The following is a 57671-nucleotide window of genomic DNA, read 5'->3' as shown; positions in this document are numbered from 1 at the left end:
TATCTCCGAAGACGATTTCACCAAAGCTGTAACGGGTGCGTATCGTCCTTTGCAAAATCTATATTACGATGCATATGTGATGGGCGAAATGCGCTCCGACAACACGTATTACCTCTACAATACCAGCAATCGGGGTGGGCAAATTGTTGAAAAAGAGAATATTAATACGTTTACAGATGTGGCTACCAACAGCTACGTGTACAACAAATACATAAACTGTTATGATGGCATTGCCAAAACGAATGCCGTGCTGCAGCGCATTGATGGGGCTTCGATCTCGGCAACCACCAAAAGCAATCTGAAAGGGCAGGCTGAGTTTCTGCGGGCGTTTTACTACTTTGAACTGGTGCAGTATTTCGGGGGAGTCCCGCTGCATCTGAAAGAAGTATCGACCGTAGCTGAAACAGCCTTGCCGCGTTCGTCAGCCGCTGATGTATACAAGCAGATTCTGGCCGATGCGACCGATGCCGCTGCCATGTTACCGAAAACTCAGACGGTGAAGGGCCAGGTGACGCAGGGGTCGGCCAAGATGCTGCTGGGCTATATCTACATGACGCTGAAGCAGTATCCCGATGCCGAAAGAGTGCTGAAAGATGTGACGACGCTCGGGTATAGTCTGCTACCCGATTACGCATCCGTGTTCGACCCTACCAATAAAAACAATGCGGAATCCATTTTTGAGGTGCAGTATCTTCAGGGGACACAGGGGCTGCAAAGCAACTTTGCCTACCAGTTTGCACCGGGCGTTACCGATACCAAAAACATTACGGGCCAAACCGGCAACAGCCAGAACTTAGGCGACTGGAACATCCCGACCGCCGATCTGATCGCTGCCTACGAACCCGGCGACAAACGCAAAGCCGCGTCCATTGCCGATAGCTACGTCAATCCGGCGGGCGCGACAGTGGCACAGCCCTTCGTTATAAAATACCTGCACCCCCACGCTCAGTTTAATAACACCAACGACAACTGGCCGGTGTACCGCTACGCCGATGCGCTGCTGCTGCTGGCGGAGTGCCTGAACGAGCAGGGCAAAGCCGCCGAGGCTGTTCCTTATCTGAATCAGGTGCGGGCGCGGGCGGGCCTAGCGGCAACAACCGCCACTGCCCAGACCGATTTACGCACGGCCATTGCCAAAGAACGCCGGGTTGAACTGGCGTTTGAGAATCACCGCTGGCTCGACCTCGTTCGGACTGGGCAGGCTATTCCGGTGATGACGGCTTATGGAGCAAAGCAGAAGGCGATCCGGCCATATCTGACGGGCAACGTTTACAACGTAACGGAGAACCGGCTGCTATTTCCAATCCCCCAAAATGAGTTGCTGATTAATAAACTGTTGACGCAGAACCCAGGGTATTTATAGCGGTTTACGCGCAGAGCAGACGGAACATCAGACAGCAAAAGGATTAGTTTTCTCCGTCTGTCTCTGCGTGTAAGTCGACCTATACGATTAATATTTTACTTGAATTGAGGGGTGATTCGGTTAGAGAAACGCAGGTATGCGTTTCTCTAACCGAATCACCCTACGCCCTTGAAACTCGTCATGAAATACAAAATCACCTATCCCGTTTTGCTCAGTCTGCTTGGCATCATTACGCACTCATTGGTAGCTCAATCCGTGACTACCGCTGACCGCCTGGTACCGCCAGCCACTGTGTTTAGAAATCCGCCGGAGAGTGCTAAACCGGGTGTGTTGTGGATGTGGATGGGGGCTAACCTGAGCAAGGAAGGAATCACCAAAGATTTGGAAGCCTTGAAGAAAGAAGGCTTTAACCGCACAACCATGTTCAGCTTAGCCGATGTGACGACGCCCTGGGCCTGTGACATTGGCAAAAGCCCGACGCCCGAACTCATTTCGTGGACCGAGCCCTGGTGGAAGCTGGTGCGCCATGCCGCCGAAGAGTCGAAGCGGCTCGGTATGGATTTCGGTATGTTCAACGGACCGAGTTATGAGTCCAGTGGTGGTGTCTGGATTACGCCCGAACTGTCGATGCAGGAAATTTGCTCGTCGCAGACGAAGGTGACGGGCAATCAGAAAACAACAATTACGCTGGCCCAGCCAACGGTTAAACTTCGTGGCCATACGCCGTTCCCGGTGTATAATCCAAAAACCGGCCTCGTTGAGAAACCCGAAATTGAAGCTCGGCGAACGTATTACAAAGATATTGCCGTACTGGCGCTGCCCGCCACAGGTCCGGTCACCAAAGCAAATGCGATTGAGCTAACCGGAAAGATGAAGCCCAGCGGAGAATTAGTTTGGGACGCACCCGCTGGCGACTGGGTCATTTACCGCTTTGGTCATACTACCACGGGAACGCTGATTCAGCCCGCGCAGTGGCAGGCTACTGGCTTAGAGTGCGATAAAATGAGCCAGCAGGCCGTTGATTTTCACATGGACCACGTGATCGGCGAAATCCAGAAGCACCTGGGCGACTTGATTGGTACGGGCTTCACGCACGTTCATTTCGACAGCTACGAAGCGGGTAATCCTACCTGGACGCCCAGGATGCGCGAAGAATTCACGAACCGCCGGGGGTATGATCCACTGCCGTATCTGGTGGCATTTGCCGGCCGGCGGATGGGTAGTCAGGCGGATTCTGTCAAGTTCCGGAAAGATTTTGAGGCAACCATCAAAGACCTGCATCGGGACATTTACTTCACCACGATTTCAAAAAAGCTGAAAGCCGCTAACCTGACATTTCTTTGTGAACCTTACGGCGGGCCCTGGCGGCAGGATGAAGTCATGCCGCTGGTGCATAACGTGATGACTGAATTCTGGACGCACGGTGGCAAATACGCTCCTTATGAACTGGAACCGACGGTGGCCGCCCTGCGGAAGTCGGGCCAAAATATTGTTGAAGCGGAAGCATTCACGGGTGACCCGAAAGAAAGCCCCTGGAACGAAACCCCGGCCTGGCTGAAACCCATTGGCGATGCCGCTTTTTGTGCTGGGGTCAACCGCATGGTCCTCCACCGGTTTGTGCAGCAACCCTGGGACGACCGTTATAAGCCGGGTGCGACGATGGGCCGCTGGGGTACCCACTTCGACCGTACCCAAACCTGGTGGGAGCCCGGTAAAGCATTGGTCGCCTACTGGCAACGTTGTCAGGCGCTCCTGCAATGGGGACGTATCGCCGAGCCGGTAGCCAACGATTTCAGCGTGATAAGCAGCAGTAAAAAGGACACCATAAAGGCCATTCATCGGTACGAGGGCACCACCGACATCTATTTCGTGGCGAACACGGCCCGCGAGCCTCGATCAACGACCTGCACTTTTAAGGTAGCAAACAGGCAACCCGAACTTTGGGACCCCGTCACGGGAGCGATGCGTCCGCTGACTCAGTTTGAGAGTAAGAATGGTATGACAACGATACCGCTCAAGTTTGCAGAAGCGCAAAGTTTCTTTATCGTTTTCCAAAACAAAGCAACTGCACCCGTCACCCCTACACCCAATTTTGCGGATCAGAAAGAAGTTGCTCAGTTGGCCGGTGCGTGGCAGGTCAGGTTCGATCCGGCCTGGGGAGGTCCCACCAAGCCAGTTACGTTCGCCAAACTTGACGATTGGACGACCCGGCCCGAAGCCGGTATCAAATACTTTAGTGGCACGGCTGTTTATCGGCAGTCATTTGACGTAGCTCCCGCTCAACTTGCCGACAAAGCCGGGGCGACGTACCTTGATTTGGGCGTCGTCAACCATGTGGCCAGGGTATTTATCAACAACCAGGATTTGGGCGTTGTCTGGACGGCACCGTGGCGGATTCAGATTCCGGCTGGCTTGCTCAAAGCAAAAGAAAATCAGGTTGTTGTGGAGGTTACGAACGTCTGGGCGAACCGACTGATTGGCGACGAACAGGAACCGGCCGATCAGGAATGGTTACCCGGTCATCTGGATAAAAACAGTTACTACCTGAAAGAATTTCCGGATTGGTTCCTCAACAAACAGCCGCGCCCCTCCAAAGGCCGTTACTGTTTCACAACCTGGAATTACTTTACGAAAGATTCTCCGTTAATACCGTCCGGGTTGCTAGGGCCGGTGCGAATTATGAGGGAATTGTGACACAAAGAAGCGGAACGGTTCAAATTTTAGGTGTAAGAAGAGTTTGTTATTCCGAGGAACGACAAACGATAAGCTACTGACTTTCAATTAAGATTATGCGATTACTATCCATTTTGGTAACCCTGACAGCATTTGCTGCTGCCAGTACCGCCCAATCGGTAACACCCACCACGCTGCGCTGCGAATACGTCAGGAATCCGCTGGGTATTGAAACACAGAAGCCCCGCCTAAGCTGGCAACTGACATCGCCCCAGCGCAATCAGGTCCAGACGGCCTACCGGGTGCTGGTCGCCGATTCGCCGGAAAGCCTCCAGAAAGAGCAGGGGAATCTATGGGATTCGGGGAAGCAAATGTCCGATCAGTCGCTGCTAGTGCCGTATGCCGGAAAGCCCCTGACGGCAACCAGACAGTATTTCTGGAAAGTACAGGTGTGGGATAAAGCGGGTAAACCATCAGCCTGGAGTTCGGTAGCGCACTGGCGGATGGGCCTGCCCACGAAAGCAGATTGGGGGAAGGCGCAGTGGATTGCGCTGGAGAAGATGGATTCGGCAAAGCGGATTGTGCCTGCCGTCGAGTTTGGCAATACCCTGGAATCGCAGCACAGTCGGCCGGATTTGGTGACGGCTAAAAACGCACTGCCACAGTTCCGAAAAGAAGTCAACATTCAGAAACCCATCAAAAACGCTACAGCCTTTGTGTCGGGCCTGGGCCATTTCGACTTATTTCTGAACGGCAGCAAGGTGGGCGACCATGTGCTGGACCCCGGCTGGACCGATTACAACCAGGTGGCGCAGTACGTGACGTTCGACATCACGAAGCAGCTAAAAACCGGCCCCAATGCGTTCGGCGTCATGCTGGGTAACGGCTTTTTTAACATCCCCAACGAGCGGTACAAAAAGTTAATCGTGAGCTACGGCTACCCCATGTTCATTGCCCACATCCTGCTGGAATACACGGATGGTACGACCCAGACCGTGGTGAGTGACCCGACCTGGAAAGCCACGAAAAGTCCCATTACGTTCAGTAGCGTATTCGGGGGCGAAGACTATAATGCCACGCTGGAGCAAAACGGCTGGATGAACCCCGGTTTTAATGACCGTCAGTGGCAAACGCCGGTTGTGGTGCAGGGACCACCCCGCTTATCGGCGCAGGAACAGGAGCCAATCAAAATTTTCGAAACCTTCACGGCTGGTCGCCCAAAGAGTCCAAAGAAAGGTGTCTGGATCTACGATATAGGGCAGAATATGTCAGGGCTTCCGCAACTGACGGTTACCGGCAAGCGCGGAGCCAGTGTTAAACTAACCCCCGCCGAACTGCTTACGGACAGCAGCCTGGCCGATCAACGGGCGGTGGGCCCCGTCGTTTTCTTTACGTATACATTACGCGGCTCAACATCTGAAACCTGGCATCCGCAGTTTACGTATTATGGCTTTCGCTACGTACAGGTCGAAGGAGCTGTCCCGGCCGGTGAGCCCAATCCTGACAATCTGCCGGTTATTCAGGAGATTAAAGGACTGCATACGCGCAATGCCGCCCCTCGGGTGGGGTCGTTTGTCAGCTCCAGCCAGCTCTTCAACCGGATTGATACGCTCATCGACTGGGGCATTCGAAGTAACTTAGCCAGCGTCCTGACGGACTGCCCGCACCGCGAGAAACTCGGCTGGCTCGAACAGACGCACCTCATGGGTGGCTCGGTGCGCTATACGTACGACATCGCGCGTTTTTACCGAAAAACCATCCACGATATGCAGCAGGGCCAAACGCCTGACGGTTTGATTCCCAGCGTGGTACCCGAATATCCCCGATTTGGAGGAGGCTTCCGCGACTCGCCCGAGTGGGGCAGTGCGGCCGTGATTCTACCCTGGTACTTGTATCAATGGTACGGCGACTGGCAACTGCTGACCGAGAGCTACCCGATGATGCAGAAATACGTAGGTTATCTGGGCAAAAAAGCCAAAGGTAACATTCTGACGCACGGCCTCGGCGACTGGTACGACCTCGGCCCCAAAGACCCCGGTCCCTCGCAGCTCACGCCCAGAGGCTTAACCGCCACCGCTACGTATTACTACGACCTGACGATCATGGCCCAAACTGCTAAGCTGCTTGGCAAAACGGACGAAGCCGCTCAGTATGAACAACTGGCATCATCAGTCAAGCAATCGTTTAACCAGAAATATTACGATCCGAAAACGGCGCAGTACGGCACCGGCAGCCAAACAGCCAACGCAATGGCCCTATACATGAACCTGGTCGAACCCGAAAACCGGGCGGCCGTTTCAGCTAACCTCATTAAAGAAATCAAAGACCGAAACAACAGCCTGACGGCGGGGGATGTTGGTTACCGCTATTTATTGCTCTCGCTGGGACAAGCGGGTGCATCCGACGTGATTTTCGACATGAACAGCCGGACGGACGTACCGGGTTACGGGTATCAGCTAGCGAAAGGGGCCACGGCCCTGACCGAATCCTGGCAGGCTAACACCAATGCATCAAACAACCACCTGATGCTGGGTCACCTCATGGAGTGGTTTTATTCCGAGCTGGGTGGCATTCAGGAAGCGCCCCAGGCCATAGCCGGTAAAGAATGGGTTATCTATCCCAAACTCGTGGGCGATATAAAAGACGTCAACACCAGCTACGATTCACCCTACGGCCGCGTGGGTAGCCAGTGGAAGAAAGCGGCTTCCCACATTGACCTGACGGTTGATGTACCCGTCAATACAACGGCTACCGTCTATGTTCCGGCCGACAACGCGTCGTCGGTGACCGAAAGCGGTAAACCCGTAGCGCAGGCCAAGGATGTACAGTTCGTGAGACAGGAGAAAGGGTACGCAGTCTACAAAGTTGGTTCCGGGAAGTATACGTTTCAGTCAACTGGGTCAGTCCATCCAAAGCAGTAGAGGACATAGCTTCCCTGACCTTGGGACTATGTCTTACCGGAACGACTGAACCTAATTAATCATTGGGTTCAGCTAAGTAACCTCAATAATGCGGGGCGTCATAAAGACAATCCGGATTCCGCCGTAGAAATACTGGTTAGGCCGCTGCTTGGGTAGTTTGTAAGGGTAAATGTCGCCCTGCTGGTAATTTTCAAATTCAGTAATGTTTAGGACGACTTTTACCCATGTTTTCATCTTCGCGGCTGTAATGTTGCTTTTATTAAAATAGGTAGTATCTAGTCGCCAGCACTAAGAACGTGCTTCAACTCGCTTCAAATTAAGCAGGATACGTTTCGCCGGAATAAAATACGTTTCCACGACTGCGCCAATTCCAACGCCCACGCTGTAACACAGCAGGTCAGTCCACAAAAAGCTAAACCCCAGTATCAATCCACCCAAAGGTGTAGCCCGCAGACCGTCAATCCAGGAGGCATGATACAACTGACTGAGCTCGATGCTAACTGAGAAGCCTAAAGCGGCTGCCGCAACTGCCTGAGTTGACCATTGGCGGAAGGTAAAGGCGAAACCAAGAAAGATCATCAACGCCCACAACCCATCGCCTACATACAGCTTGATGAATGGATATTGACCGAAGAAGCGCCTGGATGCAAAACCTATCAATAAGACACTGACCGTAAGACATCCGTAAACGATTCGGTTTCTAGATACTGATGATTTTGGCATTTTGGGACTGATTGTTGTAGGGAAGTTGGTTTACGAACAGCTTGTAATATATGCCAAGTCGTTGATTAGATGTGTATCCTGCGGAATTAGCTTGCCATACTGTCTGATTTTGAAACTACGTTATCAATTTTCAGATGAGCCAGTATTGGTCAAAGTTGTTTTAGCATTATACGCCTGGATTACAACTAAACGTAGCCGAAAATAATCTATGCCAAAACAGGAATTTAAACTCAACGACTGGGTAACGCTAATCGACGAGAATGCTGCTCGCGAGCAACAAGCCGCTAATCCTGATATTGACTGGCCGGTACCGGTGATCAGCCAGTATGGTGAACGGGTGCATTGCTGGAACAGTAAACGGCGGGAGTTTACCATTACGCTTAGTGCTACTGAAATCAGGAAAGTCGATCCGTTAAAGCATGAGTAACGAACTGCACTGAGCAATTATGAAAAGCCTGTTCAGTAAAAGCTTGTTGGTAAAAACTGGACAGCTCAGATCAAGCCAGAACCATACAGCCGAGGTGAATAAGGGCCTGGCTGAAGCGTTATAGCGTATTTTGTAAGTCAAACGCTTGTTAACAATTTCTTTTTAGGAAGTCTACAACAATCTTTTTTAACACGCTGTTGTGGCTTTTTAACGCTCTCAGGAGCCTAGTTTAAGTCTTTCTGACGATTCCTTCAACCCTTCTTTGGCTAAACTACTAACCCATCTTTGCCCAGAATCCTAATCATTCCTACCATATATTCATGTTAGTTCCTAGTTTAGAACTTCACCACCTTAAAACAATTCGGCAATACGACTCACTTACCAGCCACAACAAAAGCAAGACCTTAATTCATCGGTACTGGTTTGAGTGGTGTCATAGACGCGATCTATCGAGCGTCGTTATCGAACTGGAGTTGCTCGATAAAGATTATAATTTAATCACAAGTACCCTCATCAACCTTCCTCAAACGAAAGTAACCGGTTATGCGATGACAACGCAAAGCCCAGTTCTACAGCCCCTCTACGATACGCCAGTTTGTGTAAAGATTGACGACCTGGTTCGTGAGCCGCCAGCGGTTTGGTTTCGCTATCTTACCATCACCGGCTTCACGACCCGATCAGCGGTAGTGACCGACAAGTTAACGGGCCTGTACGTTGATTCGAGTGAACTCTGAGAAGTATTACGCTGAAATAGCTTGCCACAAACCGTGTGCAGTTACGAACGTAATTGGACTTATTGGTCTTAAGAAAAAGTGCGAGGCCAGTTCCAATTGGTCAAGAAATGGTGGGCAATTGCGCTGAACGTAAGTGAGTGTAAATCGCATCCTGCGACCGCAGGGGAGGCTCGTGATTCCCTATCGGCTCCATGTTCAGTTGACTGTCGATATAGCGTGCCTGTGTATTATCGGCGAGCTGAATCGCCATCAATTGGCCGAGCTGTTCCTGTAAGCTGGCATCATATATTGGGAAGCATACCTCAATGCGCCGGTGGAGGTTGCGGTTCATCCAGTCAGCCGAGCCAAGGTAAGTTTCGGGCTGGCCGTTGTTTTGGAAGATAAATACCCGGCCGTGTTCGAGGTACCGATCAACAATGCGCCGAACGGTGATGTGCTCACTCAGTGCCGGAACGCCCGGCACCAGCGTGCTAATCGCCCGAACGATCAATTCAACGCGTACTCCTGCCTGGCTGGCTTCGTAGAGTTTATCAATCATCGTTTTCTCCTGTAAGTTGTTGAGCTTAATGGTAATTCGGGCGTCGCGGCCGGCCCGCCGATGGGCAATTTCGCGGTCGATCAGGGCCAGAAATCGGTTCGTCAGGTTGAAAGGAGCAACCAGTAAATGGTTAAATATCAGGGCGGGGTAACCAGCGGGTTGCTTCCGGCTTTGCAGGTAGCTGAACAGCTGATCTAACTCCTGCGTAATACCAGCGTGACAAGTCATTAACACATGATCGGTGTAGAACCGGGCCGTGCTTTCGTTAAAATTGCCCGTAGCCAACAACCCATACTGGCGTGTCTGTCCGTTTCGCTGGCGTTTGACCAGGGCCGTTTTGGCATGGACTTTCAGCGAGGGAATACTATACACCAATCGGACACCAGCAGCTTTGAGTTTCTTACCCCACTTCAGGTTATTTGCCTCGTCGAAGCGGGCCTTTAATTCCACAAACACGGTGACCTGCTTGCCGTTTTTAGCGGCACTGATCAGGGCATTGACGATGTACGATTCGGAGGCAACTCGGTATAGTGTTACGTAAATCTCCCGCACATAAGGGTCGATAGCGGCCTCGTTGAAGAAACGGAGTATGGGGTCGTACGACTGATAGGGGAGATGTACCAGACGATCGCGTTGCTCAATTTGGGCAAACAGGGAGACTTCTTGCTGCAAGGCCTGGTACGACAAGGGCGGCTGAGGTGGATACGTCAGGGCAGCCCCGACCGGATTGGGCAGTGAAGCCAGATCGCTTAAGGTATGATAACGGCCACCCGGAATTAATTCTGGTTTGGTCATGGCCAAGTAATCTGCCAGGAAATTCAGCAGGTTTGGCGGCATTGAGGCATCGTACAGAAAACGCGTCGGCTGCCCGGCATTGCGTTGCTCCAGCATCTGGGCAACGTTGGTGTCCATCTCGCCCGAAAATTCATCGGCAATGCTCACGTCGGCGTTGCGGTTGATCTTGATACTGTAGCATCCTTCCACGGTATAGTCTGGAAAGATGGTCGACAGATGTTGCCGCACAACATCATCCAGAAACAGAATATGCTGCTGACTATCTGTTGAGGGTAGCTCAAAAAAACGCGGCATGTTCTGACGAGGAATCGGCACCAGAACATATTGAGGCTGATTGGGAGTCGCTGATGGGGCCAGCACAACGGCCAGATACAGGGCGTTATCGGGCAGATGCAGCGGCTCTTTGTAGACCCGGTCGAGCCAGAGTGGTTGCAAAAAGGCCAGCACCCGGCTGAAGAAGTAGTTCGCCACGGCCGGTTTGTGTTCGGGCAGCAGCGGCTCGCCATAATACAGGTGAATACCCTGCTTGGCTAACTCTGGTAAAATTTGCTTTCTGAACAAGGCGCCGAATTCTTCCTGACAGCGCTGCACGGTGGCCTGGACCTCGGGCAGTAAGCTGGGGTCGGCACCGTCGTTTTCTGCAGTGCCCAGTTCGCCTAACGTCAGCAGCGCCGACATTCTAACCCGAAAGAACTCATCGAGATTTGACGAAAAAATCGACAAAAAACGAATTCGTTCGTACAATGGAACTGCCGGATTACCAGCTTCCTGCAAGACCCGATGGTTGAAGCTTAACCAGCTTAGGTCGCGGTTGAAATAAACGGACGGACGGTGCGACAGCATAGCACGGCCTCTATTTTGTGAAAAACAGAAAAACGATCAGGAAGGCCAGGATAGACACCACAAAGCCAAACATGAAGGTGTTGTAGGCAATCCGGAGCAGCTTGTATTTTTTGGCTAACACCTTACCCAGGTAATAAATGTCGCGGGTCATGGTGCTATAAAGATAGTTGCTGTCGTTCATGAGCTCGTTGATGCCCCATTCGTAGTCGGCCAGGCTCATGTCGTGGAAGTTGCCAAAAAAGAGCAGGTTGCCTTGCTTTTTCTGGATTGTCTCTTTCGAAAAGGTGCCTTCAGTTACGTTCGGCCGCGTGGCCAGTATGGCAAAGATGATGGTTAGCAGCGATGTGGTCAAGAACAAGGCGGTGGGCGTAATCAGATACGGATTTTCTTCGATCCGCCGGGGGAGGATCGAGACAATGACCGAAACCATAATGGAGTTGACCGAAATCATGATGTTTGCCTTACTGTCGGCGATCTCGCTCAATTGCAGATGATTCGTCGAGGTGGTGCGAAACATGGTCTCGATGCCCCGGTCCGATCGGCCGTCTTTCGGCTTCTTCTCTTTGGTTGGATGGACTGGCTCCGCGGGTTGAGCCGTTAATTGTTCGGTGGACAAAGGGCTAACACCGTGTTTGTTATCTTCCTTTAATTTCTCGGCTTGCTTTTCCTGCAAACGACGAAGATTATTGGCCTGACCTTTGGCCAGCAGCTCCTGCGCATGGGCCGTAAAATATCGGTGTGTTGTCAGTAGGTTAATATTTGCCTGCCGCCAGTCTCGTCCCGAAATCTCTTGTCCGCTTAAGTATTCTTTCTCCTTTCGCAGCAACTTCTGCCTGTCCTGATAACCGTCGCTGCCCAGGTTCGACATATCGGCGTCGCACAGAATTTCTTCGAGTAAATTTTGGGGAGACTGCGGCATTTTTGTGGCCAGAATGCACCGTTGCACCTGTTTAATGAGGTCGGGCGAGGCCGCGTGCTCTCGTAAGAAAGCGGCTGCCAGTGTGGCCCCGTTTTGCTCGTGCTGCTCAGGCGGTCCCATGAGGTAGCCGACGTCGTGAAACCAGGCGGCAATGAGTACGGTCAGGTACGGTGTTTCGACTAAGTCATAGTGGTGCGCCAACTGCTTGGCCATGTGCACTACGTCCTGCGTGTGGGTGAGCGTATGGTAGGTCAGCGCAGGGTTGGCATGTTCATCGAAATACTTGATCACATAAGCCTCGGTAGCGGCTAAAAGCGCATTCTTCATTTTTTTGTCATTAACGGTCAAGAGTTATCAGGCATGGTTAAGCGTGGTCAGGCATAGTCTTTTGTGGTCAGGTGTTGTACGCTCTTGACTATGCTTGATCACAAATGACCACCTGCTTAAAAACGGAAACCTAACGACACGTAAGGTAAAGCACCTTCGTCGGAAAACCCAACGGATGCCGCTACCAGTAGCAATTCTGCCGGAACAACGTATAGGCCGCCCCCGTAGCCGTCGTGCCACCGTTGCGACGTCTCGCCGTTTACCCAAACCCGGCCGACATCATTGAACGCTAATAACCCCACGCTGCCTGGGAACAGATACGATTGAAAATCAAAGAGTTTTAACCGGGCTTCGATGTTGTGGTACACCATATGATTGCCCGTAAATCGGTACGTTCGGAACCCCCGCAGGTTATTCTGCCCACCTAAATACAGCAACTGATAAAAGGCAGGGTTGCCGTAGGTTAGTCCGCCCCCGATGCGGTTGGTAATGACCACGCGACCCGTCCGGCTCAGCCGCGTGTACAAACTCAGATCGGAGTGGATCTGGGTGAAATGATTGGCTTGCGTGCCAAATCCCTGAAGCCCCAACAGGATCGTGTTCCAGTAAATGCCCCGCGCCGGTAAAATAGGATTGTCGCGCGCGTTCAGCAAAATTCCGGCTTGAATACCTGCGTAGCTTTCGCTCTGTAAAAATGGTGCTGATTCGGGCTGCTCGGCCAGGTAACGTTCGATGAATCGCCCCTTGTTCTCGTCCGAGGCAAGTTTGAAATGTTGAAAAACGGGGCCGATGGAGAAGGTTACCTGTTTGCCGATGTCACGTTTCAGTAGAGCCGCAATGTTGATCAAGTTATACCGCGTTCGGTAATAGCGAATGCCCCGGTATTTTTCAAAAATGGTTTCGTTGCCAATCCCGAAGAAATTCGTGACATTATCGGGCGCTTTGATGGCGGCATTAAGCCATAGATCGTTTTGGCCGATAAGGTCCGTAAAAATGCCATCGTACTTAATGGATGTGGCTTCGGTAGCCAGAGCCCGGCTCACCATCAGCCGATTCATTGATGCGTAGGGCGCTTTTCGAAAGCCCTGCTGGGTCCATTGGCCACCCACACCCAACAGGATACCATCGTCCAGGTTATAACCGGCCGTGGCCAAAGGAGCCAGCCGGTCGTATTTAAAAGCGTGCGGATCGTATTTGTTCACCGCTTTGTCCGTCGATGTGCGCAGAATGGCCTCACCAGGAGCGGGTAACTCGTTAGCTTCTGTACTGAGATCGTAAATAATGGGTTTGGCGGGGGTTCCGGCCACGGTGAAGGTATCAACACCTTTTCCGCCAATCAGCCGGACCTTAATGCGGGTAGCTTCGGGGCCACTCACCTCAAAGCGGTCGTTGCCTTTCTGACCATACAAACGAATCTCTTTCGTGACCGACGCGTCGAACACGCGGTTGTAGATCTGTTGGGCCACTGAACCATCCTTGGCAATCTTAAACACCGACACGGCTAGTTTGTCGTCGTTCTGATCCTGAACACGGAAGAGTTCTGTCTTATCCGAGCCGGGAATGTCTACTGCTTTGGCCAGAAAGCGGTAATACGTCAGCCCTTCTTTGAGTAGCCAGCCGCGTCGGATTTTGAGTGTTTCCAGAATGCGCTGGCCGGATGCCTGCCGAATAGCGGGAGGTAACTGGTTGATGGCCCGTTGCAGAACGTCATCCGTTAACGATGCCTGTACCTCAGCGATCTCCTTTATCCAGTCCTGCATGTCCAGGTCCTGCAAAAACAGCCGGTCAACATACCGGGCGTTGAACATAGAGCCATTCACATTCGCGAGCTTCGGCCCGAACCCCTGAAACTTTGGTTGCAGCCAGGGTAAAGCGGCAAGCGTCGGCAGCAGACCGCCCGCTTTAAAAAATACCTGGTCGCGGTCGCGGGGAATGGGATAAAACTCTTTGCCCGTTTTGGTTTTCCGGCTTCCCCAGCGCCACTGATCTTCGTGGCGGTCCCAATCGCCGATAAACAGATCCAGCATGCGGGCGCGCAGGACCGCCCGCTGATCAACGCTATTGTCGTTGTCATCTTCCAGGGCTTCAATAACTTTGGGTGTGCTGGTCGATCTACCATCGCCTGGACTACGTTCTTCGAGCAGGCAAACGGAGTTGCCAAAGTCAGACTGGTAGATACCCAGCGCCGGGTCGTCGGGAACGTAGACGAGTGTTGGGTTCGCATGAGGAACGCCCACGGCTTCTGCTAATGGCGGGACAGCCAGCGGACCAAAGGGGAAACTGGCTGAAATCTCATCCTGCAATACGTGCTTGGCGATTGTTTCGCGCAACGGACCAGGTAAGGCCTGTGCCGGGTCTTTCTGAATCGTTCGTAATACCCACTCCTTACCCGTTGCGTCTTCCAGTCGCAGCGATTTTGTCTGCTGCCCCCCACCGCGCTGGAGTATTTTGAACCCGCCGTGGCTACGGGTGATGTCAAAAACAGGAAAGGCGACCAAAGTCGCCCATTCTCGTCGGTAATTATTGCCCAGCAACTGCCGGTGAAAACGACCGACACTGTCATAGGCTGGGGCAATAGCAACCCGCACGCTGTCGGGAAAACTGGGCCGCTGGCGTGTATTTTGACCGGTGTTTTGATCAGGCGGTATGGTAAAGAGTGTGGCCGAGTGGGCTTCGGTTACCTGACCATGCTCATCGACGGTATAAAACGTTGCGGTTACAGTGCCATTCACGAGCTGGTCCAAAACGACATACCCCCATTCAGGGCTGACGAATTTGGCCAGCTTACCCGATTTCACCCGCTCGCGATTAATGCCCGAGCCACTGACTATGTAATTGCGCGACCCGTCGACAATATGCTGTAAGGCGTGATCGTGACCCGAGACAAATACTACGTTCTTAGCCGGAGCTACCGCTTTCTCCATCACCCGCACCATGTTCTTGTACGTTGGGTGGGGCAGGTCCTGAACATTGCCGAATACGCCCCGAACCAGCGGATAGATCGAGCCGATAACAGGCAGTGGGATATACAGATTCGGCGAGAATTCGGTCAGCGGAAAAATGTGCTGTTTAATCGAATAATAGCCACCGTGGATGCCGTAGCTGCGGAACGGATGGTGGGTAGCCAGAATGATGCCTTTGCCTTTGTTACGATTGGCGATGTCGGCCAGCCGGGCCAGCACTTCGTCTTCCGTCTTACAGGCGCAATCCGATTCAGGGCCGGGTTTGTCGTAAGGATGTAGCCACCACTGCGTATCCACAACGACCAACACCAGTTTGTTGCTCAGCGGTACTTCTTCGGGGCCAGGGCAACCATCGGCGGGCAATAACCGAATGTTGGGTGCCTTGAGGTCGCTTAGCCATTTTCCCTGCCGCTTAATGCTTTCCCAACCGTCGGGCTGGCTTCTGGCCCAATCGTGATTGCCAGGAATAAACAGCACCTGACTTGAATCAGATGCTTCAGGCTGGGCCAATCCAGGCTGGGCCAATCCAGGCCGGGCCAGTCCAGTCCGGGCCAGTCCAGGCCGGGCCTGATACCGTAGGATGGCGGCTAATGAATCGTGGTCGGGGCTTGACTCGTCCGACAAACCGCGTGGGTAGATGTTGTCGCCGAGGTACAGCAGCGTAGTACGCGGATCGCTAAATGAATACCGGCTTGTGACGGCATCGACAACGGGGTTTTTACCGTGTAACAGTCGCCCGGCATCGCCGATCAGAATAACTCGATGCTGGATCGAATCCGCCGGTGCCGATTGAGCCTGAACCACCTGAGCCGACCAAAGAAGGCCCGCCAGACTGGTGATCCAGACGCTCATGACATAAAATCGTTTCATGGTTCGTACAAGCTTGACTTAGGCAGCGTAGTTGATATAAACGCGGAGGGCTTTCAGGCTGGCAACGCCCTGTAGCGGCTCCAGGTCCAGATATTCGATGTCAGCCCGCAACTTACCTTGTTCCTGTAGGCTGTTGATGACGGGCAGATAATCGGTAAGTTCAGCCGTATGAGTGTATACAATTGCCACCGAATCGGGTTGGGTAAGCCGCTCCTGCGTCCCTTCGATAAAGGCTTTATCGATCCGCTTCTTCAAAACTTCGTAGCGGATGCTGTAGGAGCCTTCCACATCGAACCGATGCTCATCCTGCCGGAAACCGATGTCGACCGAGTGCGAATGGGCCAGAATCAACTGAGTCGTTTGCAGGGGCAACGGAAGCAGCGGCAGCAACCGGTGGGTCAGTTGTGCCATCTCGACCATTGACGTCAGTTGCCAGTCGGACATTCGGCGACGGAAGTCCAGCTCAAAATGAGCATCGGGCGCAATCGATTGACCAACGTAGATGGTGTACTCCATGCCATCGGTTCGGTACCGTTCAAAGTAGTGCGGATAGAGGGCCTGTAACCGCTTCTCCTCTTGGTTAAAGTAATCGCTTACGGTCGCATTGATCCAGTCCAAACTACGTTCGTAGGCTTTAGAGGCCTGACCGAACTGTCCGGTCTGCGGGTCGGTCTGATTAAAATAGTGTTCTAGCGCATCCTGTAGTTCTACCTGATTGGGATACAGATGACGGAAGTAAGGATTTACTTCCTGCACCAGAAAACGGGCAATACTTTGCTCATCTTCCGGCTTCATGCGAATGGTCAGTTGTTGCTGCCATTGGTGACTCAGCGCCATGATCCGTTCCGCCCAGGCGGGTTCGGGCGGTGACACGGTTGCCTGAATCAGCTCATTAACGGCAGTCAGCTGGTTCGTTAGATCCAGCCGGAGCGCTTTGTTTCGCTCCACAGACGAGTTCCGGATGTCGATGGCACCATAAAAAGGATATACCTGCGGAAACCGTACCTGAGCGGCCTCATTGCCCCCCAACTCTTTATTGCCCGACAAAATATGCTGCCAGGCTACTTCGTAAAACTTCCATTTAACCGACGGTTGCAGCGAGGTAAACTTCTTCTTGACGAACTGCTCTAGGGTATCATTAAACTGGTTAAGTTGGTAGCGTAATAACTCTTGAATCAACGGCAGAATCCGCTCGATCCTGGTCAGGATCACTTCATTGAGTGCATCCGGTTGCGGACTGCCCATTTCCAGAATCCCCAACATTTCATTAACCGTCGTGATCGGATAAATCAGAAAGCTGCGAATACCTTTCTGCTGAAAGGCTTCGCGCTCGGGTTGGGGCATGCCCTCCAGATTTGGAAATAAAAACGGCGTTGGATGCTGAATTATCTTTTTAGCAATCTTGCCCAGCGAGTCTTTACTGCCGTCGAAATCGGCGTCAGAATGGCGCAAAAAAACACTTCGTTTTCTCAGGTCTGGGTGATGCACAAAGTGGTCATTAACTTTGGGCAGGGGCGTAATGCTGATTTGCAGGTCAGGTTGTCCACATAAGTTTCGTAAAGCGGTCTCAAACCGATGGTAGATTTCGCCCTCTGTATCGGACTGAAGATGCGCAAACACGTCCTGTAACTGCTCGATGGTCTTCGACTCGGTCACGTCCTCAATCATGAAGAACGAGAAGCCCTCGAACGTGAATTCCTGCATGGGTAATTCGTGCTGACCAGCTGGCCGCTGCCCCGTACCGTTAACGAAGTCGACCCATTCGGGCTGTAAGGCCGGAAAGAGACCGTTGTAATGGGGTTTGACAAATAGGTTGTTAATGTTGATACGGAGATGTTTTGTCAAGCCGTTGATCTCTTTTTGAAAATGAAAGGAAAACGTTGGGTTTTTGATCGATTCTATACCGTAACATTTTTTGAGGACAAGACTATACATGAATCGTATCTTATCTTCTTCACAGACCTGCGTATGCACCTCCGACAGCAGATCCGGTATTTGTTCAAGCAACTGCGCAAAAGCCGTTGATTGGTGAAGTATCGTCAGGGGCATGGGTAACCCAAAGGCATACGGAACGCCCTGGTTGAGCGACGATAAGGGCAATACTGTAATAGACGCTAATTGGAAAAGCTCGGCCAATCGAGATGGTTGAATCAGATTAGGCAGCGATTCATTGTGAAGCGGTATTTGTTCAAACTGGTCAATAATGTAGCCGTAAAGGCCGTGCATGTCTCCGGTGGGCGTGGCTTCCTGCTGGGCGCGTAAATAATCAATAAAAGGACCAAAAGAGAAGCGAAACGTCGGACTGATCGGCGGAGAAACGTTAATTATAGTCTCCATGATAAATACTGTTTTTTCCTGCTGTAGGTCAACGGTTTACAGGTTGATCCAGGCAGAAACCTTTATACTAAATAGAGATACGTCAGGATTAGTTCGGTAGGTGAGCCGATGAATGGCATCTACCCGAAATACTTTAAAAATATTGTCGATACCATAGCCAACTTCAACGTAAGGCGTCTGCCCCAGGGGCCGAAAACCGAGCAGGGGTTGCCCTTGCTGATCAGTGGCTGGCGTCAGGTGTTGATTTGCGCTGCTCACGCTCCCCACCAAGACTTTACCCGTGGCCAGAAAGCGCCACTTTAACCGACGAATGGCCGGTAGCCGGTTAAAAAACAGGCCTTCAAAATTGTGCTCTACCATCAACCCGGCGTACCGATCCGTAGCGAATTCAAAGTAGTTCATCAGGTTATAAGCGTTACTCAACCGAAACCAGGATTCGTTACCGAGCGGAATAAAGAGCAATGGGTAGGGGACCGTTGAGGGCATGTAGCCTAGATTCAGCTGGTACGCTGTTCGGCCAAGCACCCCCAGCCGGAAAGAGTGCTTCAGGCTCAGACTAAAGCGGTGATACGTTAAGTCGCCCCCCAGCGCCTGGAGCCCCATATTATAGCGAAACAGCATCACCAGTTGGTTGCTGCTGCCCACACCATAGCGCTCATTATCGTTCTGAACCATCAATTCACCCGGCGCAAAGCGGGTTTCAAACGCTACTTCGGTGGTACGGTAACTAGTGTACAGGCCTTGGTCAGCGTCGTTGGGCTTCTGATAGGCAAAGGCAAACTGCGGCTCGAACGTCCGGCTCCGCAGGCCAAGCGTCTGCGTGAATCCGCTGCCCAGCTCCCGGCGAACGTACCCGTAGGTATTCTGTTGCAGATACGGCCGACGTAGGGTGCCAAAGCGGGAGTAGGCAATAAATAAGACGTTGGTGCCGATGGTTTCGTCGGTAATGCCTAATTGTTCCAGATCATAGCTGTGTTGCAGACCAATGACGGTCCACGGCTTTTTGTTAGCGATGTAGTCAATACCTACGTTGTATTTACCCCGTTGATCACGCGTGCCATAGGCCGTATAGCCGCTTAGAACCCAACGTCGGCTGAAGTTCGTGTTCGTGCGCAGGCCCAGCCGGAACCGGTTGCCTTCGGTGTCGTTATAGGCGTAGCTGTATAACAGAGGGCCTACGTCTACGGGCAAGGATTTCAGGGGGAAATAACCAACGGTGGTCAGCTTAACGACTTCACCGATGGTTTTCATAGCGGGTACGTTCCGTACGGAATCGACAACCTCAAACGCCCGAAGCTCCTGCGAAGACAGGTTCTGCGGGCGGGCCTGCTGCCAATAGGCAGGTGAGGTTTCGCGGTAGGTTTCGGCTAGTTCGAGGGCCGGTTCATAAAAACTGGGTTCGTAAGGCTGAGCCAGTTTAATGTGCTGGGCGGCCAGATACATCCTGATCAGCAGACCGGGTGCCCGCTCCGTCGGTTCGTCCGTATCGATCAGGAGTTGGGTCAATACCGGCATACGTACCGGTCGATTGTTGGTGCTGTCAGTGATCTCTTCCCAATCCTGCTCAAGCCGAATTTCATCCACAAAATTGATGTTGGCGCGTTTGTCGATCTGGGCGTCAATTTTCGATAGGCCGTACTGGGTCGTATCGATCCAGACGGTGCCGTTAAACGCTAAGTCCGTGACTCGTTGGGGCTCAAAATCAATCTTAAAGCAAACCATGCCGTCCAGCGACACGGTATCCATCAGGTGAAACCGGTAGGCGGTCTGCCAGAATTGACCCAGGGGGGAGGGTAAGTCTTTGCGAAGTATGCTAACGTAGTTTTCGTAGAAGTTGTATTGCTGAAACGACGCCCCGGTGAGCTGAGCCGATACACCCCCATCGGTGATGCCCACACCCGACGCCCGACTTTTAAGAATCCGCTCTTTGACCTTGGCCGGATTTGACCGGTAATAGTATTCTGAGGCCGTTTCTGACACGTAAACCGGCACGGCTGGTTTACCCGATTCGTCGGTAATGGCGGGTAGTTTAGCGAGTTGTCTGCCCAGAAAGCCAGGCCCACGGCCTCTTCGGCCCGCTTCGGTAAAGTTATTGACGTATGCTTCTACTTTAGAGTAGCTTTCGTATTGAAAAGCAGGTAGTTGACTCGTGTTGAACTGGTCGCGACGACGAATGGCTTCCCGGATGATCCGATAAGCCGGATCGCCCCCTTTGGCATAGACTTTTACCTCTTGTAAGCCCTTGGCGGCTGGCGTTAACGTAACATCGACGGTCTGGCTGTTAATGGCCAGCAGCCGGTAGGCGCGCGTCTGATACCCCAGACTCGACACGAGCAATGAATCGCTGATGTGGCTGGTGCTGATCTTGAAACGGCCTTCGGCATCCGATGTCGTGCCCGCTGTTGTGCCTTTAATGGCGACACTAACGAATGGAATACCCACCCCGGTCGTGGCGTCTGTTACGTGGCCGCTGATCTGATAGGTCGTTTGGGCGACGACCGACGACGACCACAGCGTCAGTACCCAAAGTGACCCGATTAGTTGATGTATAACGTGAGTGCTCATCTGAATTTATGTGTTGGTTATGCCCCTGCATCTCCCCGGTTTATAGGCCGAAAGAGAAGGTTAAATTGCCTACCTGCTGCGACGGCGCTCCATTGTACTGAGCCGTAATCAGCTTCTCGCTAAATGAAATGCCCAGCCGATTTCGCGACAGCACAACCCCGTATTCAAACTGCATATACCCCCGGTTCAGTAGATCGCGGTCAATGACGTGTTCGGCGCTGTTGTGAGTGAAAAAGCCGCCCTGCAGCACGGCGTCGTCCATGACTAAACGCCCCACCGGCCGCATGAAGAAATAAAACTGAAAGGGGCGTTTGCCGGGTTGACTAGCGGCTTCCCGGTTTGGGAAGTTTGAGAAATAGTTGCCGAAAATGCCGGCCCTGAACGTAATGCCGGCGTTGATGTTGTTACTTAGCGACCCAACGTTCGTGCTCAGCAAACCGATAATCTCTAAGTTGGGTGAGGGCTGAACGAGAGCTTTTTCGTACACAATCAGGTAGTTGATGACCACATCGGTAGGAAGCTGATGTTGCCAGCCCCGCGGCTTGTCAAAGCCAAATTTTTCATGGAACCAGGTTTGTACTTCCTTTCCTAATGCGGCTTTCCCCAGTACGCCCAGGCCTAGTTCGGTGGTGAGCCGTTGCTTATGTATCGGATCTGATGAGATGAGGGAGTGCGTAGCGTACAATACGCCCGTGTAAGGCCTGCTCTGCCGAATGACGTTTTCCTGAGTAATGTCAGACGGGGTATACATGAGCTGAGTCAGCCCAACGCCATACAGGTTGTCGATGGCATTCGGGTCGTTGTCGTCTTCAAAACGCTGACTACCAATGGGGATCAACAACGCACTCAAGAGCCGGGGTTTGGCGTGTTTCGTGTAGAAGATGTCGATTCGGGTGCCATTGGTGTACTCACGGTCGGTTGATTCCCGACGAACGTTGAGCGCATCGTTGTCTTCACTGATGCGAATGAGTTGCAACTGGTTGCGCTGGGCCAGGCCGTGGATGACCAGCAGCCAGCTTAGGGTGAACATTACTATACGTTTCATACCGGGAACAGTTGTGTGGGCGGACTTCCATACAGGTTGGTTTAGTGCAGGCCTTCAACCGGGGTAGAAACGAGTTGCACCTGGTTTAAAAGGCCAACTATGCTCCGGATGGTGCTGATTTCTTTGATTTGCTCGGCGGTTAATTTAAGATGGAACTCATCCTCGATGAGTCTGGCCAGCTCGCGTAAATCACCGGCTTTGTAACCCAGGTCTTTTCGCAGGTTCGCTTCCGGATGGATGTGGGGCATTGTTACTATGCCTTGCCGGAGAATCACCGTCCGAAGGCGGTCGTACTGAATGAGACTTATCATGACCGGGCCGGGTTAGATCGATAAGACGGTATGGATGGCATTGGGCTAATGGTATGTGCTGTGCCCCACAGCGTCTGATACGATTCTTCGATATCGACAAAGGCAGCTTTCAGATCGTCGATTAAGGTTTGCATCGCCTGGTGGGTGTAGGTTAGTCGGTGCAGAAGACCCGCATTCGCTTCCTGGGTGCGCAACTGAGCGACCGTCGCTGTCAGATGAATGGCTAACCGGCCGAAAAACTGAGCGCGGTAGTGCATTCGATCGCGCAGGTAGTTACTCAGCGGGCTAAGGTCTGGATAGCGTACGTTGATGTGGGCGAGTTGACGATCGTACTCCCGGACAGTTTGACGAGAGGTCGTTACGAAGGCCAGCCAGTGTTCATAATCACTTAGCAGCGTTTCAGGGGGAAGTAGTGGCGATAAAGCCGGACGGGAAGCTTTCATAATGATACGTTGGTTGGGGGGTATTGGTAGTTTAAGGCTGTCTCCTCAGCTTGTGTGGACACAGGCCGAGGCAGTAACAATCAACCTTCCTGGCTCAACAGCGATTGACCGGTATCGAATCTCAGTTCAATCGACAGGTACTCCTTTAGCTGCCCCACCGTTTGCAACATCCACCAGTCTTCGTCGGGTATGCGAATACCGAAGTTTATCTCTACCTGAAGCAGCAGATCGGTTACGTCCAGGGAATCGAGTCCCAGGTCACGGGTGAAACTGGCCTGGTCTGTCAGGGCAGACGGACTCAAACCAACATTGATCAAAATTTCCTGTAGGCGGCTGTTAATTTGTTGAATAGTCATTGAGGTAGGATGGGAGGTTAGTTTTAACATGAATTACCTGCGCCTTGTAGAGCCGGGCCTTACTCGGACAAATGGCTCCCAAGCCGCGTAAAGGTTTAACAGAAGGGGTATATTGACAACTCAATGTCGCAGAACCAGCAACTTCCGGGTGTGAAGCATCTGATTTCGGGGGCGAAGTTTTTCGGGTCTGTGCTTTGCCTGGCCGTTGCTTTATGGCTAGGCGGTCGATAAAGACACAGACCCGAAAAGAAAGTGACTTAATGAACGGGTTCCGCTACCTGAACGTCCTGAACATCGGCGGTTTTAGATTTGCCGCGGTAGTTCGCCCATTTCTCCTGAAGCCGGTCGACGAGGTAATACATCATGGGTACCAGGAAGATGGTCAGCATCATTGAGCTGGTTAAGCCGCCAATCAATACCCAGGCCAGCGAATTTTTCCACTCGGCACCTGCCCCCGAAGCCGTAGCGATGGGGATCATACCGATCACCATGGCAATGGTCGTCATCAGGATCGGGCGTAAGCGTTCTTCGCCCGCGTGTAAAATGGCCTTGTAATAGCTAACGCCCTGCGCCTTTTGCTGATTGGCAAAGTCGACGATCAGAATGGCGTTCTTTATCACCAGACCAATCAGCATCAGAAAGCCCAACAGAGAGAAGATCCCGATGTTTGATGAGGTTAGGGCCAGTACAAGTAGAGCTCCAATAACGGCCACCGGCACTGAGAACATCACCACGAAGGGGTAAATGAAGCTGTCGTAGAGCAGGACCATGATGAAGTACACCAGCATCAGACCAACCAGCATCGCCAGGCCCAGCGAACCGAATCCCTCCGACTGGTTCTTGGCATCTCCACCCCAGGTCAGCGTCACACCGGCGGGTAGCGGATTTTTGACCAGATCAGCCTGAATAACGCTGGTTAGTGTGCCTGATCCGGTGCCTAACGTATTAGCCGTGACCGTTACGGCCGAACGGCGGTTCTTACGCTCCAGCAGTGATGGCCCGTTGCTCTGCGTAACATTGGCAAACTCCGCCAGACGTACTGGCCGCTCGGCCGATGGGCTAAAGAAGTTGATGTTCTTAACCGCATCAGGGTTCTTGCGATCGAAGGCGTCCAGCATAATGCGGATGTCATAATCTTCGCCACCATCGCGGAACTTGGAATCGTCGTCACCCGCGAAGGCCGTCTGAAGCGTAGCGCCTACCGTTTGAATGTTGATGCCCAGTTTGGCCATTTTCTCCCGGTCAATGTCTACCCGAACCTCTGGATTACCTGACTCAATGGAAACGTTGACGTCGTTGGCGCCGGGTGTTCTCCGAATCCGATCGGCTAATTTATTAGCCGCGTCCAGGTTCTTGTTTACGTCGTCGCCACTCAGGAAGATCTCGACAGGTGATCCGCTGTTGACCATACCCACCACGGACGAGTTAAATTCAATGGCCGGGAACCGCTGTTCCAGTTCTTTCCGAACGTCGATCATGTACTGCTCGGTCAGCTTTTTGCCCGGCCGTTTATCAGCCTCCGCCAATTGCACCGTAAGCTCGGTTCGGTTGGTTTCGCCCTGTCCTGTGCTGTTTATGCCTGTACTGGCTCCGCCTACGTTTGCAAAGATGGATTCCACTTCGGGCTTGGCCCGCAGGTAATTTTCAATGCGTAGAGCGGTCAGGTTATTCAGTTGCAGGGATGCACTCTTGTCTACCTTCATGGTCAGCAGAAACTTCCCCTGGTCACCCTGCGCCACAAACTCAGAGCCAATAATTCCCAGACTCATAACCCAGGCTGTACCGGCAAAAATCGCGATCAGGATACCCGTAAACGCCAGCTTGTGGCTCAGTACCCACTCAAGGCTGCTGTGATACCATTTGGTTAACCCCGTTAGTCCCCGCTCAAACCAGAGCAGAAACGCCTGAAAAGGATTCTTGGGATTCAGGTGTTCCAGTTTAGCTAACCGCGATGTCATCCAGGGTGTCAGGGTAAAGCTAGCCAGCAAACTCACCATCGTGGCAAAGGCGACGGTTAGTGAGAATTGGCGCAGGAGGTCGGCGATGACCGAGTTCACAAACGTGATCGGCACAAACACAACCACAATCACCAGCGTAATGGCTACAGCCGCAAAGCCGATTTCTTTCATGCCGTCCAGGGTAGCCTGCCAGCGATTTTTGCCCATCTCTAAGTGTCTTTGGATGTTTTCCAGTACCACAATGGAGTCATCGACCAGGATACCGATCACGAGCGACAGCGCCAGCAGCGTCATCAGGTTGAGCGTGTAGCCCATCACGTACATAAACAGGAAGGCCGAAATCAGCGAGGCCGGTACGGACACCATCACGATGAACGCATTGCGGAAGCTGTGCAGGAAGAGCAGCATCACGACCGCCACCAGGCCGATGGCCAGCATCAGATCGTGCGTAACGGCCTCAACGGAAGCCAGCGTCATAATGCTACTATCGTAGGCAATGGCAAATTCGACGTGGTCTTTGGCGTTTTCTTTCGAAATAGCCGCCATTTTTTCCTGCACCACCCGGCTAATTTCTACCGCGTTAGCATCCGATTGCTTTTTGATAAATAAACCGATACCGTTCTTGCCGTTGTAGCGGCTGATGCTTTCGGCCTCGGTCAACCCATCCGTTACGTCGGCTACGTCGCCTACCCGAATGGGACTGCCGTTGGTTGGGGTGACGATCACTAACTTCCGAATGTCATCCAGCGAGGTGAATTTACCCGCGAGACGTAACGTCATGTTCTCCGTCGTATTCTTTACTTTTCCCGTCGGGAAATCCAGGTTGGCCTGGTTGATCGCCTGAGTCACCTGAAGCAGCGACAAACCGTAATAATTCAATTTGTCATCGTCTACATTTACGCGAATTTCCCGTTTGTCGCCACCCACCATTGTAATTTCGGCAACGCCCGCAATCTGCTGGAGCTGGGGCAGATACCGGTCTTCCATCTGCTGATAAAAAACTTCGTTTGGCAACGACGAGGTAGCCAACAACTGCATAATCGGCTGGTCGCTGGGCGAAATTTTTGCCAGCGAGGGCGTCTCCGCATCGTCGGGCAGGTCACTCTCCATCTTGTTGATTTCCCGCTGGGCGTCCTGCATGGCTAGGTCAATGTCGGTACCCGCTTTGAACTGAACAATTACTACCGAGGCATTCTCGAACGATTTGGACTGTACATCGTCTAGGTTGTCCAGGCCTGATACGGCATCCTCAATCTTTTTACTGACTTCCGTTTCTACTTCCGACGGAGCCGCCCCCGGATACGTGGTCGTGATGGTGATGGTTGGTACCGAAAATTCCGGCAATAGCTCATAACTCAGCAAGTTATAGCTGAACAGGCCACCAATACTCAAGACTGCGAAGAGGACAATGATGAGTGAAGGGCGTTTGATGATGGTTTCGACAAAATTCATGGCTGAAGAATGAAAGGGTGAATGAGCGAAAGGGTGAGTGCCGGAGTAAGAAAGGGATTACGCTCTTTCACTCATTCACTCTTTCGCTCTTTAGTCTTATTGCGCGACTACCGGCGTACCGTTTTGTAAGTTGATCTGACCGCTGGTGACGACCTGATCGCCCACCTTCAAGCCCTTCGTAATCTCGTAGTATTCGTTGGTGGTAGCGCCAATTTCCACCGACTTCAGTACCGCTTTGCCGTTTTCAACCACATAGATCTGGGGTTGCTTGGAAGAGCCCAGAATCGCCTGACGAGGTACAGCCAGCGTGCTTGCCTTCAGTTTATTTGTGTTGGCAATGGAGCCATACATACCGGCCCGGAGCATATTCTTGCCGGAGTTCGGAACCGTAATTTCAATGGGGTAATTGTGGGCGGCATCCCCTTGTGCCGCAATCATGGTAATCCGTCCAGTAAAGCGCGTATCCGGATAAACCTCTGTTTCGATGGGAAGTGATTGACCAACGCGGAACTGATTGACTGAACTTTCCGGAATTTCAACGACTAACTTGAGCGACGAGATGTCGGTGATTTTGGCAATAGGCGATCCTGTTCCGATAACCGAACCCTTTTCTACCATCTTCTCGGTGATAATGCCGGAGAAAGGCGCGGTAATGGTGGTGTTGGCAATGCGTTTCTGAAGCTGCTTGATCTGCGCCTGGGTCGAGCGGATGCTCAGTTGAGTACGCTCCAGATTTACGGCCGGTGTGGCATCGCCTTTCACCAAATTCTCGTAGCGTTTCAGGTCATTCTGGTAGCCTTCCAGCGTTACCTGCAAGCCTTCAACCTGCAACCGAAGCTGCTCGTCGTCAATCTTGGCAATCAACCGACCCGCGCTAACAGATTGTCCTTCCTGAATAGGCAGCTGGGTGATTTGGCCGCCTTCCTGTGGCCTCACTTCGGCTTCCCGATTCGGCGAAAACGAGCCCAAAAACTCGGTTTCTTGCGATAAATTGCGTAGTTCGGCCTTCGCCGTGCGAACACCTACTTTCAGGTTAGCGTCGGGCTTGTACACCTTGGCTTCTACTTCTTTCTTGTTGGTCAGCAACGTCCAGGCCGTTAATCCCAGGGTGCCGACAATAGCAAGTAATACCAGAATTCGTTTCATTGCTTTTTGTTGATTTTATAGGTTGTATGACTTAGCGATTGATTAAGCTACCGGTAGCTTTTTTCCAGTCTAACTCGGCCGTGCGGAGGTTGACTAAGGTGTTGAGATAGTTGTTTTGTGCTTCGCGAAGGGAGTTTTCGGCCTGAACAACGTCGGTGATGTCGACCGTGCCTTCTTTAAATTGAAGTTGCGTTTGGGTGTAAACTTTTTCAGCTAAGGTTACCTGTCCCCGGTTTGTGGATAGATTCTGCTGCTCGACCAGAAACTTGTTACGGGCATTGGCAATGTCCATGGCAATTGACTCGTTGGTCTGGCGAAGCTGAACGTCCAGTCTCTGGTTGTCGATTTTCTTCTGGCTCAGCTGAGCTTTCCGGGCGAAGCCATCGAAGATGCTCCAGTTTAACTGAATCCCGAACCAGTAACCCGGTACGTTCTTAATGTAGGAGTTATCGCCACCCGTAGCGTAAACCGTGCTGTTAGCCGTACCGTAGGCTGACACAGACGGTATGAAACCTGCTTTGACATTACGCTGCTCCAGTCCGTTCAGGTCTTTCTGCCGGTTGAGCAGCAGTACATCCGTTCGATTAATGGTGAATTCATTGGCGGGCGTTACCGGTGTGGTTTCGTCGATGGCCGTCCGAACTGCCAGCGAATCAGTTTGTGGCGTTCCGGTCAGGTATTTGAGATTATTCAGGAGCTGGTTGTACGTAGCCAGCAGGGATTCGATCTGGGTTTGCGATGACGTTTTGCTGAGTTGTAGCCGGTCGACGTCGATGCCCTGGGCTAACTGGTTCTGCCGCCGTAAGTCTGTGATGCGAATGAGCCGTTCGGTCGATGCCAGGTTCGTGCGTAGAAAGGCAATTTGCTGGGCGGTCGTTTGTAAGTTGTAATACGTAGCCGATACGTCATAGGCAATATCTTCTTTAGCTTTCTGGGTTTGCAAAGCCGATAAATCACGGCTCACTTTGGCGGTCCTCAAGGCAATCATCAGCGATGGGTTGTAGAGTTGCTGCGTTGCCTGCACCGATGTCGACAAATTGTAGGGAAGTCCGAAGGCCAACACAGAGTAGGTACCTTCTGGGCCACCGAAAGCAGAAGCAGGCACCACCTGCCCCGGAATCTTGATGTAGCGTTTGTAATCGCCGGACAGATTTACCTGGGGTCTGGCGCTAGCCTTTACTTCGGCAATCTGCGCTTCGGTCTTAATCTCGTTCAAGCGAGCCGATTGTACACTATAGCCATTTGTCAACGCCTTGTTGATTAATTGCTCCAGCGTATAATCCTGCGCTTCAGCCAGCGAACTTCCCATAGCAAGAAGTGCGGAAAGGTACCATCGAATGGTTTTCATAACATGGTGTTGGGGAATTGTTTTAAACATGGTTAATAAGTGATTATTTTAAATATTTGTTTAAAATATGGATAAAAAAAAGGCTTAAGCCTTTTCATGTTCGTACAAATAACTGGTAATCATATCAATGACCAGCTGTTTCTGTTCATTGACAAACTGGTCAAAACCATCTTCAGTCATGTTCCACATTTTCATGTGCATCGATTTAGCAATGAACAAAAACTGAACGTTAGCAAAGACTATCGGCATAAGATGATGCCCCTTGATAGGTCGAATAGTGCCTTTTTTAATCTCTTCTTGAAGCTGCTCCTCAAACATAGATTGATGAATTTGCTTCAAAGTTCCAATGCAGGTTGCCATCCGTTCAGGATTCCGGTGGATCTCGTTCATGACGAAGATCGATAGGCTTGGATTATTTTTACAAAGCTCGAAGTCGTGATTGATCATCTCCGAAATCTTTTCGCGCAGGCTGATCGGCTTGTTCATGATCTCGATCATGCCCTGAAAGAACAGTTGAAGCATCTCCTCAAAGATGCTCAAAAACAGCTTCTCTTTGCTGCGGAAATAATAGTTCGTTAACGCTATGTTGATACCGGCTGCCTCTGCAATATCCCGCGACGTAGCGCCGTCAAAGCCTTTTTCTAAGAATACTTTCTTAGCAGCTTCCCGGATACGTTCTTCGGTCGATTGTGAAGGTAAGCAGTTCATTGTCTTTTTCATTTGACGATTCAAAAGTATGTTGTGTTCTTATAACGAGCAACTGTTTCAAATAGTTTTTTTAAACAACTATTTAAATTCTTTATTTAGTGCAATTATGTAGCGGATAACTTTTATAAACTCGTAAAATGTACAATAAAATATGTTTTCATGAGTAATCCCGGCGAGTTTCAAATGAAGTTATTCCAGATTACTGGTTGCGGCCAACTGTAGCTGGTTGTGCACACGTGGCCGTCGAGGCTACAACTGGCTTCTTCAACCAGGCGGTTAACTGTAATGCGAAAACCCCAGCGGGTTCAATGAGCGTGAAGGGCGACTATGTAAGGTCAAACAAAAAGACCGGTGTCTCCACCGGCCTCTTACTATTTTAGTTGATTCAGTGCTTTTCGAATACGCAATCGGCTTCGGCTACTTCCATCAAGCCATCGGCGTTGACGGCCGTCAGCCGTACGGGGAGTATTTCGTTGATCAGTAAGGGATCATACTTGGCCACGACCCGAACATAGTTTTCCGTAAATCCCTGCATCAGGCCATCAGCGACGTCTTCTTCAAATAGGACCGACGCGTCACGCCCAACCTGTGAGTCGTAAAAATAACGGCGTTTCTTATCTGACAAAATGTGTAGCATTTTCGACCGTTCAGCCCGAACCTGACCGGGGACAACGGGCTTAATGGCGAGCGCCGTAGTGTTGGGCCGTTCCGAATACGTAAAGACGTGCAGATACGACACCGGCAGTTCATTCAGGAACTGGTACGTTTCTTTGAACAATTCGTCGGTCTCGCCGGGGTGCCCAACAATAACGTCGACTCCGATACAGGCATGTGGCATTAATTCCTTAATCTTAGCAACCCGATCAGCGTATAGTTCGCGCTTGTACCGACGACGCATCAACCCCAGCACCCGATTGCTGCCCGATTGCAGTGGTACGTGAAAGTGCGGCACAAACCGCTTCGACTGCGCGACAAAGGCAATGATTTCGTCGGTGAGCAGATTAGGCTCGATGCTCGAGATGCGGAACCGCTCAATGCCGTCTACCTCGTCGAGCGCCTGCACCAGATCCAAAAACGTTTCCTGCCGGAGGCCGTCTACCAGGCCGAAATCACCAATGTTTACGCCGGTTAAAACGATTTCTTTAACCGCACGACCTGCAATTTCGTGGGCTGCCTTAACGACGTTTGCTACCGTGTCGGAGCGGCTTTTGCCCCGTGCCAGTGGAATGGTACAGTACGCACAAGGGTAATCGCAGCCGTCCTGCACTTTCAAAAACGTGCGGGTGCGGTCGTTAAGTGAGTACGATGCGTGGTAATCGACAACGTGTTCAATCGGCGAGTTGAACACCCGCGCGGGCTGACCGGTTGGTACCTTTTCAAACGTGGGCATCAGCTCATGCAGCCGAAACTTCTCGGCGGCTCCCAATACAGCGTCGACGCCCGGAATTTCTGAAATCTCGGTTGGCTTCAGTTGCGCGTAACAACCCAGGATAGCCACGTAGCCATCCGGGTTAATTTTCTGCGCTTCGCGGACGATCTTTCGGCATTTTTTGTCGGCGTTGTCCGTTACGGAGCACGTATTAATAATAAAGATGTCGGGCTGCTGATTGAACTCTACCCGCTCATACCCCTGCTGTTCCATCAGGCGGGCCAGGGTAGAGGTTTCCGAAAAGTTCAGCTTGCAGCCGAGTGTATAAAAGGCAACTTTTTTCACAGTATGCAATAGTGAGGCTTGGAGCCGGGCGTATCAAAAGTGGCTGTCAGGCGTTATTGATGGTCGCGATGAATGATCTATCCGGCAAAATTACAAAAAAACGGCCGGGCCGGTTCCTGTGTGCTAAACAAAGGGAAGGGGGCAGGTGTCTGATGAACAGGCTTTATTAAAGATTAACCGGGCAGCCATAGTTGTTAATAGGCCTGTGATGGTATACAACGGTTTCTGATAAAATAAGCTGTTTTAGCATTTGATATGTCAAAATAATAAGGTAACAGAGCTTAAATTCAATGAATAATTGGACTTGGACACTGGTTGATAAACAATTAAAATTTATTAATAAATATGGATGTTTTGTGTACTGAACGAATTAAAATTATAATATTTCCGTAAAAACCGTAAAAAATACGGCTGGATGCAGCAATGGCATTTATAATTTATTGTTACGCCCCACTATATTTGCTAAAAGTATCGTAACAAAACCCGTATCTAGTTTAATCCACCTGTACATCATGGCAAAGTCGAAGTTAGAGTACATTTGGCTCGATGGCTACAAGCCCACCCAAAGCCTACGTTCAAAAACCAAAATTGAAGGAGACTTTTCGGGCAAGCTCGAAGATTGCCCACTTTGGTCGTTTGACGGCTCGTCAACGGAACAGGCACCCGGCGGTTCGTCGGATTGCTTACTGAAGCCGGTTTTCATCTGCCCTGATCCACAGCGTAAGAATGGATATCTCGTCATGTGCGAGGTATTGAACGCCGATGGTACGGCCCACGAGTCGAATGGTCGTGCTACGATTGAAGATGATGACAATGATTTCTGGTTCGGTTTCGAACAGGAGTACTTCTTGTGGGATACGTCGATCAACAAGCCGCTCGGCTTCCCGGCTGAAGGCTTCCCAAGTCGTCCGCAAGGCCCTTACTACTGCTCAGTTGGCGCACAAAACGCTTATGGTCGTTACATTGTTGAAGAGCATCTGGACGCTTGTCTGGACGCTGGCCTGAACGTTGAAGGTATAAATGCTGAGGTAGCTACCGGGCAGTGGGAGTTCCAGATCTTCGCCAAAGGGGCGAAAGACGCCGGTGATCAGATCTGGGTGGCTCGCTACATCCTGGAACGTATCGGTGAGAAATACGGCGTTTCTATCAACTGGCACTGCAAACCATTGGGCGACACCGACTGGAACGGCTCGGGTATGCACGCTAACTTCTCGAACTCAGTGTTGCGCACCGCCGGTAGCAAAGACATTTACGACAAAATCTGTCAGTCGTTTGCACCAGTCGTTAAAGAGCACATCGCGGTGTATGGCGCTGACAACGAAATGCGGTTGACTGGTAAGCACGAAACCCAGTCGATCGATCAGTTCTCGTATGGTGTATCAGACCGGGGTGCTTCGATTCGTATCCCAATCGCTACGGTAGAGCGCGGCTGGAAAGGCTGGTTAGAGGATCGTCGGCCAAACTCGGCAGCTGATCCGTATAAGGTAGCCGCTCGCATCATCAAGACCGTTAAGTCGGCCAGTGTATTGGAAGAAGTGGCTTAATTGATAATCAATAGCTAGCAGAAGCCCGGCTACGCAAGTGGTCGGGCTTTTCTATTGAGTCCTGCCTGACACCTGGCTAAAGTAAAAAAGAGAGGTAGTTATCCTGATTGATTACGTCGAACCCCGCGTCGGGATAGGTAGCGATCCAGGAGGCTGGGGCCTTAGCTAACTTCCGCGAAAATTTGAATTCGTAGCCCGTTAATTGTCCATCGGCTTCTTCAACATAGTCGAGCTCAGCACCAGTGTAGGTTCGCCAAAAATAAGTATTGGCAAATTGCCCCATATAAGCATTACGTTTCTGACGTTCTACGACCAGAAAATTCTCCCAAAGTGCGCCGACATCGGTTCGTAAGTCAAGCGGTTGGAAGTTGTCTATGAGCACATTACGGATGCCAAGGTCATAGAAATAAATCTTATCCATTTTGCTAATTTCTTTCCGGAGGTTTCGGCTGAAGCCAGATAGCCGAAAGACGACAAATGCTTTCTCAAGCAGGTCTATATACGTATTGACGGTGTCTTTGCTCATACCCAGCGTGTTGCCTAACTCGTTGAGTGAAACCTCCGAACCAACCTGGAACGCCAGCAGTCGAAGAAGTTTACGAAGTTTATCGGCGTGCCGGATAGAGGCCATTTCAAGGACGTCTTTGTACAGATAAGCTGAAGAAAGCTCCCGGAGGTATTGTGCTTTATCGGCCGCGTTTGCTAGTTGAAGCGTATCGGGGTAGGAGCCAAAACGAAGTAATTCCTCCAGCCGCTGCTGTAGCAGAAAGGCGTTTTGCTGCTGCCGAAGTTCGCCCAGCGAAATCGGAAAAAGCTCATACGTCCAGGTGCGGCCGGTAAGGGCTTCTTTGGTGCGGTTGGCCAGTTCAAAAGACGACGATCCTGTAGCAATAATCTTTAATGCAGGCAAGGCATCGTGAAGGATTTTAAGGTTTATGCCAATGTCAGGAATTCGTTGGGCTTCGTCAATAAACAGGAGCTCATACCCTTCAACCAGGAGCTTCATCTGAGCAAGGTCCCGTCCTGAAAGCACGCTTTCATACATGGCTTCGTCAGTATTTACGTTCAGTGACCGATAAGGCAATGTGTTGATTAATTCGCGCACTAAGGTAGTTTTACCAACCTGCCGGGGACCGTACAAAATAATGATTTTGTCTGATTCAATCAGCCGTTGACGTATTGGTTTGGATAGTAAACGGGGTATTGTAATATGAATTGGCATAAGTCGCCTAACATTAGTCAATGAATTAGCCAAAATAGCGCTATTTTGGCTAATTCATTGACTAATGTTAGTAATAAGGTTCAATAACCATTGTATATTAGAAAAACTGAGTGTTGTAATATGGCTGAATGTAACAAATAAGGTATTGAAACAACTTATTACGATTTATCATCAATAGCTAGCAGAAGCCCGGCTAGGTGAGTGGTCGGGCTTTTTTGGGTAAGGCATTGTAATACGTTTCGAAGGCATGTATGTTTGGTTAATTTTTCAATCAAAAATTACCTGAACCAGACATGTCTAATTTCCGATTTAAAGCCCTTGAAATTGCCCAGAGTCGTCAGGCAATACCTGTAGTAGCTCCTGTGGAACGGGTTGGCGACTTCTTCGGCAGTAATACATTTAACAATGAAGTAATGCGGGCCCTGCTTTCGCCCGAAGCGTATCTGAAAGTAACCGAAGCTATCCAGACCAACGGCCAGATTGACCGGGCCATCGCCGACGAAGTGGCCGGGGCCATGAAATCATGGGCCACCTCGAAAGGAGCTACCCACTACACCCACTGGTTTCAACCACTAACGGGCGAAACGGCCGAAAAACACGATGCTTTCTTTGACATTACCATCGACGGGAAAGCTATCGAAAAATTTAAAGGCAGTGCGCTGGTTCAGCAGGAGCCCGATGCGTCCTCGTTTCCCAATGGAGGGTTGCGGAATACGTTTGAAGCGCGGGGCTATACCGGCTGGGACCCTTCGTCACCGGCTTTTCTGATGGATAACGGAGCCGGTGGGAAAACGCTTTGTATCCCATCGGTTTTCATCTCCTATACCGGTGAAGCGCTCGATTACAAAACGCCTTTGCTGAAGGCTCTTAATGCGCTGGACAAGGCTGCCACGGCAGTTTGTCAGTATTTTGACCGTAGCATAACCAAAGTTACCCCCACACTCGGACCCGAGCAGGAATACTTTGTGGTCGATCGGGCGTTGTTCTACGCCCGCCCTGATCTGGTGCTGGCGGGCCGTACCATTTTTGGGCATCAGCCCGCACGGGGGCAGCAGTTGGAAGACCATTATTTCGGGTCGATTCCGCCCCGAATCAACGCCTTTATGGTCGACTTCGAGTTTGAATCCATGAAACTCGGTATGCCCGTACGAACTCGTCACAACGAAGTAGCACCGGGGCAGTTTGAGGTGGCGCCTACTTTTGAAGAGGTGAATCTGGCCATTGACCACAATGCGTTGTTGATGGACCTCATGGAGAAAATTGCCGAGAAGCATAACCTGAAGGTACTTTTTCATGAAAAACCATTTGCCGGTATCAACGGTAGTGGCAAGCACAATAACTGGTCGATGGGGACCAATACCGGCGTCAACTTGTTGGCTCCCAGCACTCGTCCAAAAGAAAGTCTGCGGTTTCTGACGTTCCTGGTAAACGTAGTGAAAGCGGTGCATGATAACGCCGATTTACTCCGGGCCAGCATTGCCTCGGCCGGTAACGAGCACCGGTTGGGGGCCAACGAAGCCCCACCCGCCATCGTCTCGGTGTTTCTGGGCGAAACGTTGACCCAGGCGCTCAATGATCTGGAAACGAAATCGGAAGTGACCGTCAACAAGGGCGACAATGTGTATTACAAACTAGGCCTGAATCGCATCCCGAGCCTGATGCGCGACAACACCGACCGGAACCGAACCTCGCCGTTTGCTTTTACGGGCAATAAATTTGAATTCCGGGCGGTGGGAAGCTCCGCCAATTCGGCGTCGACAATGATTGTGCTGAACGGTATTGTGGCTGACCAACTAAACAAGTTCAAGACGGATCTCGACGGCCGGTTGGCGCGGGGCGAGAAGAAAGAACTGGCCATTGTCGATATTTTGAAAGAGTACTACGCCAACTCGAAGCGAATTCTGTTCGAGGGGAATGGCTACTCCGACGAGTGGGTCGAAGAAGCCGCCCGGCGCGGTCTGTCAAATATTAAATCGTCGCCAGAAGCTTTAGGCGTCTATGTACAGCCGGAGTCGCTGGCCTTGTTCGAGCGGACGGGCATCATGAACCATGCCGAAGTGGAGTCGCGCTACGAGATAGAGCTCGAAAAGTACATTAAGAACGTGCAAATCGAGTCGCGCGTGATGGGCGACCTGGCCATGAATCACGTGGTGTCGACGGCACTGAAATACCAAAACAAATTGGCCGAAACCGCCCGCAACCTGGTGGAGCTGGGCATGACAGCCGAAGCCGAGCCAATTAAAGACATCCTGCGGGAGATTTCAACCCGCGTGATGGCCATTAAGCGCCAAACCGAGTCCATGATTGAGGCCCGCAAAAAAGCCAATAACGTAACGGACACGACTGAGCGAGCTAAACTCTACGCTACCGAGGTAAAAGACCATTTCGATATCATTCGTTATGAAGTCGATAAGCTTGAGCAAATCGTTGATGATGAAGACTGGCCACTAGTGAAGTACCGCGAGCTGTTGTTTGTAAAATAAAGAGCGAAATAGTGAATGAGCGAATGAGTGATTGCGCTGGCTTTCCACTCATTCGCTCATTCGCTCATTCACTATTTAAGCCAACGTCGCATCCACGCTGATGGTGGTGTTGAATAGCTTCGAGATGGGGCAATTGTGCTCGGCATGATCAACCAGTTCGTCGAACTTGGCTTTGTCGAGGCCTGGTACAGCCGCCTTAAGGGTCAGTTTTGAGCTGGTGATGCCGCTATCCTCCAGGGTGATGTCGCACTTGACATCCAGCGAATCAGCGGCAAAACCCGCTTGTTGAATGTTGAAGGCTAATTGCATCGCGAAGCAACCCGCATGAGCGGCCGCTACCAATTCTTCGGGATTTGTGCCTACGCCATTTTCAAAGCGAGTGTTGAAGGAATACTGAGTTTGATTGAGAACGGTGCTGGCGGTGGTGAGCGTACCTTTACCATCTTTGCCGGTGCCAGCCCAATGAGCCGACGCGTTGCGGGTAATTTTCATAGACGTAATGAATTTGTTTGGGGCAACTGCTTTTGATGTTGCTACCTGTAAACGGCCGAAGAGGCCCGGTGGTTTGTGGGTTAAGAAAACTTAATCTGAACACACGCATCTGGTTTCAGAAGTGGCTTAAGGTTTTTATTCAATATGAATCGCGTAAAACCGTACCTGTTCGCTAGCCAAAAATGAGTCACAGACTGTCTAAACGGGCATTTCTAAAAACAATAGTTGTCACGGGCCTTGCTCCCGGTCAAACTCTCTTTCAACCGGTCACTACGCTTATCTCACCTGCGGAAGAAAAAGGATTAGTCTTTCTATTTCAGGGCGATTCTATCACCGACGGCAACCGGGGGCGGAATACTGATCCGAACCACATTATGGGTCACGGTTACGCCTTTGCCATTGCCAGCCGCATCGGAGCTGATTTTCCCGAAAACGATTTTACATTTTACAACCGGGGCATTAGTGGCAATCGCGTGCCCGACCTGCAAAAACGTTGGCAGACTGACACGCTGGCGCTCAAGCCTAATGTGCTCAGCATACTGATTGGTGTTAATGACACCGCGTTTTCCATCGATAAACCCGCCGAAGCACCGGGGTTGGATGCTTTCGAGACTGGGTACCGGGACATTTTAACGCAAAGCAAGCAGCAGAACCCAGACACGTTGTTTGTGCTGGGGCTACCATTTGTGTACCCCGTTGGCAAGCGTGCCGAGAACTGGGAGTTGTGGCGGGATGCGGTGGCAAAGCGGCAGGATGTCGTGCGAAAGCTCGCCCAGGAGTTCGACGCGGTGGTAGTCGATTATCCGGCTGCGCTCGATAAAGGCATCAGGCAGAAAAGCGCCGACTATTGGATCTGGGATGGCATCCACCCAACCATATTTGGTCACGAATTGATGGCGCGGGAATGGATAAAGCAGGTTAGATCCCGGCTAAGGTTTTTGAAAAAGTATCGCTAAAAGGCAGTGGCAACATAACCTATTAATAAGACCGATTTCACCGTCGGGATGTAGCCTCCCAAAGTCAGTATGTTCCGGATAAAATCATACCGTCCAGTAGCTATCGCCTAAAGAGAAAGAGATTGATTGGCTAATCAGCCCATTGGTAAGCAATATTAACTACCGGAAAGCGCGGTGGAAATGCGGCTCAAACGTACGCGCGATAACCTCCAGCAACTATATGTTGATCCAACGCCCTAAGGCAACCTTTATACGTTATATCCTTTATTAACAACCTGTTGCACAGGTGGTAATGAAGCTATTTGAAGTGAGTGGCGTAAGTATACATTTTAATAGGTAGAGTAGATATTAGATTTGTCGTTTTGCGTATTTTTAAGGCCAATTTGTCTTATTATGCGTGTACTGTACCTGCTTATTTTCTTTCCCTTATTCCTTTTTGCGCAACCAACCCAGCGTACAACCAAAGGCTGGAAGGAACTGACCATATCCGACGGCCTTTCGCAGGGGATGATTTATGACCTCAAGCAGGACCAGAACGGTTTTGTCTGGGTGGCGACCAAAGACGGACTCAACCGCTACGATGGGCATAACTTCACCGTGTTTACCCACGACCCCTACAACGAATACAGCCTATCCGACAATGCCTGCTCGGCGCTGCTGATCGATAGCCGGGGGCGGCTGTGGGTCGGAACGCTCAACCAGGGATTGAATTTATACGATGCCCAGACTCAACGCTTCTACCACATCGATATTAGTGATCGGCAGTCAACCAATGCGGGTAATTACGAAGTCAGGTTGCTGGCCGAAGACCCCGAGGGCAATATCTGGGTGAATACTGATCAGGACAAACTCTTTAAAATTACCCTGCCGACCGAACTGAAAACGAGTTTCCCCAAGGTCGTCAATTTTACCAGCCAGGCAACGTTTCAGCAGATTACCCTCGCTGGTATGGCCACCAATGCCACGGCTCACCATATTCAGTTTGAGACCGACGGCCGGGCGATTGTGGGGACTACCTATGGTATGTGTCTCTTCAACTGGCGGCACATGACGGGCATGCAAGCGATTAATCGGCCTCCTGGCTTATCACAAAAAGATTGGTCCTTAGTTGACGACGCGGGGGCAGGAGAATACTGGTTTTCTGCCATGAATACCTACATCCATAGCTGGCGGGGAGCCACTCACAAAGCGATTCACCTGCCCAGCCAGACGACCAGCGTACTGGTGAAGCTACTTGATGCAAACACGGTAGCGATAGCTACGCTGGAGTATTTGTGGCTGATGTCACCGGCTCAGCTACTGGCGCAAGAGAGCCTAACCCCGCAAAACGCATTTACGGCTATGCCGCCGGACATGTATGGTCTACGAACGATGACTAAAGATAAAACCGGCTTGATTTGGGTCGGCACAGCCGGGTATGGATTGCGGGTTTTCAATCCGAAAGTCAAGCAATTTAAGACCTACCTGCCCAATACATCCCTGGCCTATCTTACTCAGGACCAACAGGGGCGGTCGTATGCGCGCTATTCGTCAACGTATGGCCGAATCGATGAGGTAACCAATAAGCTCGTGCCATTCCTGAATGGAATAAGGCAATCCAACGACTATCATGTGGATTTCCTGATGCAGAGCAAAGCGGGTGATTTCTGGGTATCAACCATTGATTTTGGTGTTGCGGGAAAATTTCATCAGTTACTCAGGTACTCCAGTAAGGGTGCCTTATTAAACCATTATCCGCTACCGGCTCAAACGGCATTCGGCATCAATCAAAATCAAACCCTCGAAGATAAAGCCGGACAGTTATGGATCGGGGCAACGAACGGAAAACTCCTGCGCTTTGATCCAGTAACGGAATCCTTTACGGTATTTAGCTATAGCCATCTACTTCCGCAGCGTGGTGCCGAGATCGAAACGTCAGCCCTCTATTTTGACCAGACAGGCACGCTCTGGATTGGTACGCCCAGGGGATTGGTGCGAGCGGATCATCCACAGACGAAACCAAGTTTCTCGCTCTACAAGAATAGCCCTGCGGATCGGCAGAGCCTGAGTAACGATGTGGTGTCGAGTATGGTCGATGATCCTTATGAACCGCTTCGGTATTTGTGGGTTAGTACCAAAGGCGGTGGACTAGAGCGGCTGGATAAACACGCCCGGTCCGCCAGTGCGGGCCAATTTCGGCATTTTACCGAAGCGCAGGGGTTGCCTAACAAAGTAGTCTACGGCATTCTGGTCGATGCGTTTAAGAACCTGTGGATGAGTACCAACCGAGGACTAGCTCAGTTCAACCCCCGAACGTTTGCCTTTCGTAATTTTACCAAAGCGGATGGCTTGCAGGACGATGAGTTCAACACGGGTTCGTTTGTCAAGGGAGCTTCGGGTAAACTCTTATTCGGGGGCATAAACGGGCTCACCGAGTTCAACCCGCGCGACGTTGCCGGTAAAACAACTCCTCCCCAGGCGCACATTGTCGGCCTGAAAATCAATAACGAGCCCGTAACAGTCGGCAGTCCAGATGGCATATTATCCCAAAGCATCGAACGTATACCTGCCATCGATTTGTCGTATGATCAGAACGGGGTAACGCTGGAGTTTGCGGTGATGGATTTTACGAACCCGGCCAAAAATAGGTACCGCTACCGATTGAAGGGCATCGACGACAACTGGGTAGCAGGGGGCACCAACCGCTTTGCTAACTACGCCCAGCTACCCGATGGCAACTATACGCTGCAAATGATGGGCTCATCGGATGGGCAAAGCTGGAGCAAACCCGTCGAGCTTCAGATTCGGGTTCATCCGCCGTTGTATCGTACCTGGTGGGCTTATCTGTTCTACGCTATCATTATCGGGGTGAGTGGGTGGCAGTTATACCGGGTGCAGACGCAGCGGCTGCTACTGGAACAACGCCTTGTCTACGAACAGAAAGAAGCCAGTCGGCTGTCGGAGCTCGACGGGTTAAAAACCCAGTTTTTCACCAATATCAGTCACGAATTCCGCACACCGCTCACGCTGATTCTGGGGCCGCTGACCGATCTTACAAAGCGGTTGCCAGGCGAGCCGCTGCTGGCGCTGATGGAGCGGAATGGGCAGCGGCTGCTGAGTCTGATTAATCAACTGCTGGACCTGAGCAAGCTCGAAGCGGGTCAGCTCAAGGCCGAACCGGACTGGGGCGATATGGCTGCATTCTTTCGGACGCTGGCGGCTTCGTTCAGTTCGTTGGCTGATAGCCGCCAGATTGGCTTTACCTTCAGCCAGAATCGGCAGGAATGCCCGGCCCGATTCGACCGCGACAAGCTGGAGAAGATCGTGAGCAACCTGCTGGCCAATGCGTTTAAATTCACCCCGGCAGGTAACGAAGTACGAATGAGTGTCCACTACGTTCACTCTAGTTCGTCCAGCCATGTTCAATTGACAATCGAAGACACCGGTATCGGTATTGCGGCCGAGCATGTTGGGCACATTTTCGAACGGTTCTACCAGGCCGACGGTCGTTCGAATCGGGCCTACGAGGGGACTGGTATCGGCTTAGCCCTGGTGCATGAGCTGGTTAAGGTATTGGGAGGCAACATCGACGTAACCAGTACGGAAGGCGTCGGGACTACTTTTATCGTCACCCTACCGTTGGAAGCCAGGGAGGAGGCCAGTCGCGAATCGGTGCCAGTAACCGCAAAGGTTGGTTCGCCAGCCGTAGTATCCTTCGGCGAAGGCCTTGATAGCCAACCGGAGGAGCCAGCCGCCAGCGGGGCTATACGGGATGGGGCCGAGAATCTTCTGCTGATTATTGACGACAACGCCGATATTCGGGCTTACCTAAAAAGCATCTTCGCTGCTGATTACCAGATTCTGGAAGCCAGTGATGGGGTAGATGGCCTGGAAAAGGCTACCGCCAGCCTGCCTGATCTGGTCATTTGTGACCTGATGATGCCCCGGCTCGACGGCTTTGGCTTCTGCAAAGTCCTTAAAAGTCAGGAGGCAACCAGCCACATTCCGGTCGTAATGCTCACGGCCAAAGCTACCGTCGAAGACCGTATTGAGGGCTTTGAGCTAGGGGCCGACGACTACCTGACCAAGCCCTTCAACCGGGCCGAGATGCAGGCTCGGGTTCGTAACCTGGTTCAACAACGCCAGCGATTATTCCAACGTTTAACGGCGCTGACGTCCCAGGACTCGGTGGATGTGGAGCCTGGGGCATCTGCTGAACCGACCTTGCTTAAGGCGGAGCAAGAGTTCATAGATCGGTTGGGGGCAGTGGTGCTACAACACATCGACCAGGCCGACTTTACGGTCGAGATGTTGGCGGAGAACGTCAACCTTAGCCGGACGCAGCTCCACCGTAAACTGAGAGCCGTAGCTAATTTAACGGCGACTAGTTTTATCAGAAACATTCGACTTGCAAAAGCGACTGAACTTTTGAGCAATGGCGAAGAAAATGTCTCCCAGGTGGCCTACGCTGTCGGCTTTGATAACCTGTCTTACTTTGCCAAAGTGTTTCAGGAGCGGTACGGTGTACTTCCCTCACAATATAGCCGGACTAGTCACGGCCGGGTCAATCCAGACCGGACGACCGTATCGTCTGCGTAAAGCTTGAGCAGAGCTGTACTAATCGCCTTTGAAAGAGATTCTTAACGCAGCTCAGCTTGATAGCCTTATCGATTGAGCAGCGACTGATCGCTTTGCCCCGTGAACGTATTCCCTGCCCGAAAAGCCCGCACAAACGGGCTTTTTTATGCGTATGTAACATGAGTGGTAAAGAATGTAACACCAGCGTTAGCAGCTGAATGTGGGTTTACGCTACTTGCCGGGGTATTTCAACGTCATTGAATACCCGTAATGATAGGGTTTATAGTCTGTTGCTGGCATTTGCTGTAAGGTACCATCAGGAGATTGTTTAACTCACTAGTCAAGTATGAAAAAAAGCAAAATTACCGATGAACAGTTGGCTGATACGTTTGTGACTTATCAATCAGCGGAAAGCTTTAGCGTGCTTTACAACCGCTATATCCACAAAGTATACAAAACCTGTTTCACGCTGACTAAGGATGTCTCGGCGGCTGAAGATTATACGCAGGATATCTTCATTAAAGTCTTTGAGCGACTAGGTTCATTCCGTAACCGCTCCTCGTTCTCCAGTTGGCTATACGCCATTTCCTACCACTATTGCCTGGACCGGATTCGGCTCAACAAACGTATGCTCGTTGAACCCTTGCCGGATGAAGTAACTGGCGAGATCGAAACTTGTGCGCTGGACTTCGATGGGGTCGAGGGAACCGACCTGCGCCTGTCGGCACTTGACCGCGCCCTTCGGCACCTATCGGCTAAAGAGATTGAGCTATTGACGCTCAAGTACGAGCAGGGGCTGTCTGTTCAGGCGTTGAGCAAGCGCTATCAACTATCGGAAAGTGCTGTGAAGATGCGGCTCAAACGTACGCGCGACAAACTCCAGCAATTGTACGTTGAGCCAGGGCTTTAAGCAAAATGAGTCATAACAATTTACGATCAGTTGAGAGCTCGTCTGGGAAATGGCTCTGCTTCCCAAATTTTAAATGATAAACAGCACAGGAAGTTGTCCAATGTTTAATCATGGTGGCGTAAGCACTGGTTATTCCTGTAGTTTATGCGATTTTCTGCCTCTGCAATGGTTATCGATGGTAATTGCTGAAAGTCAGTAGTGTAAGTATACAAATTAATAGTTGGCGTAGATCTATAGTTTGCCATTTTGTGTACTTTTAAGGCCGAACTGGTCTTACTATGCGCATACTTTACGTACTTGTTTTCTTTCCGTTCTGGCTCGGTGCTCAACCTAAAGAAGGGGCAGGTATAAGCAATCCCCATCAGTCGGCTTCTTCAAGTCAGGTAACGGTCGTCAGCGACACGACTAAATTTGCTTCTGTTGGTGAGCGGATGGGGATTTTGGAGGATAAAACCGGTCGTCTGACGTTTGAGCAGGTACAGCGTCGGCACGACTTTGTGCCTAGCCGATCGGAAAATTTTCAATATGGATTTTCATCGAGCGCCTACTGGTTTCGGTTTACCATCAGGAATCAGAGCCAGGAGAACACAAAGCACTGGTTGCTGGGCCTGCTGGATGCGGCTACCCTGGACTATGTTGATCTGTATTTAGTGTACCCCAATGGGCAAGTCAAGCACCAGATGGGTGGCCTGAAGCGACCTTACGTTGATCAGGGGTTTTTCGCTACTACTCCGTTTTTTCGGGTCACATTACCTAAGAATGCTCCCGTTACCGTTTATTTTCGGATTAAGAGCAGTCTGACAATGTATGGCAAAGTGACCGTCTGGGAGGAGTATTACAATTTGAGTAAAGGCCGGGTCATCATTTTTGCCATCTGGATGTTTCTGGGCCTATTCATTCTTCGGTCGCTCAATAACTTCGTCCTGGCCCGGTTCATCCCCGATCCTCAGTTTCGGTTCTACGCTGTCTGTACCTTTTTATTGTATCTGTCCACCCTATCGCGCACCGGCGTGTATCCCATTATTTTTTCGGGTCATCCTCACCTGCTGGAATGGATGCATTACGGTATGGGGCGTATGCTGCCGGTGGGCATGGGTGCCTGGATGTATAATCTCCTCGATAACCGACCGGCCTTTCGTCCGCTGCGTTGGTTACTGCTGGGCGTTATGGGTGTGTGTATTCTTGGCGTATTTCTTCCTTTCTTAATACAACGGGCAGACGTAGGTCTGTTCTTTGCCAGCATATCAACACTGATGTATGGTCTGTTTTTCCTGAATGTAATCCTCATCTGGTTTACTCCTCACCGTACTCGATTCCACTTTGTCTTACCTATTACGCTATGTACAATTCCGTTCTTTGTTTATCAGTTGCAAACCTTGTCGCTCATCTCTTACAGGCCAATCATTAGCCAACTGGCCTTGGTGGCTCTGGCCATTGAGATGGTATCGATGTCATTGGTGTTGGGGCGGATTGTTCAGTCTTACATTAAAGACCGGATCACTACGGCTGACGCGCTGATTCGGGAAAAAGTAGAGGTTGACAAACTTCAGGAGTTAGACGCGGTAAAAACGCAGTTTTTTGCCAACATCAGCCACGAGTTCCGTACGCCGTTGACCCTGATTCTCGGTCCTTTGACCGATCTCAAACAACGCTTCCCTGCCGAACCAATACTGACTCTGGTGGAGCGGAACGGCCAACGACTACTCAGCCTGATTAATCAACTGCTCGACCTTAGTAAGCTCGAAGCAGGTCAGCTCAGGGCCGAACCCAAGCAGGATGACATGGCCGCTTTCTTCCGTACGCTGACGTCTTCGTTCCGCTCGCTGGCCGACAGTCGGCAGATTCGCTTTACCGTCAATCAGAATATGCAGGCGTGCCCGGCCAGTTTTGACGTCGATAAACTGGAGAAAATCACTACGAATCTGCTGGCCAATGCCTTCAAGTTTACGCCGTCGGGCAACGAAGTACGAATGAGTGTCCACTACGAACCCTCGGGCCAACCGGAACGTGTAAAGCTCACGGTTGCCGACACGGGCATTGGGATCGCTCCTGAACACGCAGCCCATATCTTCGAGCGATTCTACCAAGTCGATGGTCGGGCCAACCGGTCCTACGAAGGTACAGGTATCGGACTGGCGCTGGTGCATGAACTGGTCAAAGTGCTCGGTGGTACCATTGACGTAGCCAGTACGGAAGGGGTAGGAACCACCTTCGTTGTTACGTTGCCGCTCGTTACCGTTGACACCCTCGCCCCCCGAACTATGGCCCCACCTATCCCCGTGGAGCTGCCGGGCTGGTCGGCGCTGTCACCGGGTAGGGAGGTAGAGCCCACAGGAGCTGAACCATCACTTGCCACTGACAATGTTTTACTCATCATTGACGACAATGCCGACATCCGGACCTATGCCCGCAGCATCTTTGGGGGAGAGTACCAGATTCTGGAAGCCGTCGATGGGCAGGAAGGATTCGAAAAAGCAACCGCTAGCCTACCTAACCTGGTCATCTGTGATTTGATGATGCCCCGGCTGGATGGCTTCGGATTTTGTAAAGCTTTAAAAAGCCAGGAAGCGACCAGTCATATTCCGGTGATCATGCTTACCGCCAAGGCGACAGTTGAGGATCGCATTGAGGGTTTCATGCTGGGGGCTGACGACTACCTGACGAAGCCTTTCCACCGGGCCGAACTTCAGGCCAGAGTACGTAACCTGATCCTGCAGCGCCAACGCCTGTACCAACGCTTTACAACGGCAACTCCCGAACTGGTAGAGAACATAAACGTATCAACACTTGTCGAACCACTCGAACTGCCTCAACCAGGCTTGTTGAAGACCGAGCAGGCGTTTCTGGACCGGCTTAAGGCAGTCGTGTTACAGCATCTTGATCAAACCGACTTTACCGTCGAAATTCTGGCCGAAGCCGTTAATATGAGCCGGGTGCAACTGCACCGTAAACTCAAAGCATTGACCAATTTGACGACCACCGAGTTTATTCGGCACACTCGCCTGACAGTGGCTACTGAGCTACTACGAAAGGGCGATCAAAACGTTACTCAGGTGGCGTTAGCGGTGGGCTTCGACAATCTGTCTTATTTCGCCAAAGTATTTCAGGAACAGCACGGGGTAACACCTTCTCAGTATAGTCGGGTCACGCCAGACCGGGTCACGCCAGACCGGGTCACGCCAGACCGGGTCACGCCAGACCGGGTCACGCCAGACCCGTCAGCAAACGATAAAGCATCCATGATCTCAGTTGAAAAGTAGTATCCGGTCAAACCTATAAGGTCTCAAAGACCTTATAGGTTTATACTGCCAGCACCACCTACCGCATAGATGCGAGTTCGTCCTCGATCATCGTGACCGCTCCCAGCTTTTCTTCTTCCAGGGCCAGTAGTTTTCGGTGAAGTCGTTCGCGCTCGGCTGCAATGACTGAATCGTTATAAAGCGGGCTGTTTGGGTTAGCCAGGTTATGGGTTTCGTTCGGGTCGTGATGTAAATCGTACATCTCGTACTCGCGGGGGTAGCTTTGGGGCGGGTCCTGCTCAGGCGGAGCAATGTAGAAGTAGTAGGCGTACTTCCAGCGCTCTTCGCGGATGCAGCGGATGCGGTTGGCCGCGGGTAAGGGGTTAATTTCGTTGCCATTGCCCGCCCGGAAATCATCGAACGTAAACAGGATGGCGTCCTGCACGACCTCGCTCGTCTGCGGGTGCCGAATCACCGGCGACAGATCGCAGCCCCGGAACGTATAGCCTAGTGGGTTACCCAGCTTGAGCAGGCCGTCGATGGTCGGCATCATATCCACTAAGCTGAAAAACTGATTGCTAACCTGAGCGTGGGGGAACAGCACCGGGTTCGAGATGACCATGGGTACACTCATGGTTTCTTCGTAGGCGTTGAAGATCTTCTGCCGCATGCCGTTGTGGGTCATGCCCATCTCGCCATGATCGGCCGTGCGGACAACGATGGTACTGTCGGCCAGCGACCGCCCGGTGGCCGTATCGAATACCTGATAAAGTACATCAAGCACGGAGTTGATCTGCGCATCGGTGTGGGCAATCAGATTGCCGTAGAAATTTAGATACTGCCGCTTCATCTCGTCGGTAGGCAGGGGGCCGAGCCCTTCGGCCAGGTAAGGCACCAGCAGTTGCTGCACGGTGGGTTTGTGGCTGAGGTCTTCGTGTACCGTGGCGGGTAGTTGAATGTCACCCTCCAGGTATTCCGGAGCATAGTCTTCTCTCCAGTCTTTCGGAAAGGCCAGCACGTCGTGGGGATTCACCAGCGACAGAAACAGGGCAAAGGGCTCAGGGTTATTGCCCTGCTGTACGTTATAGAGGAAGTTGATGGCCTGATTAACATACGCCAGGTCGCGATTGGCCCGCCCCCCACCGAAGTGTTCCGGGGCCACATCCTCGCCCGCATCGGGCGGGATCCAGCCCGAGAAGCCGTAGGCCAGCATATCCTTGGGAACCATGTTATCGAAACCACCATACGTGTCTTTGGACAAGTGCCACTTGCCAATATAGCTCACATTATATCCACTGGCACTCAGCATATAGGACATATTCTGCGTGTCTGTGGCCAACTCGGGTTCCTTATCAGAGTAAGTCATGTCCTGAGTGAGCGTCAGGATGACGCTGTGCTCGGGCGGAAACAGACCCGTAAACAGCGTCGCACGGCTGGGCGAACACATGCACGTACTACAGAAGGCCTGGGTAAAGGTAAGGCCGTTTTTGCGGAGCCGGGGCATAGCCGTCAGGTTCTGTTCTTCCCACCCGGGTGGGAAGTGCATCAGCCCCCGATCCTGGTCGGTGATAATGAAAAGAAGGTTAGGTTTTTGGGGTAATGCGTTAGGCGAAGGTACTGGTTTTTTAGGGTGCATAAAGAGAAATAGCTTACTACGCAACTGAACCGTTCAATTGCCTCGGCAAGTAGCGTATCTACCAGAGAACGTGCTAACACTCTTGTTTCAATTGTTAACAATTATGTTACATCGATAACTTTTTGTTAGTAATCAATGCTGTTGGTTAGCGTTGGTTTTCGGAGCATAGGACAGGATGTTGCCGGGAGAGTTATTGCATAATAGCTGTGTAAATCTTTGGAAAAACTAGTTTATAGACCTGTATGTAACATAAGTGGTAAAAGTTGTAACAGGAGTGTTAGCGCAGAAGTGAAGCTAGAGCGTACTTGCTGCCCTATTTGTAAGTAAAAAAGTGTTACCAGGTTTTCTATTTCATTTACTGTAAAAACGCATCACTACTGTAGAACCATTCATTGGTATGATTGCCCTATTCAGCTTCGACTTCGCGCCCAAAGGCTGGGCTTTCTGCGATGGACGCTTATTATCTATCGCCCAAAATAATGCTTTGTTCGCCCTCATCGGCACCACCTACGGCGGGGACGGCATCACCACCTTTGCCCTGCCCGATTTGCGGGGTCGTACCGCGCTCAGGGTATAGTCGTTTTCATACTTCCCAAGTCACGAAGCATAACTAGCTCTAGTGGCATTGCTCGGGTACTACGTCATACAAGTCTATGTTAACCGATTTTTTGTTTTACCTGGTTGGTTCTTGTCACCTGCTTTTGTTCAATTATGATGAACTTTTCCGTTTCAACCCGTCTGATTACCCACATCAAGGCTTTTCTCCATGTTCGCCTGTCGGCCTATCGTCTGTTTCCATGTAGGCGAACGTTATTGCCGGGGCTGGTGCTGATGCTCACCAGCCTATTGCCTGCTAAGGCTCAGATTTATTATACCCTGAGCGACGGGGCTACCACCACCCGAACCGACCAGCTCCGAAGAGTGAATGCCGATGGAACAGGGGATGTGCAGATCGCTACCAACTTCGCCGATTTTCCAGGCGTGGTAGTCATCGACCAGGCTAACAACCGGGTATTTGTGGCCGAGCAACGGCCGAGCGTATTGCCAAAGGTGTATGCGGTCAACCTGAGTTCGAGAGTCAGCACGACCTTTGTCAGTTCGACCCAGTCGGGCAGTGCTTGCGCCGGACTGGCCATTGACCCCGTGAATCGCTATCTGTATTATCTCGTCAGCGACAATGTGGCCGCTACCAACACCGATCAACTGCGTCGAATCAATCTGGACGGCACGGGCGATGTGCAACTGGCCACTGGCTTTGTTCAACTCCCCGGAGTCATGATTCTCGATGCCGCCAACAACCGGCTGCTGATTGCCGACGCCCGTCCGTCGGCCCCTAAGATCCTGGCGGTGGACCTGAGCAATAATGCCGTTACAACCTTTCTGACAAATGTTAGTGCCGTAACCGGTATGACGGTTGACCCGACCAACAATTACCTGTACTACGAAGTGAGCGACGGCCTGGGAGCTGGTACCAATGATCAGCTGCGACGAGTTAATTTAGACGGAACAGGGGATGTACAGTTGGCTACGGGCTACATTAATTTACCCGGCGACCTGGCGCTAGATGCGGACAACAACCGCATAATCGCAGCCGATAACCGCACCAATACTCCCCGGATTCTGGCTATCGACCGGGCTGATAACACAAGCAGCGTGCTGTTTACGCCACCTGGCACCGGTGCGTTTAGTATTCAGGGAATGGCCTTTTTGAAGGCATGTACCTCTTTATACACGGTCACTAACACCAACGATGCGGGAGCGGGGAGTTTACGGCAGGCCATGCTCGACGTAACCACCTGTCCGGGTCCGTTTACGATCACTGCCAGTGTGAGTGGCACAATCAATCTGGCCTCTGCACTGCCCAACATCACTCAAGACATCGCCTTCATCGGGCCAGGGGCCAGCAGCCTCACCGTGCGCCGAAGCTCGGGGGGTAACTATCGCATTTTTAACATTCCTAATAACAACACGGTCAGTTTCGACGGCTTTACCATTGCCGATGGGTTAGCCGATCAGGGTGACGGGGGGGGCATCAGAAATAATGGCGTTTTGACCTTGTCTAACTGCGTTATCCGAAATAATCGAGCTACCTCAGCTGGGGGCGGTGTTCGTAATTTAGATAGGTTAACGGTCAGTAACTGCCGTTTCGAAGGAAATTCTGCTGGAACATTTGGGGGGGGATTGTATGCATTTGGCACATTGCTGAGTGTTACCAACAGTACCTTCATCAATAATACTTCTAATGAGGGGGGGGATTATATGCATTTGGCAGTGTTGCTAACGCTACGCTCGTTAATTGTTTGTTTGCAGGCAATTCAGCGGATTTTGGCGGGGGAGGGAGATTCAGGACAAACTTTACGGTCACCAATTGTACTTTCAGCAACAATATTGGCAATGTCGGGGGAGGGGCAATTGATGCGTCAGGAAGTTCAGGATTGTCAGGAAGTTCAGGATTATTTACCAACAGCACCTTTAGCTTGAATAAAAGCGATGACGGGGGAGGTGTCCGTCTTAATGAAGAGACTACCGCTACGTTCAAAAATTGTATCATCGCCGGTAACACTAATCAGGCTGGTACGGCCCCTAATGACATCGATAATAATGGCACGATCAGTGGTTCCAGCTATAACGTGATCGGCACGGGCGGTTCGGGCGGGCTTACCAACGGAGTTAATAACAACATCGTCGGGGTCGATGCCCTGCTGGCCCCTTTAGGCAACTACGGCGGCCCCACCCAGACCCACGCCCTGCTGCCGGGAAGTCCGGCCATCAACGCCGGTACGACCTCGGGCGCCCCCACCACCGATCAGCGCGGCATTGCGCGGGAAGGGGCTAACGACATCGGCTCGTTTGAGTCGCGGGGCTTTGCGGTAGCCCTCACCAGCGGCAACAATCAGTCGGCTACGGTCGGTACGGCCTTTGCCAGTCCGTTGCTGGTAACAGTGCTCAGTGCCAACAGTGAGCCGGTCAAGGGCGGGGTAGTGACTTACAGCGGGCCGGGCTCGGGTGCGAGCATCAATCCAGTATCGGTCACGGCCAGCATTGACGGTGAGTTAGCCGGAGCCCGTGTTACGGCCAATGCCACGGCGGGAGGCCCCTACACCGTAGCAGCTACAGTCAGAGGGGCATCGCTAACGACCAACTTCAGCCTGACCAACAGCCCGGCAGCACCGACCATTGCCGGTTTCAGTGCGGTGGACAACACGGTTTGTGCGGGTAGCCCCATCACGTTTACGGCCACGGTGGGTAACGTGACGGGCAGCTACAACTACACCCTCACCAACGGCACCAGTTCTACGAGTGCGACGACCAGCAGCCCGGCTTTCAGTCAGAACCTGACAGCCAGTGGTTCGGGTGCTCAGAGTTTCACGCTGACGGTGAACGACGGCGACCCATCGGCCACGGCCACCACCAGTGTGACGGTGAGTGTTAGTTCGTTTGTGGTCACCAACACTAACGATGCGGGAGCGGGGAGTTTGCGGCAGGCCATGCTCGACGTGGCGGCCTCAACCTGCCCGGGGCCGTTCACCATCACGGCTACTGCCAGCGGGACCATCAACCTGGCTTCGGTGCTGCCTGATATTGTCGATGATGTGACCTTCATCGGGCCGGGGGCCAGCAACCTCACCGTACGCCGGAGTTCGGGGGGTAACTACCGTATTTTTACTATACCCAGTGCGAACACGGTTAGTTTCAGCGGGTTTACCGTTTCTGATGGAATAGAGATCGACGGGGGGGGTATCAAGAACAATGGAATGTTAACCTTGTCTAACTGCGTTATTTCGAACAATCAGACGACAGATAATCAAAATGGAGCGGGTGTTAGTAATGCTAACCAGTTGACAGTCATTGCTTGCACGTTTAATGGCAATAGAGCCAGCGGAGCCGGAGGGGGAATTTATAATATTGGATCGACTTTAAGTATAACGAACAGTCTGTTTACGGGAAATGCTGCTGGTGGAAACGGCAACCCTAACGAAGGAGGTGCATTACTCTCGCTTAATACGGCCACGATAACCAATTGTCTGTTCACGGGCAATAGTGCAACCGATAGTGGAGGAGGGGCATCACTAAGAGATGGCTCACTTATTACCAACTGTACCTTTAGTGGTAATACGGCGAGCTCGGCGGCTGCACTTCTTGTTGGTGCGTCAACTTTGATTAACACGACAATTACGAATAACACCGGGGGAGCGGCAGTAAGAACACTTGGCAATGGCCCTGTTCTGAAGAACTGTATTGTTGCCAGAAACCCCCAGGGCAATATTTCTGGCGGCAGTGTGGATGCCTCCTCTTCGTTCAACGTAGTCGGCGCGGGTGGTTCGGGCGGGCTTACCAATGGGGTTAATAACAATATCATAGTGTTCAATCCCCTGCTGGCTCCGCTGGGTAACTACGGCGGTCCTTTCCAGACCCACGCCCTGCTGCCGGGTAGCCCGGCCATCAACGCCGGTACGACCTCGGGCGCCCCCACCACCGATCAGCGCGGCATTGCGCGGGTAGGGGCTACCGACATCGGTTCCTTCGAGTCGAGGGGCTTTGCGGTAGCCCTCACCAGCGGCAGCAGCCAGTCGGCTACAGTCAATACGGCCTTTGCCAACCCGCTGCGGGTAACGGTGAGCAGTGCCAACAGTGAGCCGGTCGATGGCGGGGTAGTGACCTACACCGGTCCAGGCTCGGGGGCGAGCATCAATCCGGTATCGGTCACGGCCAGCATTGCCAGTGGGGTAGCCGGAGCCAGTGTCACGGCCAACGCCACGGCGGGAGGCCCCTACACGGTGGCGGCCACAGCCAATGGCGCAAGCCCGACGATCAACTTCAACCTGACCAACAGCCCGGGAGTACCGACCATTGCCGGTTTCAGTGCGGTGGACAACACGGTTTGTGCGGGTAGTCCCATCACGTTTACGGCCACGGTGGGTAACGTGACGGGCAGCTACAACTACACCCTCACCAACGGCACTAGTTCTACGAGTGCGACGACCAGCAGCACAGATCTGAGCCAGAGCCTGACAGCCAGTGGTTCGGGTGCTCAGAGTTTCACGCTGACGGTGAACGACGGTGGCCCATCGGCCACGGCCACCACGAGTGTGACGGTGAGTGTCAGGGTTAGCTCGTTTGTGGTCACCAACACTAACGATGCAGGGGCGGGGAGTTTGCGGCAGGCCATGCTCGACGTGGCGGCCTCGACCTGCCCGGGGCCGTTCACCATCACAGCCACTGCCAGCGGGACCATCAACCTGGCTTCGGTGCTGCCTGATATTGTCGATGATGTGACCTTCATCGGGCCGGGGGCCAGCAACCTCACCGTACGCCGGAGCTCGGGGGGAAACTATCGCATTTTTAACATTCCTAATAATAACACGGTCAGTTTTAGTGGATTTACCATTGCCGATGGGTTTGCCGATCAGGATAACGGGGGGGGTATTAATAGCGGAGGTTCATTAACCCTGACCAATTGCCTATTTCGAAATAATAGTGCTACCTACGAAGGGGGCGGGGTAAGAACTATTACTGTTCAACTGATCGTCAATGGTTGTTCGTTTGTAAGTAATTCAGGTCCTACAGGTGCTGCTATTTGTCAAAAATATGGCTCATTAAATGTTACCAATACATTGTTTTCTGGTAATATATCTAGTAATGTTGGTGGCGGAATTTTTTCTGCTGGTGGGCCTGCCACAATTACGAATTGCTTATTCACCGCCAATCAGGCATTCGAGGGAGGAGGGATTGGTTTTCGTGACAACACTACTGGTCTTATAACCAATTGTACATTTAGTGGCAACCGAGTAAACAGTCGTGGTAGTGCAGTCAGTTTGAAAGACGACGCAAGCGCTACGCTCATCAACACAACCATCTCAGCGAACATAGCCAATGAAGGGGCTATTTTTACCAATAGTTCTGGTGCGTTGGTGCTCAAAAACTGTATCGTTGCGGGCAATAGCGCAAATGCCAATCCTGATATTGCTGGTTCTGTCGCGGCAAATTCTTCCTACAATGTGATCGGCACTAGCGGTTCGAGTGGCTTAACCAACGGGGTCAGTAACAACCAGGTAGGCGTTGATGCCCTGCTGGCTCCGCTGGGTAACTACGGCGGTCCTTTCCAGACCCACGCCCTGCTGCCGGGTAGCCCGGCCATCAACGCCGGTACGACCTCGGGCGCCCCCACCACCGATCAGCGGGGCATTGCGCGGGTAGGGGCTACCGACATCGGTTCCTTCGAGTCGCGGGGCTTTACGCTGGCCCGCACCGGCGGCAACAATCAGTCGGCTACGGTCGGTACGGCCTTTGCCAACCCGCTGCTGGTAACAGTGGTCAGTGCCAACAGTGAGCCGGTCGATGGCGGGGTAGTGACCTACACCGGTTCAGGCTCGGGGGCGAGCATCAATCCGGTATCGGTCACGGCCAGCATTGCCAGTGGGGTAGCTGGAGCCAGCGTTACGGCCAACGCCACGGCGGGAGGCCCCTATACGGTGACAGCCACAGCCAATGGCGTAAGCCCAACGATCAACTTCAACCTGACCAACAGCCCGGCAGCACCGACCATTGCCGGTTTCAGTGCGGTGGACAACACGGTTTGTGCGGGTAGTCCCATCACGTTTACGGCCACGGTGGGTAACGTGACGGGCAGCTACAACTACACCCTCACCAACGGCACTAGTTCTACGAGTGCGACGACCAGCAGCACAGCTCTGAGCCAGAGCCTGATAGCGGCTGGCTCGGGTGTGCAGACCTTCACCCTGATTGTGAGCGACAACAGTCAGACGAGTAGGGCCACCACCAGCGTAACGGTCAATGCCCTACCCACGGCAACCCTGACGAACAACGGGCCGTTGACCTGTTCTCAGACCAGCGTGACGCTGACGGCCAGTGGTGGCAGCAGTTACACCTTCACCAGCCCAGGGGGCGGGGTGCTGGCAGGAAGTGGCAACACTCGTACTGTGAGCAGTGCAGGCAGCTACTCGGTGACCATCGCCAACGCCAGTGGGTGTGTGAGCAGCACCAGCACGACGGTGAGCAGCACCACGGCGGTGATCACGGTCAGCAATCCAGTCACCAACACTGTCAACATCAACCAGCCCTTCAGCCAGACCTTTACGGCCAGTGGTGGGGTGGCTCCGTACAGTTTCAGCATCAGCAGTGGCAGTCTGCCGACGGGTCTGAGTTTGTCGGGCACGGGCGTGCTTAGTGGCACGCCGACGCAGGGGGGCAGCTTCACGGTGGTGGTGCGGGGTCAGGATGCCAACGGCTGCTTCGATCTGGGGCCTTCGTATGTGCTGACGGTGAACGCCACGCCAACCATCTCGGGCTTCAACACCCTGGACAACACGGTTTGTGTGGGTAGTCCCATCACGTTTACAGCTACGGTGGGTAACGTGACGGGCAGCTACAACTACACCCTCACCAACGGCAGCAGCACCTTGATTACTGCCAGCAGCAACACTGCCTTCAGCCAAACGCTGACCGCCGGCGGATCAGGTAGCCAGAGCTTCACGCTGACGGTGAATGACAACGGACAGAGCGGCCAGGCCACCACCAGCGTAACGGTCAACAGTTTGCCTATCCTTGACCTTACTGCGGCCAACGTCTGTGTAGGGCAAGCGGTCAGTCTGTCGGCTACTAGTGGCTTGAGTTCATACACGTTCACGGGGCCTTCCGGGGTGATCAGCGGCTCAGGCAATACCCGCTTGGTAGGGGGGGTATCGGCAGGCACTTACAGCTTCAGTGTGACTGCAACCAATGCCAACGGTTGCCGCAATACCGATGTGGTCAGCGTGACAGTTAATGCCCTACCAACGCCAACGCTGAGTGCGAGCCCGTCTACCACATTGACCTGTGCCCAAACTTCACTGACCTTAACGGCAGGGGGTGGCAACAGCTACGTCTTCTCGGGTCCGGGCGTGGTGAGCCAGAGCGGCAACACGGCCGTGGTCAACGCCAGCGGCACTTACTCAGTGACGGTCACTAACACGGCCACGGGCTGTGCCAGCACCACCAGCATCAGCATCAGCCGGGAGGCCAGTGCACCAACGCCAACGTTGAGTGCGAGCCCCTCCACCACACTGACCTGTGCCCAGACTTCACTGACCTTAACGGCAGGCGGGGGCAACAGCTATGGCTTCTCGGGTCCGGGCGTGGTGAGTCAGAGTGGCAACACAGCCGTGGTCAACGCTAGTGGTACTTACTCAGTGACGGTGACCAACACGGCCACGGGCTGCGCCAGCACCACCAGCATCAGCATCAGTCGGGAGGCCAGTGCACCAACGCCAACGCTGAGTGTGAGCCCCTCCACCACACTGACCTGTGCCCAAACTTCACTGACCTTAACGGCAGGGGGTGGCAACAGCTATGGCTTCTCGGGTCCGGGCGTGGTGAGCCAGAGTGGCAACACAGCCGTGGTCAACGCTAGTGGTACTTACTCGGTGACGGTGACCAACACGGCCACGGGCTGCGCCAGCACCACCAGCATCAGCATCAGTCGGGAGGCCAGTGCACCAACGCCAACGCTGAGTGCGAGCCCCTCCACCACACTGACCTGTGCCCAGACTTCACTGACCTTAACGGCAGGCGGGGGCAACAGCTATGGCTTCTCGGGTCCGGGCGTGGTGAGTCAGAGTGGCAACACGGCCGTGGTCAACGCTAGTGGTACTTACTCGGTGACGGTCACTAACACGGCCACGGGCTGTGCCAGCACCACCAGTATCAGCATCAGTCGGGAGGCCAGTGCACCAACGCCAACGCTGAGTGCGAGCCCGTCTACCACATTGACCTGTGCCCAAACTTCACTGACCTTAACGGCAGGGGGTGGCAACAGCTATGGCTTCTCGGGTCCGGGCGTGGTGAGTCAGAGTGGCAACACGGCCGTGGTCAACGCTAGTGGTACTTACTCAGTGACGGTCACTAACACGGCCACGGGCTGCGCCAGCAGTACCAGCATCACTGTCGAGAGTAGCACGACGGCAGCTCAAGTGAGTATCAGTCCATTAAGTGCTACGCTGACGTGTGCCAGTCCAACCGTGAGTCTGACGGCACTAGGCGCAGGCAATGTGCGCTGGAATACAAACGAAACAAGTCCAGTGATCTCGGTGAGTGCAACCGGCACTTACTCGGTGACCCTGACCAATGCCAGTAGTTGCACGGCCACGGCTAGTG

Annotated in this window: 32 protein-coding genes and 1 pseudogene (1 of these 33 running past the window's edge); 14 read left to right on the top strand and 19 right to left on the bottom strand. The window is 52.2% G+C overall.

Going from position 1 to position 57671, the window contains the following annotated elements:
- The 3 genes from ACFSUS_RS18705 to ACFSUS_RS18695 form a co-directional block, all read left to right on the top strand.
- Window positions 1-1363, top strand: partial view of a RagB/SusD family nutrient uptake outer membrane protein gene (locus tag ACFSUS_RS18705; protein WP_381525259.1) — the 3' portion only. It extends 113 nt beyond the left edge of the window; only the last 1363 of its 1476 coding nucleotides appear in the window; the start codon falls outside the window, past its left edge; the stop codon is at window positions 1361-1363.
- Window positions 1364-1543: 180 nt separating this feature from the next.
- Window positions 1544-4057 (top strand): glycosyl hydrolase, encoded by a 2514-nt coding sequence (locus tag ACFSUS_RS18700; RefSeq protein WP_381525258.1) that lies wholly within the window; start codon window positions 1544-1546, stop codon window positions 4055-4057.
- Between the two features lie 95 nt (window positions 4058-4152).
- Window positions 4153-6957 carry an alpha-L-rhamnosidase gene (locus ACFSUS_RS18695; protein WP_381525257.1) on the top strand — a complete coding sequence of 935 codons (2805 nt, stop codon included), beginning with the start codon at window positions 4153-4155 and terminating at the stop codon, window positions 6955-6957.
- A 72-nt stretch (window positions 6958-7029) separates the two neighbouring features.
- Here ACFSUS_RS18695 and ACFSUS_RS18690 read toward each other — a convergent pair whose 3' ends face one another.
- Window positions 7030-7191 (bottom strand): hypothetical protein, encoded by a 162-nt coding sequence (locus ACFSUS_RS18690; protein WP_381525256.1) that lies wholly within the window; start codon window positions 7189-7191, stop codon window positions 7030-7032.
- A 54-nt stretch (window positions 7192-7245) separates the two neighbouring features.
- Complete coding sequence (locus tag ACFSUS_RS18685) at window positions 7246-7680, bottom strand: ribosomal maturation YjgA family protein (protein WP_381525255.1); 435 nt, start codon at window positions 7678-7680, stop codon at window positions 7246-7248.
- Window positions 7681-7888: 208 nt separating this feature from the next.
- Between ACFSUS_RS18685 and ACFSUS_RS18680 the strand changes: the two genes are divergently transcribed.
- The gene (locus ACFSUS_RS18680; RefSeq protein ID WP_381525254.1) at window positions 7889-8107 is read left to right on the top strand and encodes a hypothetical protein; all 219 of its coding nucleotides are present in this window, start codon (window positions 7889-7891) and stop codon (window positions 8105-8107) included.
- A gap of 320 nt (window positions 8108-8427) precedes the next feature.
- Window positions 8428-8841, top strand: coding sequence for a hypothetical protein (locus tag ACFSUS_RS18675; protein WP_381525253.1), 414 nt, complete (start codon window positions 8428-8430; stop codon window positions 8839-8841).
- A gap of 100 nt (window positions 8842-8941) precedes the next feature.
- On the opposite strand, the gene ppk1 is transcribed toward ACFSUS_RS18675, so the two are convergent.
- The 14 genes from ppk1 to mtaB all read right to left on the bottom strand — a co-directional run bounded on the left by ppk1 (window position 8942) and on the right by mtaB (window position 31479).
- Window positions 8942-11017 carry a polyphosphate kinase 1 gene (ppk1, locus tag ACFSUS_RS18670; protein WP_381525252.1) on the bottom strand — a complete coding sequence of 692 codons (2076 nt, stop codon included), beginning with the start codon at window positions 11015-11017 and terminating at the stop codon, window positions 8942-8944.
- 10 nt (window positions 11018-11027) lie between these two features.
- Entirely contained in the window at window positions 11028-12263 is a 1236-nt protein-coding gene (locus tag ACFSUS_RS18665) for a Pycsar system effector family protein (protein ID WP_381525251.1), read from the bottom strand.
- A gap of 116 nt (window positions 12264-12379) precedes the next feature.
- Window positions 12380-16096: a BamA/TamA family outer membrane protein gene (locus tag ACFSUS_RS18660; RefSeq protein WP_381525250.1), complete on the bottom strand. Its 3717-nt coding sequence runs from the start codon at window positions 16094-16096 to the stop codon at window positions 12380-12382.
- An 18-nt stretch (window positions 16097-16114) separates the two neighbouring features.
- Window positions 16115-18433 (bottom strand): GAF domain-containing protein, encoded by a 2319-nt coding sequence (locus tag ACFSUS_RS18655; protein ID WP_381525249.1) that lies wholly within the window; start codon window positions 18431-18433, stop codon window positions 16115-16117.
- Between the two features lie 36 nt (window positions 18434-18469).
- Window positions 18470-20998, bottom strand: a complete 2529-nt coding sequence (locus tag ACFSUS_RS18650; RefSeq protein ID WP_381525248.1) for a DUF5686 and carboxypeptidase-like regulatory domain-containing protein — start codon at window positions 20996-20998, stop codon at window positions 18470-18472.
- A 40-nt stretch (window positions 20999-21038) separates the two neighbouring features.
- Window positions 21039-22043 (bottom strand): lipid A deacylase LpxR family protein, encoded by a 1005-nt coding sequence (locus ACFSUS_RS18645; protein ID WP_381525247.1) that lies wholly within the window; start codon window positions 22041-22043, stop codon window positions 21039-21041.
- Window positions 22044-22084: 41 nt separating this feature from the next.
- A complete protein-coding gene (locus ACFSUS_RS18640; RefSeq protein WP_381525246.1) occupies window positions 22085-22354 on the bottom strand; it encodes a phosphopantetheine-binding protein in 270 nt (89 codons plus the stop codon).
- A complete protein-coding gene (locus ACFSUS_RS18635) occupies window positions 22351-22797 on the bottom strand; it encodes a hypothetical protein (protein ID WP_381525245.1) in 447 nt (148 codons plus the stop codon). Before ACFSUS_RS18635 ends, ACFSUS_RS18640 begins: the two co-directional genes overlap by 4 nt.
- Window positions 22798-22877: 80 nt before the next feature.
- Window positions 22878-23153 (bottom strand): acyl carrier protein, encoded by a 276-nt coding sequence (locus ACFSUS_RS18630; protein ID WP_381525244.1) that lies wholly within the window; start codon window positions 23151-23153, stop codon window positions 22878-22880.
- Between the two features lie 257 nt (window positions 23154-23410).
- Window positions 23411-26563 carry an efflux RND transporter permease subunit gene (locus ACFSUS_RS18625; protein ID WP_381525243.1) on the bottom strand — a complete coding sequence of 1051 codons (3153 nt, stop codon included), beginning with the start codon at window positions 26561-26563 and terminating at the stop codon, window positions 23411-23413.
- 96 nt (window positions 26564-26659) lie between these two features.
- Window positions 26660-27709: an efflux RND transporter periplasmic adaptor subunit gene (locus tag ACFSUS_RS18620; protein WP_381525242.1), complete on the bottom strand. Its 1050-nt coding sequence runs from the start codon at window positions 27707-27709 to the stop codon at window positions 26660-26662.
- A gap of 31 nt (window positions 27710-27740) precedes the next feature.
- Window positions 27741-29057, bottom strand: a complete 1317-nt coding sequence (locus tag ACFSUS_RS18615; RefSeq protein ID WP_381525241.1) for a TolC family protein — start codon at window positions 29055-29057, stop codon at window positions 27741-27743.
- Between the two features lie 84 nt (window positions 29058-29141).
- Window positions 29142-29777, bottom strand: a complete 636-nt coding sequence (locus ACFSUS_RS18610; protein ID WP_381525240.1) for a TetR/AcrR family transcriptional regulator — start codon at window positions 29775-29777, stop codon at window positions 29142-29144.
- Window positions 29778-30150: 373 nt separating this feature from the next.
- The gene (gene mtaB, locus ACFSUS_RS18605; protein ID WP_381525239.1) at window positions 30151-31479 is read right to left on the bottom strand and encodes a tRNA (N(6)-L-threonylcarbamoyladenosine(37)-C(2))-methylthiotransferase MtaB; all 1329 of its coding nucleotides are present in this window, start codon (window positions 31477-31479) and stop codon (window positions 30151-30153) included.
- Window positions 31480-31991: 512 nt separating this feature from the next.
- Here mtaB and ACFSUS_RS18600 point away from each other — a divergent pair.
- Window positions 31992-33023, top strand: coding sequence for a glutamine synthetase beta-grasp domain-containing protein (locus ACFSUS_RS18600; RefSeq protein ID WP_381525238.1), 1032 nt, complete (start codon window positions 31992-31994; stop codon window positions 33021-33023).
- 76 nt (window positions 33024-33099) lie between these two features.
- Here ACFSUS_RS18600 and ACFSUS_RS18595 read toward each other — a convergent pair whose 3' ends face one another.
- A complete protein-coding gene (locus tag ACFSUS_RS18595) occupies window positions 33100-34245 on the bottom strand; it encodes an ATP-binding protein (RefSeq protein WP_381525237.1) in 1146 nt (381 codons plus the stop codon).
- 293 nt (window positions 34246-34538) lie between these two features.
- On the opposite strand from ACFSUS_RS18595, the gene ACFSUS_RS18590 reads away from it, so the two are divergent.
- Complete coding sequence (locus ACFSUS_RS18590) at window positions 34539-36728, top strand: glutamine synthetase III family protein (protein WP_381525236.1); 2190 nt, start codon at window positions 34539-34541, stop codon at window positions 36726-36728.
- Window positions 36729-36803: 75 nt separating this feature from the next.
- On the opposite strand, the gene ACFSUS_RS18585 is transcribed toward ACFSUS_RS18590, so the two are convergent.
- On the bottom strand, window positions 36804-37220 hold the full coding sequence (locus tag ACFSUS_RS18585; protein ID WP_381525235.1) for an OsmC family protein: 417 nt from the start codon (window positions 37218-37220) through the stop codon (window positions 36804-36806).
- 182 nt (window positions 37221-37402) lie between these two features.
- On the opposite strand from ACFSUS_RS18585, the gene ACFSUS_RS18580 reads away from it, so the two are divergent.
- From ACFSUS_RS18580 to ACFSUS_RS18565, 4 genes are all read left to right on the top strand, one after another.
- The gene (locus ACFSUS_RS18580; RefSeq protein WP_381525234.1) at window positions 37403-38176 is read left to right on the top strand and encodes an SGNH/GDSL hydrolase family protein; all 774 of its coding nucleotides are present in this window, start codon (window positions 37403-37405) and stop codon (window positions 38174-38176) included.
- 393 nt (window positions 38177-38569) lie between these two features.
- The gene (locus tag ACFSUS_RS18575) at window positions 38570-42754 is read left to right on the top strand and encodes a hybrid sensor histidine kinase/response regulator transcription factor (protein ID WP_381525233.1); all 4185 of its coding nucleotides are present in this window, start codon (window positions 38570-38572) and stop codon (window positions 42752-42754) included.
- A 325-nt stretch (window positions 42755-43079) separates the two neighbouring features.
- Window positions 43080-43643 (top strand): RNA polymerase sigma factor, encoded by a 564-nt coding sequence (locus tag ACFSUS_RS18570; RefSeq protein ID WP_381525232.1) that lies wholly within the window; start codon window positions 43080-43082, stop codon window positions 43641-43643.
- A gap of 278 nt (window positions 43644-43921) precedes the next feature.
- Window positions 43922-46903 carry a 7TM-DISM domain-containing protein gene (locus ACFSUS_RS18565; RefSeq protein WP_381525231.1) on the top strand — a complete coding sequence of 994 codons (2982 nt, stop codon included), beginning with the start codon at window positions 43922-43924 and terminating at the stop codon, window positions 46901-46903.
- A gap of 58 nt (window positions 46904-46961) precedes the next feature.
- Here ACFSUS_RS18565 and ACFSUS_RS18560 read toward each other — a convergent pair whose 3' ends face one another.
- A complete protein-coding gene (locus ACFSUS_RS18560) occupies window positions 46962-48518 on the bottom strand; it encodes a sulfatase-like hydrolase/transferase (protein WP_381525230.1) in 1557 nt (518 codons plus the stop codon).
- 397 nt (window positions 48519-48915) lie between these two features.
- Here ACFSUS_RS18560 and ACFSUS_RS18555 point away from each other — a divergent pair.
- From ACFSUS_RS18555 to ACFSUS_RS18545, 3 genes and pseudogenes are all read left to right on the top strand, one after another.
- Window positions 48916-49086 (top strand): annotated as a pseudogene (locus ACFSUS_RS18555) (phage tail protein); the annotation flags it as partial.
- Window positions 49087-49229: 143 nt separating this feature from the next.
- Entirely contained in the window at window positions 49230-50999 is a 1770-nt protein-coding gene (locus tag ACFSUS_RS18550) for a hypothetical protein (RefSeq protein ID WP_381525229.1), read from the top strand.
- Window positions 50996-57671: choice-of-anchor Q domain-containing protein (locus tag ACFSUS_RS18545; protein ID WP_381525228.1), on the top strand; the 6676-nt coding region annotated here is incomplete at its 3' end. The genes ACFSUS_RS18550 and ACFSUS_RS18545, both read left to right, overlap by 4 nt.

The organism is Spirosoma soli (genome assembly GCF_042684525.1).
GTDB lineage: Bacteria > Bacteroidota > Bacteroidia > Cytophagales > Spirosomataceae > Spirosoma > Spirosoma soli.
The sequence above is the reverse complement of the archived record's forward strand: the minus strand, read 5'-3'. Positions and strand labels throughout refer to the sequence as shown.

Bases quoted from the DNA above. Each gene is read 5' to 3' on its own strand.
- ACFSUS_RS18675 (WP_381525253.1), top strand. From the start codon at position 8,428: ATGTTAGTTCCTAGTTTAGAACTTCACCACCTTAAAACAATTCGGCAA.
- ACFSUS_RS18695 (WP_381525257.1), top strand. From the start codon at position 4,153: ATGCGATTACTATCCATTTTGGTAACCCTGACAGCATTTGCTGCTGCC.
- ACFSUS_RS18685 (WP_381525255.1), bottom strand. From the start codon at position 7,680: ATGCCAAAATCATCAGTATCTAGAAACCGAATCGTTTACGGATGTCTT.
- ACFSUS_RS18595 (WP_381525237.1), bottom strand. From the start codon at position 34,245: ATGCCAATTCATATTACAATACCCCGTTTACTATCCAAACCAATACGT.
- ACFSUS_RS18560 (WP_381525230.1), bottom strand. From the start codon at position 48,518: ATGCACCCTAAAAAACCAGTACCTTCGCCTAACGCATTACCCCAAAAA.
- ACFSUS_RS18600 (WP_381525238.1), top strand. From the start codon at position 31,992: ATGGCAAAGTCGAAGTTAGAGTACATTTGGCTCGATGGCTACAAGCCC.
- ACFSUS_RS18700 (WP_381525258.1), top strand. From the start codon at position 1,544: ATGAAATACAAAATCACCTATCCCGTTTTGCTCAGTCTGCTTGGCATC.
- ACFSUS_RS18610 (WP_381525240.1), bottom strand. From the start codon at position 29,777: ATGAAAAAGACAATGAACTGCTTACCTTCACAATCGACCGAAGAACGT.
- ACFSUS_RS18620 (WP_381525242.1), bottom strand. From the start codon at position 27,709: ATGAAACGAATTCTGGTATTACTTGCTATTGTCGGCACCCTGGGATTA.
- ACFSUS_RS18645 (WP_381525247.1), bottom strand. From the start codon at position 22,043: ATGAAACGTATAGTAATGTTCACCCTAAGCTGGCTGCTGGTCATCCAC.
- ACFSUS_RS18615 (WP_381525241.1), bottom strand. From the start codon at position 29,057: ATGAAAACCATTCGATGGTACCTTTCCGCACTTCTTGCTATGGGAAGT.
- ppk1 (WP_381525252.1), bottom strand. From the start codon at position 11,017: ATGCTGTCGCACCGTCCGTCCGTTTATTTCAACCGCGACCTAAGCTGG.
- ACFSUS_RS18640 (WP_381525246.1), bottom strand. From the start codon at position 22,354: ATGATAAGTCTCATTCAGTACGACCGCCTTCGGACGGTGATTCTCCGG.
- ACFSUS_RS18665 (WP_381525251.1), bottom strand. From the start codon at position 12,263: ATGAAGAATGCGCTTTTAGCCGCTACCGAGGCTTATGTGATCAAGTAT.
- ACFSUS_RS18655 (WP_381525249.1), bottom strand. From the start codon at position 18,433: ATGGAGACTATAATTAACGTTTCTCCGCCGATCAGTCCGACGTTTCGC.
- ACFSUS_RS18575 (WP_381525233.1), top strand. From the start codon at position 38,570: ATGCGTGTACTGTACCTGCTTATTTTCTTTCCCTTATTCCTTTTTGCG.
- ACFSUS_RS18680 (WP_381525254.1), top strand. From the start codon at position 7,889: ATGCCAAAACAGGAATTTAAACTCAACGACTGGGTAACGCTAATCGAC.
- ACFSUS_RS18550 (WP_381525229.1), top strand. From the start codon at position 49,230: ATGATGAACTTTTCCGTTTCAACCCGTCTGATTACCCACATCAAGGCT.
- ACFSUS_RS18650 (WP_381525248.1), bottom strand. From the start codon at position 20,998: ATGAGCACTCACGTTATACATCAACTAATCGGGTCACTTTGGGTACTG.
- ACFSUS_RS18585 (WP_381525235.1), bottom strand. From the start codon at position 37,220: ATGAAAATTACCCGCAACGCGTCGGCTCATTGGGCTGGCACCGGCAAA.
- ACFSUS_RS18660 (WP_381525250.1), bottom strand. From the start codon at position 16,096: ATGAAACGATTTTATGTCATGAGCGTCTGGATCACCAGTCTGGCGGGC.
- ACFSUS_RS18630 (WP_381525244.1), bottom strand. From the start codon at position 23,153: ATGACTATTCAACAAATTAACAGCCGCCTACAGGAAATTTTGATCAAT.
- ACFSUS_RS18570 (WP_381525232.1), top strand. From the start codon at position 43,080: ATGAAAAAAAGCAAAATTACCGATGAACAGTTGGCTGATACGTTTGTG.
- ACFSUS_RS18625 (WP_381525243.1), bottom strand. From the start codon at position 26,563: ATGAATTTTGTCGAAACCATCATCAAACGCCCTTCACTCATCATTGTC.
- ACFSUS_RS18565 (WP_381525231.1), top strand. From the start codon at position 43,922: ATGCGCATACTTTACGTACTTGTTTTCTTTCCGTTCTGGCTCGGTGCT.
- ACFSUS_RS18690 (WP_381525256.1), bottom strand. From the start codon at position 7,191: ATGAAAACATGGGTAAAAGTCGTCCTAAACATTACTGAATTTGAAAAT.
- ACFSUS_RS18635 (WP_381525245.1), bottom strand. From the start codon at position 22,797: ATGAAAGCTTCCCGTCCGGCTTTATCGCCACTACTTCCCCCTGAAACG.
- ACFSUS_RS18580 (WP_381525234.1), top strand. From the start codon at position 37,403: ATGAGTCACAGACTGTCTAAACGGGCATTTCTAAAAACAATAGTTGTC.
- ACFSUS_RS18590 (WP_381525236.1), top strand. From the start codon at position 34,539: ATGTCTAATTTCCGATTTAAAGCCCTTGAAATTGCCCAGAGTCGTCAG.